We start from the raw sequence: 56,070 nt of genomic DNA, 5'->3' as shown, positions 1-56,070 counted from the left end.
GGGAGGTTGCTCTCAGGAGGTGGGACGGGCATCGGGCTCAGTGCTCTCCCGGGGCATTGGGCAGTTCGCTTTCGTGAAGGCAAGCTATGACAGAAGAGCGCCGAGACTGGACTCTGATCGTCGGATTTCTCAGTATTGCGGCTCAGCGCCATGCTTGATTAGCCGGACCCAGGTTGAACGGCTCCGAAATGCCTGTGTCGTCTTTCGCGGCCGGCTCAAACGAGAACTGCGGTTCTGGACGTCAATGTTACTCGGATTTTCGCCGCTCTGGATCGTTGGCGGGCTGCTGATTTTCTTTAGGTGGTAACTGTCCCGCGAGATGCAGCAAATTGCCTAGATCACGGATGCAAAAGAGAAAGCAGACATTGTCGACGCTGTTCGCGGTCAAGTTGAGCTTTTCGCATCATCTCGAACTGAGCTTGAGCCTTGATGGTGCTTTCGTTTGACCGCTTCAACTCGATCAGCAACGCCTCCTGCTCCGCGAGCCGTTTTTCTCCCTCCACAACATCACGTTCAATCTGCCGCAACTCGTCCATGATCGAGTCTTTGTACATCTTAGTCCATCGCACCTGTGCAGTTGCAGCCGTGTGAGCTTAATCATTTCCAAGAGCTAGCCGTTCCTTGAATTCGACCTTGCGCTGCAGGGTTTTTCGGCAGGCCATGGCGGGAATAAGTTGCAATAGGAACGGCAGGATGAAGCGGCGGTTTTACTCTGCCGGCGTCGAACGCTACCGTCGCCGGCGACGACCAAAGCGGAGACTTGGCTTCAGCGCCTTCGGCTGAAGCCATTTTTTTGGAATAGATGGCAATTCCCGAGACAGGGGGCTCGCGTAATTGTCGACAAGGGTGGCTCTGCGACAGGCCGGTTCCGTTGTTCGACAAGGCTCAGTTCGAATTTCGCTGATCCAAGGGCCGCGCTCGCTCTCGAGTATTGCCTGCGCTCGTTCAAAATGATCCCAGCGCGACGAAGCGGCGGCTCATCTGGCCGAGTGGCTGATGTCCCCACGCTCTGCGGGCGCCAATGTAAGCGTCGTTCTCAAGCCACGGCTTTGAGGGATTGCGCGCGATAGGCCCAAGGAAGCAGCTGATCGATATCGCTGTTTAGATGGCCGTTGACGATCCTTGTGAGGACGTCGGCCAGATATCCGGCTTGGCCTTGCACCGCATTCCTTTGCGCTCACGGCCAAGAGCGGGCGCCGGTACCACGGCGTCCACCACCGCCGGCACAAACTGTACTTCGTCCGCCTCGAAATGACCGCCTGCGGCTTCTCGCAACTGCCGCCGCCAGCCAAACAGCTGCTGCGGTGACAAGCCATGCCGTCGTGCCACGGAACACACCGAGTCGCCACTCGACACGATCTCCGCGACAATCCGCGCCTTGTCCTCGTTGCTCCACTTCCGCCGACGACCGGCTCCGGTGAAGACCTCAAGCCGCCGCACCGGCTCCGTGATAGCAGTATGCACTGTGTTCATTCTAAGCCTAACGGTCGAACCGAACCGCAGACTCGCAGATCACCCTGTCATCCGGTAGGTGGCCGCTGAACAGCGCTTACGCGCCAATATAGGCCGCCCATGATCAACCAGCCTCACTTCGACCCCTATTCGAAGGCAGCGCGCATCTTTCGACACACGCCCTCGTAGCCGAGCTTGCAGGCATCGGTGAACATCTTCGGGCCGTCGACCCCTTTGCGGAAAGACATTCCATGCAATCGGAATGAGCCGGGAAACCCCAGACTAGCCTTTGACCGCCGACCAGTCTGCAACTGGCCCAGGCCGTGTGAAAACTCCGCCTCTGCTATTAGTATTCTCCGATGAATCGGCGGGGACGAGCGATGGCGGGATTCGTGGAAGGGGTTGATCGCGCACAGAGCACGTTGTTCCCTGCACTGCTCGACGACTACGTGTCCGAGGACAATCCGGTGCGTGCGGTTGATGTGTTCGTCGACGGGCTCGATCTGGATAAGCTCGGCTTCGTTGGCGTCCAGTCACTCGACACGGGGCGACCCGGCTACCATCCCGGCATGATGCTCAAGCTCTACATCTACGGCTACCTCAATCGCGTGCCGTCGAGCCGACGCCTGGAGCGAGAATGCCAGCGCAATATCGAGATGATCTGGCTGACCGGGCAGTTGGCGCCGGACTTCAAGACCATCGCGGATTTCCGCAAGGACAATGGCAAGGCCATTTGTGAGGTCTGCCGCGAGTTTGTCGCGCTGTGCCGCAAGCTTGATCTGCTTGTTGCAGCGAGCGTCGCCATCGATGGATCGAAGTTCAAGGCCGTCAATGCGCGGGACAAGAACTTCACTGAGGCGAAGATGAAGCGGCGCCTTGAGCGGATCGACGAGAGCATCGCCCGCTATCTCTCGCAGCTCGAGACCGCCGATCGGCACGGCGATGCGGTGCCAGAGGCGAAGGTTGAGCGGTTGAAAGGTAAAATCGAGAAGCTCAAAGAGGAGACCGTCCGGCTCAATGCGATCAATGCGGAGATGATGAAGAGCGAGGACAAGCAGATCTCGCTGACCGATCCTGACGCGCGCTCGATGGCGACAAGTGGCAAGGACACCGGGATCGTTGGCTACAACGTTCAGATTGCAGTTGATACGCAGCATCATCTCATCGTGGCTCACGAGGTGACCAACGTGGGCACCGACCGCCACCAACTCGCCAACATGGCCGGGCGGGCGCGCGACGAGATGGCTGTCGAGACGCTCGAAGCCGTGGCAGACCGCGGCTATTACGATGGAGAGGAGATCAAGGCCTGCGAGGAAGCCGACATCACGGTGACGTTGCCGAAGCCGATGACTTCGGGCGCCAAAGCTGCTGGCCGCTTCGGCAAACAGGACTTCGTCTATGTCGCTGCCGACGATGTCTATCGCTGTCCCGCCGGCGAGCGGCTAACTTATCACTATACGAACATAGAGGACGGAAAGACACTGCGCCGCTATTGGACAAGCGCCTGCAAAACCTGCGCGCTAAAAGCTCAGTGCACGACAGGCCCCGAGCGCCGCATCTCACGCTGGGAGCACGAAGCTGTTCTGGAGAGAGTTCAGAATCGGCTCGACCACAACCCCAATGCAATGGGTGTCCGCCGTCAGACAGCGGAGCATCCGTTCGGCACAATGAAGTGTTGGATGGGAGCAACACACTTTCTCACGAAAAATCTGCCAAAGGTGGCCACCGAGATGGCGCTCAACGTCCTCGCCTACAATATGAAGCGCGTGATGATGATCGTGGGCGTGGGCGGATTGCTGGAGGCGATGCGGGCGTGAGGCCGGCCCTCTGAGCGACCTAATCAGCGCCCCGAGTTGCGCGATTTTCACACGGCCTGGGCCCTTAGCGGACACTCACTTTAGCGTCGTTCGACGCCTGCTTTGGACCCCCGCGATCCCCGCACACGCGGGGAACGGATCTATGAGTACACGCCCTAGCTATCAGGCTGGCCACCACCAACAGATGCTTCGAAACCAGGCCCTCGAGGTCCACTAGCCCGCTTTGCGGCTCGGCTTGGCCGGCGCCTTTTTCGCCTTCGTCGTTTTCGCGGGCGCCGCCTTGCCGCCGCTCTGGATGCTCTGCTTCAAGGCGTCCATCAGATTGAACACATTGCTCGGCGCGGGCTTTCGTGTCGCTGCGATCGGTTCGCCTTTGCGCTTCTGGTCGAGCAGCTCCTGCAACGCCTGCTCATAGCGGTCTTCAAACTTATCGGGCTCGAAGTGGCTCGATTTCTGCTCGACGATATGCTTGGCTAGATCCAGCATATCCTTCGTGATCTTCACGTCCTGGATGTCCTCGAAGTATTCGGCTGAATCGCGCACCTCATAGGGATAGCGCAGCAGCATGCCCATCAGTCCGTTGTCGCGCGCCTCAAGCGAAATGACGTGCTCGCGGTTGGTCAGAACCACGCGGGCGAGGGCTACCTTGTCGAGCGATCTGATGGTTTCGCGGATGACGGCGTAGGCGTCATGGCCGACCTTGCCATCGGGGACGATGTAGTAGGGCCGCACGAGATACAGATCGTCGATCTCGCTCCTGGGCACGAACTCGTCGATCTCGATGGTGCGGGTCGATTCCAGCGCGATGTTCTCGAGCTCCTCCTTGGTGACCTCGAGGTATCGGTCGGTATCGACCTTGTAGCCCTTGATGATGTCGTCGGAGTCAACCTCTTCGCCGGTGTCGGCGTCGACCTTCAGATATTTGATCCGATGGCCGGTCTTCTTGTTGATCTGATTGAAGCTGATCTTGTCGGATTCAGAGGTCGCCGGGAACAGTGCGATGGGGCACGTCACCAGGGACAACCGCAGAAAGCCCTTCCAATTGGCGCGCGGGGCCATACTCAAACTCCACCTACACTGAATGGTATCAATATAGGACGACTGTCAGCGAAGTGGAGTGGCCAAGCGCGACATTAGGCGCCTCAGCCGATAGGAACCTCCTGTTGCATCGATCGCTTGCCGGGGAACCAACCCAAGGGAAGCGACCATGCTTGGCGAGACATCCTATCTAATGGTGTGGCTCTGGTTCATCGGCGCCTTTGTGCTCGGGGCGGTTTTGGTCTACGGCGTCATGAAAGCTGGCCGCCTTCGGCGAAGCGAGCGAGCGCGGTTGGATCAAGACACAGCGCGAAGACAACGCACGGAAGATCCGCACAAGCGCCCATTCTAAAGCCTAGAGCCTAGCAGTCCGGACAGCTATCTCCGATGCCGCGCAGGACTTCGTCGATTGCGGCCCGGCACTCTTCCGGCGTGGCGCCCGAAAAGGGCTGGCTCCATGCCGCCTCGCGAGCCCGGTTCCGCGCATCGGGATCGCTGCGATCGAGGGCATGACCGTGGTGCTCGCACTCCTTCACGGCGTGGTGCTCGATCAGCATGCCGAGCGCCCAGCCTTCGAGACTGCGATAAGCCGGACGGGAGGCCTGCAGCGGCAGGCGACGTTGCGCGTTGGTCTTCATGGTGGCCTCGAATCAATCGACACTGCCAATTATAGCATTTGCGTCAACGCCTCTTCGCCGGGCCGGCACTTATGCCCGCTATGCAGGCTAGGAACCGAAATGCGAGAGTGTCTAGCGTCCCGGCCCGGGAGATCAGCAGCTTTGAATGCTCGTTGTGCGGGCGACGCTCGAAATCTGGAACTCAGCTTGGGTGCCGACCTACAAATTTTTGGCCGGGCCCCTCCGACCTACCGAAACGTAATTGTGCCGTTGGCACAGATTGCACTTTTGCCCCCAGTTGCTGGAGTCGCTCATAGGAACAAGTGTTCACTTTGTAACTTAAGCTCCCACTGCAACGGGGCAGATGGGCAGGACTATGGAACGTAAACTTGACCAGCTAAAAGCTCATTCGCTTACGGCGGTAGCACTGAGCACCTGCATACTCGTCGCAAGCCTTGCCATGCTCATATTGAGATAAGGCCGCCTCAGTTGGACGGCCCTGTGCTGTTCGATCTTCATTCCCATCACAGATTTGAGAAACTTTCATCGCGAACGTCTTGAACCACCGCACGCGCTGTGCGGCCGGCCTGCGGTGTACGAACGCTGAGCGGTCGTCCTAAACGGTCCGGCCCTCGCGGCCGGGCCTTTCGTTTGAGCGGCCTATTTCGCATCTGCGAATGGCCAAGCTGGCCCGCAACGCAAAAGCCCGGCGCTGACGCGCCGGGCGAATGCCGATATATTTCAGGTGGGCAATGGAGAATGAAGCGCTCAAACGGGGCCGCAGTATATCGGTAGTGTTACGGCTCGTCTGACGGTCCCTTGCTGGGGCTCCTCTCCAGCTCGTCCCGCGTCCTTCTGGAGCCTTCCAGCACAGCCTCGCTTGCGGCCAGGACGCGGAAGCTCCGCTCCATCTGCTCCAGAAAGCGCCGCGTGAAATCGTCCTTGGTCGCCTCCTTGGCCCGCCTATAGTGCTCCGCCATCTCCGCATAATCGTCGGCACTCATACCGTTATATGCGGCTGAACATAGTAACGTTCCTAGGCTTCGGGGTCGGCGACGAAGAAGGTGTTGGGAACGACGCCTTCGAAGCGTCGTTAGCAACGTGCCGCTCCTCGGTAGAGCGGAAGTGGCAATGAAGGTGCTCCGGCTCTTGCCCCCGAAGACTCGGGGCACATGTCGAGCGGCGGCCCGGCTGGCACCTCGCCAGGGCCGCCGACGCGGCCCCAGCCAGTCCCCTCGCTGGGGCCGTTCTCTGCGTCGATTACGACACCACTTCTGACATGCCTAAGTAAATATGGAAATGAATATTCGGGCGCACACTGGCGCAGTGTTCAGGCTCAGTCACCACGACGGCGTCGAGCGCAGCTTCATGGCGTTGGCGGCGGTATCGTTCGTAGCGCTCATCGTAAGCGTCGGCCTCCGTCGATCTGGGCCTGTCATCTCATGATTGATCCAACCGCCTTGGCCTCAGCGAGAAACCCACTCGCTGGGGCCGTTTCTTTAGGGCGCCCTTAGTCCTTCGTATCGACGTTCTGAGGAGCGGGGCTGCTGTCGGACTTCACCATCTCCAGCTTGATCTGCCTCAGTTTACCACTCAACCGACGCAACCTGGCTCGCGCCCGCTTAGCTGGCGTATTGAGTTGGGTCCCACGGTCCGTTTCTTCGCCATACCTGTTTTGCTCTTGCGGAAAAGGCTCATGCGTCTTGCGGCCGATGAAGGTGTCGGGCGGCGTGTTCTCGGCCAGAATCTTGATAGAATGCCGAACTGTGCTGCGCGCCTCATCAGCGAGCTTTTGAAGCCACGCTTGGTATTCGGCAATGTCGCACTGATCGGCCATAGCCGCGCTCCCTCCTCAATGCAGGCGGGAGCACTCTTTGTCTCTCAGCCACCGGCGCCCACGGGCAAAGCCTTAGCCGGTGATGCTTCATAACGCATGGCGGGCGGGTTAGTTTACTTGTGAACATAGGCAGATGATAACTTGGGGTAGGTTTTTAATCCTGGGCCGGTTCGCTTTGAGCAGAGGGTAGAGCCGTGAGTTCCAAACCAGATACTCGCGTTGCCGAGCAGTACCTGACTTGGGCATTAGAGGAGCTTGCGAAACTCGGCTGCCATCCCCAAGCCTCTCTCCACGCTCGCATGGCTTTGAACTATCTGCTCGGCGGCAGCGAAAGTGTGCCCTGGCGCTTTAACGAGAGCGCAAAGCGGTTTCGCGACAAGGCCGATGAGGCCGAGCAGCTAGCGATGGTGGCACACACCGCAAGCCGCCGTGACACCCTGCTCAAGATCGCCGAAAGCTACCGTCTTACGGCCGAGCAGATGGAGCAATCGTCTGTAAACGTGACAAAGCGGGACAAAAATTCAAACTGAGACATTATCGAATTTAGACACGTGTCAAGTCGAGGTAATCCGGGAGAGCGGTCTAAATTGCTGAGGTTTCCCGATAGACTCGACGACGCTCCCAGCCAGTCGCGCGCTGAAGATGTGGTCCGTGGAGGATCGTATCCGGGAAGAAGCCCTGACGCCGCTAGCCCCCGTCGGGGCTTCTTGCTGCTTTACGCCGGCTCAGAATGTACGAACGCCGCCCGCTTAAAATGCATGCGGACGGCGCCGTCTAGCCCCAGGAGGATCTGCAAAATCCTGGCTAAGGTAAGTCTGCACAAAGACTTAGAAAGTTTAATACCTCTGAAGGGGTAGCGCTGGCCGTCGGAACGGCGCCGCGCCCACGCTTTTGCGCACCCGGCGTGGTCTCTGCCGATCGCGCTGTGTCAGGCGAACAGGTCTTTGCCCGGCTGCAGCATCCTCACGAACGTCCCGCTCTCGTGATACTCGAGCCAGCCCTGATCCTTGGCGTACTGCGAGCCGACCCAGTATTCGGCCGGCGTCGCCTTGTCCTGGTAGATCATCGGATAGTTGATCTTCTCAATGTAGATCCAGCCGTCCTGGATCGGTTCAAAGGCGCGGGCGTGCTCCATGATCCGGCGGGCAGCCTTTCTCCGGGTCCGCCCAGCGCCGGTCTTCCCTCATCTTCATCGTCGATTTGCGCACCATAGATGTGAGGGGTGTGAATCTGGCTTTCGGCCGGACGGTGGCTATCAAACGTCGCGCCGCAGGGACAGCGCATCAGCGACGACGACTGTTGAGAAGGGAGCTTTTCGCCGCGGTCCCACATGCCTGCTTGCGCGCGATCCAGTCGCGATGATCGCGCCTGGAAGTCCGCCTCGGCCAAGGTCGGCAGCAACTCGCCCCATGCTGCTTCGAACCCCGCGCGCACGTCGTCGAACGTCGAGGCTGGGGCCGCCGGTCGACCGATCGCAGCCTTGATAGAAGCCGCATTTCCATTCCCATTGGTCAGCGTGGTTCGGCACGCCGGTGCGCAGTCCGATCGCCCCGACGCGGACGTCGCCATGAAAGACGTCCCATTTCTCCCGGACGGCTTCCTTGTCGCGCCCGGCGCGTGAGCTCGGTCACGGCTCGTCTCCGATCGGGCAGCGCTGCCACAGCTGCAGCGGCTCCGCGGCCAGGCGCTTGCCAGCCGTGCTCACTTCACGCAGCGCAGGCGACCGGCGAGATGGTGCACCCTGGTGGTCGGAACGTGGCGCAGTGCGGCCAGGTCGACCGCGCGCGGTGTCTTGCATCGCAAGCATTTATCTCGAGCCAATAGCCGGCATTGATAGCCTGGTCAATCGAGGGCGACGGGTCGACCGGGCCACGCCACTGGTATGTCTGGCCACCTGATGGTCGGTCTGCCATTGCTTGCCTTCATACTCTATGCTGAAACGCGCTGGACGAAACTAGCCCAGCGCGGCATTCATGCTTCAATCAGCCGACGCGGTTTTGCTGCTCGTGAAGCCTAGCAGGCAATTGATGCTGGCGAGGTTCGATTTGACCAATCATTTTGACGAAATGGCTGCTGTGGTGGATTGGCTCGACTGCTGCCGGAGCCACGACCTCGAGGCGCTGCTCGACCTTTATGCCGATCAAGCTCGGCTCGAGTGTGCCTGCGAGGGCAGTCGGATCAGCGGCCGTTCCGCGCTGGCGGATTATTGGCGGCCGAAGCTGTCTACGGTGGCCGCGGACGCCTTCGGGCTCGAGGAGATCACGCCGCAGGACGACGGGGTGGTGCTGGATTATCTGAGCTATGAAGGCAAGCGGGTTCGGATCATGTTTGTATTCGATGCCCTTGGCAAGATTTCGCATATGCGGTGCGCCCCGTCTTCGCGGTGATGACGCGTCCTCATCGCGCGACATGGTTCTGGAGTGGAATCCGGCAACGCACGATGGTCTGGCCTTGCTCGCGGACCAGCTGCAGCGTTCCGTCGAGCGCGCGCACCCGTTCGTGCATGCCGATCAGGCCTCTCCCGAAGGTCAGGTCCGGCGGCAGGCCAGTGCCGTCGTCCGAAATCTCGAGCTGGATTTGATCGCCGTTGACGGTCGCCGCGACGCCCATCGTGGTCGCGTGAGCGTGCCGGAGCGCATTAGTCACTCCCTCCTGGATAACGCGGTACGCGGTTTGCGAGAGCAGGGCATCGAGCTCATCCAGCCGATCGTCGAGCCGGGATGTCACGCGGAGGCCGGGCGCTTGGGATCGGGCGTTTCGCAGCAACGTCTGTACGCTTGCGGCTAGTCCAAGATCCGCAACAGAAAGCGGGCTCAGTCCCTCCAGGACGCGCCTGTTAGCCTGTTGCAAGGCTTCGGCTGCGCTGAGGATGCCATGCGCCGGCGAACCCGGCTCGGGCGGGCCCTCCGCCTCGGGATCCGACAGCGCGGTAGCGTTGGCGCGGATCGCGAACAGAAGCGGGCCCATCTCGTCATGTAGCTCCCGGGCGAGCTCGCGGCGCTCCTCGTCCTGCACGGCGACGATCTTGCGCAGCAGGTTCCGATTGTCTTGGCTAAGCCGCCTCAGCGTTACTGCAAGCTGATTGGCTTCCGCACAGCTCTTGCGGATCTCCGGAGGGCCGGCCAGCGGAATGGCGGCATCGTAATCGCCGTTTCGCATCCGGGTCAGTCCGGCGCCGAGCTGAGCCAGCGGCCGAAGCGCCGCGCCGGTCGTGAAATAGGCGCTCAGCGCGGCGAGCAGCATCAGCGCCGAGCTCGACGAGACGATCGCAACGAAGCCCGCCCATTTCTCCTCGATGTCCGGCGACAGATCGGGACTAAAGACGATGTCCCCGACATGCGTCACCCCGATCCTGATCGGATGCGTGGAGCCGAGCTCGGGAACCTTGAGCAGGGCAGTGAACCACGCGGGAATGTTGCCGTGGTGGCGGTCCGCCGCGCTGCGCTGCGGCCGCGTTCCAGGCGGCACGAATGCGATGGTCTCGGACCTCCCGAGCTTGTCTGCGAATGCGTCGAGGGTTTGCGGCGGGTTGCCGGCAACTGCGAGCGCGGCATTCAGCGCATTGGCCACCCGCTCGGCGGAGCGCGCGGCCTGGGCGTTTTCATTCTCGAACTGCTCGGGGGAGACGATCTGCAGGGCGAGGCCGCCGAGCAGCAAGGCGCCGACCACCATCGCAGCCATCGGCAGCAACAGCCGGGCACGAAGTGAGAGGTGGTTCCAGAATCTGTTCCAGAGTCTTGCCACGTCGGGCTCCGTTCAGCGATTCTTCTCTTTCAATTTCCGCGCGAAGTTCTATCAAAGGCAGGGGAGAGAATGATGCACGATACGTCCAAATCGTCCATGAGAGTATTGATCGTCGACGATCACCCGGTGGTGGTGTCGGGCTGCCGGTCCCTGTTTGCTTCCGACAAGACGGTGAAGATCGAGGAGGCCGCCGATGCCAAGGCCGGCCTGCGCGCCTTTACCCAGAAGCGGCCGGACGTGACCGTGATCGACATCAAGCTTCCCGATGTCTCCGGTTTCGAGCTGCTGCGCAGGATCCGGAAAGACGACCCGGTCGCCCGGATTATCATGTTCAGCATGAACGACGATCCCGCTTTCGTGGTGCGAGCGGTGGAGATGGGGGCGCAAGGCTATCTCTCCAAGAGCGACGATCCGCGCCTGTTCGTCAAGGCGGTGCGCAAGGTCGCGGCAGGCGAGCGGTTCATTTCGCCGCATCTCGCGGAGGCGATCGCGTTCGCCGGCGCCGCGATCAAGGCCAGCCCCGCCTCGCAGATGTCGGCGCGGGAGCTGGAGATCTTGCGGTTGCTCGGCCGCGGCGACAAGATCGTCGAAGTCGCATCAGCGCTAGGCATCTCCTACAAGACTGTCGCCAATGCCACGTCGCTGCTCAAGCAGAAGCTCGGCGCGAAGAACCACTCAGACCTGGTACGGATCGCCGTCGAAATGGAACTTGGCTGATCCTTGCATAAATTGAACTGATCGCGTGCAGTGACGCGACAATTCTTCATTGCCGTACACCAGGCGGCATTCATCAGGCCAAACGAACCCACCGGTAGCGGCAATCTTCAAGCAAGAGCTTCACGGCTCACCAGTTCGGGAACGACCAGCCCTGCCATTCCGGCTCGCGATAGCTCGCGAAGCGCTGACCGCGCTGTGCAAGTTGCTGGCGTCTCTCGCGCTGCGCCTGCCGGGTGGGCTTTGCGTGTCGCGCGCTGCGCTCGGGGCGCGCCCGCGGAGCTGCCCGCGACGCATCAACCTGCGCAACCGTCGCGGGCGGCGCAGCGGGGAGCGGCGCGGCGACAGCCGCCGAAGCTGGGAGGGCAGGCGCGGCGGCAGGGAGCGGGGTGCTCGTGTCCATGCGTATCGCCTCCGGCCATTTGTGCTGCGAGCGAATGCGGATGATTGTGCGATCGATGTCGTTGCGAGCGACGGTGACTGGCGCCGGGGCTGAAAAATACCAGTCGGTGAGAAACAGCAGACCGAGCAGCGTCGCGCCTGTAAACAGAAAATACCGGACCAGAGGCATCAACAACCTTCACCGCAATCCCGGACCGCATATCGGCACCGGCGCCGATCAACGGGAGAAAATGGCAAACGTTCCTCGCCGATCGCATGCGCTGAAACATGAAGCCACCCGCGGGCGGCCTCATCATGTCGTCGGTACGCTCACCAGGTCACCCAGTTGCGGCCGCGCCAATAGTCGCGTCCTTCGTGCTCGCGAACCGCTCGCGCGACCCCAGCGCCAATTGCCGTGAACCACGACGCGGGATTCACGCGGATAGGCATAGGTCTCATGGGTGTGCCTGCACACCCGCCCAGCGCACGCGATCGCCGCCGATGCGCTGATCGCGGACGTGGCCAGGAAGCTGGCGCCAAGGATGGCGCTGCGGCCGTCTTGCCGAGCCGTCTCATCTCATATCTCCTCAGGTGGGAACCATTGCTGCTGCGCCAACATCCGGTTTGCCGCCGTCCTTTTTGTCGGGAAAATATGCAAATGGTTGGGAACGGTTTGCCTCGGCGGCAGTTGATGACCTGCTTAAACGAGCACAATCAACTTCCCCAAAGGCTCCGGCGCGGTTCCCCGGCTGCGCCGGAGCTAATTATTGTGCCGGGTGCGGCGAGCAGGAGAGCGCGTCGACCGCGCCTTTGACGTGGAAGGGATTTTGATCAAGCAATCAGCCGGATGCGCTGTCTCACACCGCACAATGGTTGCCGGGTCCGAGCGAGCTGAGGCGGGTTGCCAGCGCTAGAACGGAGCGCGCACCTGCTGCGCGGCAAGCATCGCCGGATACTTTGCCGCCCTCGATTGCACGAACAGGCTCGATGTCACGATCAGTGCAAGCGAGAACAATGCCACCACCGACATGCATGCGACCTGATCGCCAGCGCCCATCTCAGCCACTCCGTGTTTTGCCTCGGACCGTGAACGTGGCAGGAACCGGTTCGTTCCTGATGTCGGGAAAAACCGGCAACATGCGGCGGCTGCCGCCGGCGGGTCGCAGCCGGCTGATGCAACCAAGGCATGGCCGTATGCGGTAGCTTCGATTATACCATGATTGGACTGGCACAGATTGGCAAGATCGAGCGGGGGTCTTCGTGTGACGAGCAAGCGTGTCGAACGACAATTGGCTGCAGTGCTGGCGGCTGACGTCGCTGGCTATAACCGCCTCATGAGCGTTGACGAACTAGGGACCCTCGAAGGCCTCAAGACGGTTCGGGGCCAGGTTGTCGACCCAGCCATCGCACGCCATAACGGACGGACCGTCAAAACCACGGGCGACGGAATGCTCGTGGAGTTTGCGGTAGATGACATCACCTGCGCAATGGCCATTCAAGATGAGATGGAAGTGCGCAACAAGGGTAGCCATCGTGGAATTAGCTTCCGGATAGGCATCAATATCGGCGACGTCATCATCGATGGGGTGACATATTCAGCGATGGCGTCAACATCGCATCGTCACCTGCACTAGCGATTGCGAAACCCTCAACCGAAACGTATCGCTACCGCTTCCTGACAAACCGTCGATCGCAATACTTTCGTTCCAGAACATGAGCAGCGATCCCGAACAGGAATACTTTGCAGATAGGATGGTCGTGCGAAATCAGCTCTTCCAAATTTTTTCAAATCGGTGAATGTTCTTGTGCAGCGCCTGCAACTACCATTGCCGGATCTTCTCAGTCAGCACGGGCGATCCGACGACAGTGTCACGTGTGATCCTCCAGGCGCACAGAGCGTGGCGACCTACAAGGAGCCCACCGGCCCGGCCGTGCCTGCGTTCGCTGGCAATTGAATGACGCGCAGGTGGCGGCCGTCGCGACCCTATATGCGCAACCACTGCGGCAAGACGACGCCGGTCGGTGAGGCCGAAGCGAGGAATGAACGCACGGCGCTCGACGCTAGGACGAACTAAGTCTCACGTCGGCGTCAAGAATTCCCCCTAGCCTTAGTAGGATTCCTTGCCGGAACAGTCCGGCGCCGGCGAAGACGAGCGTGAGACCGATGCGATGGCGCAACTTCATGAAGATGGCCGCGAGAAGGCTTGCCTTGAACGTGCCGATCGTCAAGGTAACGAACCATTGCCGATTCCGCGCGCCAGAAGACAAGGCCGATGCAGGCCGCGCCTACGAGCAGCCATGTGACGATCCTTGGTATCGGGCGAGAAAAATCTCGACCGCTCACGCGACCCGCGCCCGATTGGAAGGTCTGAATGGCAAAGAAGCGAAGAAGCAGATCGCGCGCGGTCGCAGGACGGCGCACACGTCGCCGGCGGGCAGGATTGTTACGAGGCGAAGAAAACCCTGAAGTCGGCTGCGTCGGTGAAGGGGGCCGTCAACAAGATCGGCATCAGCCGCAACCGAATTGAGCGTCGGCTCGGATCGGCGATGAAGAAGTCGTTAGGAACGGTACCTTCGAAGCGTCGTTAGTAATACGTCGCTCGCGGCAGAGCGGTTGGCGAATGAACGTGCCCGGCTCTAGCCCCCGGCGAACCCGGGGCATATTCGATCAGTTAACAGGCGAGTATTAAGTGGGCTGGAATGCTCTATCGATCGATTGAACGAAAATGGTTGAAGGGCTCAGACTTTATGTAGCTTTCGCAGTCGATGCCGCGGGCGTTTCTCGGGCCACCTATGAGTTCACTAGCCATGGTGATGACGAGGCGACAGAGCGGGCTAAGGGATATCTGAATGCCCACGAGTTCATCGAGCTTTGGACCGACCATCGGTTCGTCACTCGTCTGAAACGCGGGTCCGAGTGAGCTAGTCAGCCGCGGGGCCACAGTCGGGCTGTCCCTTCGTCATTGGCCGCCTGTCGTTCAAAATCAGCCTAGAGCCTGGAATCACTTTTGTGCGCAGCCACCGCTCGAACTGGCGCGCGCGCTCCGCGTGTCTGCTTGTGGAAGGGCAGCCGAACGCGCGCCAGGGCAATCAGATCGGGACGCCGTAGTAGTCGTTCACCGACCGGCCGGCCGCCGGATCATTCCAATTCCAGCTGGCCTCATCGCGATACTTTGGCGCGCCCTGCAATCGGCTTTCGGTTATGCCGGTGACGTAGCCGCCGAGATTGGTGTCGTACTTCAGCGACTGCCACGGGAGGGGATAGTGATCGTCCCCGATGCCGAGGAAACCGCCGAAGCTGAGAACGGCATACGACACCTTGCCGCTTGTTTTATCGATCATGAGACGTTCGATGGTGCCGACCTTGTTGCCGTCGGCTCCATAAACTGCCGTGCCTTCAACCTTGTCGCTTCCAATCAGAGCGTCGGATTCATTGTCGTCTAAAGCCATGGTCGTCCTCCAATACAAATAGCTTTGGCTGCAAATCATCAAGTTCGTTGAACGTTCCTATCGTTGCCTTCTTGCCGGGAGAAGTAGTTCGAAGCGGCATTGCGACGCCGGGCGTCGTCACCAACTGTTCGACTTCAATCGTTCGCTCCGCGGCGCTCGCTCTCCAGCCGCCACGAGCCAGCCCGTCGCGTCGGCGCGTACGTCATGCGATCAGGGAGAAGGTCATTGCCGCAGCCGGGTGTCGGCAGGTATCAACCTGGCGTTTTGGCTGGCCGGGAAGATCGAAGGTCGCCAGCGAAAGCCTCCCGGCGATCAGAGCAGGCTCGTCCCGAAAATGGCATCGAGACGCTTCATCGACCTGGCGGGAAGGGCAATGTTTTATGGAATTCTATCGGCTGAAAGACGGCTTTGGTTCGGTTGGCCGTGGCCGCCAGGCCCGACTTGGGGGAAGTTTTCCTGGCCCGTTGGCGTAGCTCCTGGGCTTCTCTGTTAAGGCGTTCTTCAAGAGGGAAAATCTGTCTAACCCGGCGTCGTCGCTTCATGGCTCCTCTCTCCAAAGTTGACGGTCCAGCTAAAAACAGCAGAATTCTCGGAAGATGGAAAAGTTCCGGTGACCTTGGACGACTAGTGCCGCCTTGAAGGCCCTTGCCAGAGCCGTTGCTGCAACGCACCGGATCCGCGCCCGCCACCGGCATCAGCACCAGCTGGAATAAGACTAGGCGCTCGCTGTCCGGTCGGTCACGAAGCCTCAGCTGGCGGTTTCCCGCGCAATAGGAGCCAAGGTCGATGGCCCGACGTTGAAGGTTCATGGAGACCATGAATGCCTATCTGCGTCGAAAGCATGAGGAGCTTCAGTTGCTGGACGCTTGTCTTGACGAGTCCTTTGCGCCGGCAACTCCGAAATCGATCAATGAAGCGATCGCACTCAAGTTCAAGCTGACGGCGGCCATCAGAGCTCAGCACGATCTAAAAGATTGGACCACGACCGAAACCGCTTGGTCGCATCGCAAGAAATCTTCTGATAGCCCGTTCGACTTCCGGTACGACTATCAGCGCGCCGATCTCGACGTGGCTGGCCCGTCGTTTTATGATCTCGGCGATGACATCAAGTGCGAGACCGTCTACACGTCTTCTGGCATGGCCTCCATATCTGCCCTGCTTTTGGCGTCGTCGCACTTGTTCGATCGCGCGGATATCGTCTCGCTGCCAGGGACGTACGGAGAGACCCTGGAGTTCATCGAAGCGTACGCTAGGCACCTGAAGAGCATCACGGCCGTAGAAGTCCTGGGCGCCCCCACTTCAGGCGCGTCGCACCGCATCCTTCTTCTGGATTCCTGCGCATCGGCAAAGGATTTCGAAGCCTGTCTGCGGTCACCCTGGGCGCAATTCGACCTCTGCATCTTTGATAGCAGTTGCCTCGCCGGTGGCTCCGGCAAGATCGCGCGGACGTTACGGAAGGGCCGCAGATCCGGAGTGCCCGTGGCTATGATACGAAGCCATACAAAGTTGGATTCGCTGGGCGTCGAGTATGGACGATTGGGCTCTACGACCTTCGTCCGCTCCGCTGAGGCCGATCTCTGGGGTCGGTCGCCTCTGCGAAACCTGCCCGATGGGATGCGAAATGCAGTCAGACTGCTCGGCGGCGCAGCGCTACCGGCCCACTTCCCACCTTATGTCGGCAGCCCCGAATATCGGTCGCTGACCACAAGGAGAGTGGCTGCGATCATCCGCAACAGCCGCCGCACTGCTCACTTCTTCCGCCAGGCGCTTGGCGATCTGGTGAGGCAGACGAATTTCGCGCATGGCCTTTACGTGTTGCTCAAATGCAGGAGTCCCTTGGACGAAGAAGAGGCTAGGCAAGCGGCGTCGGAGATGGGCAGGGATCTTGGCCTGGCCGGCTTTCCGATCCGTCATGCCGGAAGCTTCGGGTTCGACTTCGCTGCCACGGAATGGTTTCACGACACGACGACCGGGGCCTTCAACGTCCGCATAGCCGTCCCGGACCTTCCCACCAAAGTATGGGACGAACAAACCCGCGCGATAGCTCGGTGGTGGAACGAACACAACAGCCGAGCATGAAGCATGCGGGGACCCTTGCTAGCGGCCCCGGCTCAAGTCTCGACCACGACTCGCTCGTATTTCCGCCGATGAAGAAGGCCGCGCGAGATTTTCGCGAATTCGATGTCTGTCCCGTCGTCTGCGGACCGGTGGTCGCACTGGTGGCACCGCGCGGCAATGCATTTGTTTCAGAGGAGTGGCGGTGCCTGGTTTTTACGTTCTCAGCCAGCCCGGGTTAGGAACCGGTTTGTGGAAGTTGCATTGTCGCTCAATATTGCACTGACGGTCGGCGCGCGATGTCTGCCGCAACCGTTGCACCTGCGGAGGCGCGATGGCGGTTGGCGTCGGATGGGGCCCGGGTATCGGTCTCAGACTTGCGGCGGGTGCACTGGCCTTTGGAACCGCTGCAGCTTCGTCCACTCGTGTAAGGGCTCGGGTTTGACGACCAGGGCGCTATCTTGGCTTGGGGACCCCGCAGCGCGGCGGCGAAGGTTAGACCGAGAAAGCTGACTTTGAGCCGTACCGCGGCTTCGCGGCGGTTGATTTCACAGCACGGTCAACAGTGAGGCCTTCCGCGATGATTGTTTGCAGAGCGGCCGTCCACAGCGCGATCTCGTGGTCGATTCTTTGGCATTGCGATGCAAATCAATCCGTGACGCCAGCTCGTACTGGCGAGCCTTTTCTAGCAGCGCGTCTCTGATTGGACCGGGCGGAAGTAGAGTAGCCTGTCTTCGTGCTTCCCGCGCGCACTCAGCGCTGACTTCCTGTTCTCTCGTCATGGTTCGCGTCCGGCTCCTTGCGAACGGCTGCGGCCGAATTCCCGGCTTTTTCGATGACCTTACGAAGCTCCTCCTGCGAGACACCGAGCGCGTGAGCCCAGCATTTCATTTGGTCACGCGCATGGATGTTGATCTTCGAACGCTCGAACTGATCTTTCTTAGTAAGGTTGTCCATACCTGAAACAACTCGGGCTTAACCACAACCAGTGTTTTCCGGTGATGGATGCAGCTGCTTGTTCGAGCAGTCCAACCCGAGCCCGCCTGTTGTCCGGACGTAGCGAGAGCCTTGGTGGCTCTCGCCCGCAGTCTGGTCTAGTCGGCCGATAGAGGAGCGCCGGTCAAGGACCAGCTTTCTCCATCAAATGTCGCAATCCGCAGAGCTCTGAAGGGTGTGTAGTCTCCGGGCCGGGTGCTGATCGCGACGCCTGGGAGCATCATCGGTAATCGTTCGCCATTAAGCGAGGTAGCCTGCTTCATGAGGTTCTCGCGGGTCAGGTCGTCGCCGCATTTGCGCAACGCCAACTCCACGGCGTGCACGTTCATATAGGCAACGAGCACAGAATAGTCGTCCGGGTTGGCTGAAGGTGCGTACGCCTTCAGGAACTCCTTGTAGGCCTTGACCTCCTCATCATTGGCCCAGGCTGGGTCGCCCGGTTGCTTGAGGAATTGCGTTGTGACCAGTCCCTTCGATGCTTCGAGGCCCGCGGGCTTCAGGATAGTTTCGACCGATGCGGTCGAGCCGCCGATCACGTGCAGCGGCTTCCAGCCGAGCTCGTAAACCTTGCGGATCGATTGCGCGGCGGCCTTCGACGACGACTGCTCGATCAGGGTGTCGACACCGGCGGCCTTCAGCTGGACGATCTGCGAGTCGATCGTCGGATCGGCGAGCTCGTAGGAGGCCTGGGCGACGATCAGCTCGGCCTTCGGACCGAGGCCGGCGCGGAGGCCCTTCAGGTAGTCCTTGCCATAGTCGTCATTCTGATAGAGGACGCCGATCCTGGCGTCCGGCTTTGCCGTCAGGATGTATTTGGCGACGACGCGGCCTTCGGTTTCGAAGTCGGGATAGAGCGGGATAGTCCAGGGAAATGCCTTGGGATCGTTGAAGCGGCGTCCGCCGGCCGTGATGAACAGCTGCGGCACCTGCTTGGCGTTCAGGTACTTCTGGATCGCGACGTTGGGAGCGGTGCCGATCGTGCCGACCTCGGCCAATATGCCGACGTCCTCGATCAGCTTGCGCGATTGTTCGACCGCTTTCGGCGCGCTGTAGGCATTGTCGAGCTGCGTGAAGTTGATCTTGCGGCCGTTGATGCCGCCTTTGGCGTTCAGCATCTCGAAGTAGCCGACCACCGCCCGCCCGGCGCCCGCGCCGAACGCGGATGCGGGGCCACTCAGCGGCGTCGATTGGCCGAGCTTGATCTCGGTATCGCTGGCACCGGGACCGTAGGCTTTCTGAGCATAGGCAGGTACCGCCAGAAGTGCTGACACCGCGCCGGCTATCAGCGCCCGGTTGATGATGTGGTTCAAGTTCGTTCCTCCCTGCAATTGCTTCTTCTTGAAATCGATCTGCACTAGCGCAGCAGCTCGCGGGCGATCACCACGCGCTGGATCTGGTTGGTGCCTTCAAAAATCTGGGTCAGCTTGGCATCGCGCATCATGCGTTCGACCGGATAGTCCATCGTGTAACCGTAGCCGCCGAAGATCTGGACCGCGTCGGTCGTCACCTTCATCGCCATGTCGCTGCCGACGCATTTGGCCATGCTGGCAAGCACGTTGAGCCGCTTCCAGTCGCCGGCATCGCCGGCGCGGGCACATTCGTAGACCAGCGCGCGGGCCGCCTCGATCTGCATGGCCATGTCGGCGAGCATGAACTGCACGCCCTGGAACTCGCCGATCGGTTTCTTGAATTGCTTACGCTCCTTGGCGTAGGCGACGCAGGCATCCAGTGCGCCTTGTGCGAGGCCGACGGATTGCGCGCCGATGGTCGGCCGGTTGAGGTCGAGCGCGCGCATCGACGCGCGAAAGCCCTTGCCTTCCTCACCGACGAGGTTTTCCGCGGGAACGCGGACATTGTCGAAGAAGATCGGCGTGTTGGGCGCGCCGCGAAAGCCCATCTTGCGCTCGTGGCGGCCGAACGTGATGCCCGGCATTCTCTTCGGCTCGACGATGAAGGCGCTGATGCCGTCCGCACCGGCGCCGTCACTGGTTCGCGCCATGACCACGATGTAGTCGGCGGCGACACCATAGCTGCACCACTGCTTGCGGCCGTTCAGGACATAACTATCGCCGTCCTTGCGGGCGCGGGTGTTAAGCGCGGCGACGTCGGAGCCGGCCTGCGGCTCCGAGATCGCGATTGCCGTGACGACGCCGCCCTCGGCGATGATCGGCAGATACTTCTTGCGCTGCTCCTCAGAGCCGAAATGCAGCAGCGGCATGATGAACATGGTGTTGAGCGCGGCGATCGACGCACAGGCAGGGGAGACCTTCGAGATCTCCTCGCGCGCGATGCAGGCCATGGTCAGGTTGCCATTCGGGCCGCCATACCGCTCCGGCACCCAGAGCTGCATCAGTCCCATCTCGCCGAACAGCTTGACCAGTTCGAGCGGGAAGCGGTCGGTTTCGTCGATCTCGGCGGCGATCGGCGCCACGTGCTTGGCGACCATTCTGCGCACGTTGTCGCGGAACGCGACCTGCTCCTCGGAAAAACTCATGCGAACTCCCGTTTCGTTTTCTTTGCCGGAAGCTAAAAAAGGGCTTCCATTGAATGGGTGATCCATTTAATAATTCACCGCATGAGCACCAAGTCAAGCCCTCGCGCGCCGCAGCGCTCCCGTGCCGCCTCGTCGAGCCGCCGGGAGCGGGCCACCGATCATCGTGCGGCCGGCTCCCCGGCCGCGCCGACATTCAAGCCAATTCACACCAGGCGGACGTTCGAGGAGATCTGCGAGCGCATTCGCGAGCAACTCGCGCTCGGCGTGCTGAAGCCCGGCGACAAGCTGCCGGCCGAGCGCGAACTGGCTCAGCAGCTCGGCGTCAGCCGGAATGTGCTGCGGGAAGCATTGCGCAGCCTCGAAATGGCCGGCGTGCTCCGGCTGCAGAAGGGCGTCAAGGGCGGCGCCTTCATCCAGCAGGGCGACACCCGCCGCATGAACGAGGTCATGCGCGACATGCTGAGCCTCGGCACGATTTCGGTGCGGGAATTGTCGGAGGCGCGGGTCCACGTCCTCGACCTCGTGGTGCAGTTGGCTTGTGCCAATGCCCGCCGGGCCGATCTCGATGCACTGGAAGCCAATATCGAGCGGACGGAGCTTGCGACGAAGGAGGGGCGGCTGCTCGACCGGGTCGAATGTTCGCGCGAGTTCTACAAGCTGCTGGCGGCCTCGACCGGCAACAAGGTGATTGCGATGATCGTGGACTCGGTCACCGAGATCCACATGCGCTTCGTCTACGCCAAGGTCGCTTCCAGCGGGGTCGCGATGGCACGGCTGGCCGAGAAGCGGCGGCAATTCCTGGCAGCCCTCAGCGAACGGAACGTCGATCTGGCAAGCCGATTGCTGCGATCGCATCTGGAATCCGTGCAGCGCATGCTCGAGCAGGATCCGGGCGCCATGTCGCTTCACGTCGCATTGGCGGATGTGCAGCCCGGGATGCGCCGCTAGCGCGCGCCTGCGTTGCCAATAATCAACAACTCAAACAGCGAAACAATGGAGGCAAACGTGTCCAATTACGCCAAATATGAATGCCTGACGGTCGAGGTCGCGGACAAGGTCGCGACCGTGACCTTGAACCGCCCGCAGGCGCGCAATGCCATCAATCAGAAGCTGATCCGCGAGTTGCGCACGATCTGGGACGACCTCGCCGACGATCACGCCGTTAATGCCGTGGTGCTGACCGGGGCGGGCGACTTCTTCAGCGTCGGTGGCGACGTCAAGGCGATGTCCGAGCGGCCCGGCGGCGACGTGCTCGAAGAGGGCGAGGTACACGATCCCATGATCAGCCGCCGCGGGGTCACCCGCCAGCTCGAGCTCGACAAGCCCATCATCGCGGCGATCAATGGTGATGCCATCGGCCTTGCAGCGACTCATGCGCTGCTTTGCGACATCACGGTGATGGCGGAAGACGCGCGGATCGGCGACACCCACGTCTCGCGTGTTGGCCTCGTCGCCGGCGACGGCGGCACAGTGATCTGGCCGCTGCTGGTTGGCATCAACAAGGCCAAGGAATTCCTGATCCGCGGCACGCTCCTGAAGGGAAATGAGGCGGAGCGGATCGGGCTGGTCAATCATGTCGCGCCGCGCGCGGAGGTGTTGGCCAAGGCCCGCGCAATCGCGGTCGAGCTCGCGAACGGTCCGACCTGGGCCATTCGCTGGACCAAGCTGTCGATCAACCAGATCGTCAAGGAGCGCGTCAACATGCTGCTGGAGGCGTCGATGGCGCTGGAGCAGGTGACGTTCGAGACTGCCGACCACAAGGAAGCGACTATGTCGTTCAAGGAGAAGCGGAAGCCCAGATTCGGCCAGGCATAACGCGGGCCTCACCATGGCGGCGATCGAAGCGTCGAATGACGATGTCGCAGGACTGCTGCGCGATTCCTTGCGCGGTTTGCTGGACGAGCATTGGCGTCCACTCGGTTTAACCGCATCGTCCTCGCCGGACGAGGTGTCGGCGATCTGGCGCAAGCTCGTTGGGCAGGGCGTCGCCGCGCTCGGTGCTGAGAGCGACGAAGGCGGGCTCGCCGAAATCCTCGTTGTCATGGCGGAACTCGGCCGGGCCGGCTGCACGGCGCCGATGTGGTCTGCGGCGCTCGCCAATCTTGCGATCTCCGGATCGCAGGTCGACGTCGCGGTGGATCTGCTGGAGCGGCTGCAGTCCGGGGAGGCGACCGTTGCCTTCTCATTCGGTGCGCTGGATCCGGACGCCGGCACGGGAGCGGTTGAGGTCACGGACCTCAAGGCAAAGGGCGTGCTTCGTTTTGTCGAGGCTGCCGGAGGCGCGACGCATCTTCTGGTCGTTCTAGACCAGGCCCAGCTTGGGCTGATCAATCTTGACGGTCCCGGTGTCGAGTGCGTCGCAACCCGCGCGATGGGAGCGTGGGGGCTCTATGAGGTCCGGCTGAACAAAGCGCCGCTCACGCGCATTCCGATAGATGCAGTCGATGTCGACCATCTCCGCATCAAGGGCAGAGCGATGTTGACCGCGCGTGCCTATGGCGCGGCGCGGCGTGCGTTTGAGCTCGTCGTGGACTACGCAAGGGAACGACACCAGTTCGGGCATCCGATCGGCAGGTTCCAGGCGATCCAGCACAAGCTTGCAAACTGCCTGATCGCGCTCGAGGGCGTCAGGCTGGTCCTGCAGCATGTCGCCAGGCTGCATGATGGCGGCGACGACGATTGGCGCTATTTCGCCGATTGCGCAGCGGTGTACTCGGGCGATGCACTGCGCCGGGTTTCGCTGGAGACCCAGCACACATTCGGCGCGATTGGCTATGCCGAGGAGCACGAGGCGCCAATCCATTTCAAGCGCGTGCACCTCGATACGATCGCGCTCGGCGGTGCTTCGGATGCCAAGCGCAGACTGGCCGCACGTTTGCTGGATGCGGGCGGTGCCGGGCTGCCGCAATATGACCTCGGGGCCGCCGGAAATGCGCTTCGCGAGCAGGTTCGGCTCTGGCTCGCGCAAAACTGGAGCGGAGGCACGAAGGCGGCGTTCGACCAGAGGCCGTTCGCCAAGCGCGAATTCGATGCGCCCTTCGCCCGCGATATCGGCGGGACCGGCTGGATCGGCCTCGGATGGCCTGAGCAGTTCGGCGGCCAGGCGCGCTCGCCGCTGGAGCAGATCGCCTTCATGGAGACGATGGAGCGGGGCGAGGCGCCGCGGATCGGTGCGGCGATCCAGGCCAATGCGCTGATGATGTTCGGCACGGCAGCGCAGCAGCAGAAATACCTTCCGGAAATCCTGCGTGGCGAAGCGATGCACGGCATGGGCTACAGCGAGCCGCAGGCAGGGTCGGACCTTGCGGCGCTGCGCACCAGTGCGGCCAGGGACGGCGATCACTGGGTGATCAACGGCCAGAAGATCTGGACCACCACCTGGTGGGGGAAATACATGTTCCTCGCCGCGCGGACCGACAAGGACGCCAAGCCGCCGCATGCGGGCATCAGCATGTTCATCGTGCCGATGGATGCGCCGGGCATCACCATCCGTCCGTCTGCGACCATGTATGATGGCACGTTTGCCAACATCTTCTATGACAACGTCCGCATCCCCTCCGAGAACCTGGTTGGCGAGGTCAATGACGGTTGGAAAGTGTTGACCGGCGCGCTGGCCTTCGAGCGCGGGCTGGTTGGTGGCGGGATCGTCCTGAAGGTGGCGCATGCCTTCGAGCAGCTGCGTTCGCATGTGAAGGCGAAGCAAGGTAATCGGTCTCTCGCTGATGATCCAATCATCCGCGACAGGATGGCGACCTTGGCGTCAGAGATCGAGATCGGCCGTCTCTTGATGATGCATTGCGCCGAACTTGCCGCCGACGGCGTGACGCCGCCGGAATATGGCGCGATCAGCAAGGTTTTCTCCGGTGAGCTGATGGAGCGATTCGGCGAGGCTGCGCTCGACATCCTTGGTATGCGTGCCGCGCTGTCCGAGCAGATGCCGGGCGCGATCGACAACGGTCGCTTCGAGCAAAACCTGCGGCATTCGCTGATGTGGGTCATCAGCATCGGGACCAACGAGATTCAGCGCAGTCTGATCGCGCAACGCGCGCTCGGGCTGCCGAGATAGGAGAGATCGGATGCAGAAGGATGGCGACAGGGCGCCGCTCGCCGGCGTGCGCGTGCTCGATTTCTCGATCATGGTGGCGGGGCCGTATTGCGCGCGGCTGCTCGCCGACGTCGGCGCCGAGGTCATCAAGATCGAGCCTCCGGAAGGCGATGACATGCGGTTGCGAACGCCGCTGCGCGAAGGCCACAGCACCTACTTCGGCCAGCTCAATGCCGGCAAGCGTAGCCTGGCGCTGGACCTGAAGAATGCCGACGCCATCAGGCTCGTACATCGAATGGTCGCGGAGGCGGACATTCTCGTCGAGAATTTCCGCCCTGGCGTGATGGACCGCCTTGGTCTTGGCTACGAGACGCTCTGCGAGATCAACCCGCGCCTCATCTATTGCTCGATCTCGGGTTATGGCCAGTCAGGCCCAGCAGCCGAGCGCGCGGCTTATGCGATGATCGTCCATGCCGAGAGCGGATTCGATCACTCCCTGATGCGTTATGCCGGTGACCGGGAGCGTCCCGCGCCGGGCGCGATTTTTGTCGCCGATATCCTCGGCGGCATCTTCGGCTATTCCGCGATCCAGACCGCGATGGTCCAGCGTACGCGCACCGGAAAGGGACAGCGCGTCGATGTAGCCTTGATGGACTGCATGCTGAATCTGCTGGTCTATGAGCTTCAGGAGGCGCAATTCCCGATTCGTTCGCCGCGCCCGACGTATGGGCCAGTCCGCGCGCGCGATGGCGATATCCTGATCGCCCCGGTCACGCCGCGTAATTTCGCGGCGCTGTGCGAGGTGACCGGGCAGGAAGAGCTGGTTAACGATCCGCGCTTTTCGACCATTCCAGCGCGCGGCGCCAATTGGACCGCCATGATGCAGGTGATCGAGAAATGGACCGAACGCCACACCGTTGCTGAATGCATCGCGGCGCTGGATCGCGCCGGTGTTCCCTGCGCCGAGTACCGGACGCCGGGCGCGGCGCTGACCGATGCCCATTTGCGCCAACGTGGGGTGTTTGGGACCGTCTCGGACGGGGCAGGTGACTTCATCGGCGTCAATGCGCCATGGCAAATGTCCGGGGCCGATACGCCGATGGGACGTCAAGTTCCCGGGATCGGCGCGCAGCGGGACGACGTGCTGTCGCGGATCCTGGGCCTGTCGCCGGACGCAATCGCGACGCTCGCCGCTACGGGCACGTTCGGGAAGGTGCAGGCGTAGGGCCGCTGGACCCCGGCGATTTCACGTATCGGCCGGACTGTCCGGCGGCGGAGCCTTCGCGATCGCCAGCAGGCATTTCAGGAAATGCGCGCGGTCCTCCTTGCGAAGGGGGGCCAGCATGATGTTTTGCAGCTCGGCGGCGGCCGGAATGACGGCGAGAAGCGCTTCCTCGCCTTTAGCCGTGATCTGCACCTGGAGCGAGCGGCGGTCGTGCGGATTGTCTTTCTTCGAGACCAGTCTGCGCGCGACCATGCGCTTCAGCATTTCGCTGAGCGTGTTGCGGTCGCAGCTGATCCGTTCGGCCAACACGGAGGGGGTTAGAGGACCTAACTGATACAGCGCCATCAGCACACCGAACTGCCGCGGCGTGATATCGCTCTGGCGCGTCATGCTTTGATAGAGCCCATCGTAGCGGGCCTCCAGCAGACGCAACAGGAATCCGACACCACCCTCGAGCTGCCAGTCGCGTGCAACGTCTGCCGCCGAGGTTGTCTGCTTGCCTTTATCGGCTGCCATGCCGTTGTCTGGATCCCAGCTGCGTTCTGCGAATTGCGTCCTAGCCGTTAGCAGCTTGGCTGATCGTCCTCAACCCTGTGGCGAACCACGTCACCAGCCTCTTCTGAGGGAGACAGGGTCGCCCTCGGCTCTTGTCAGCCTTCCGATAATGTAGTACGTATACGTATCAAATGCGATGCGAAGACGTCGTTCAGGGAGGTTGAAACTTGGACCTGCGTGAGCTGCTGTCGATTCCCTATTTGCTTGAGGCGGAGGCGGTCGAAACCGAGCCGGGGCAATGGCGGGTTCGTCTTGCCTATCCGGAGCTGCCGGGGTGCACGGCGGAAGCCGCCGTCGTCGAGGAGGCTCTGCGCGAGCTCGAGCGGCGGCGCATCGAATTGATCGTCGGCCTGGTGGAGGAGGGCAAGCAGCCTCCGATCCCACGCAAGCCGCTCACCGCATCCGATCCGCTTTGGACCGCTCACGATCTCGGACTGTCTGACCGTGTCGCCACGCTTCTCGGCGGCGCGGCGGGCCCGATCACACGCAATTGAAGGAGGCAAACCCATGCTCTCGCGCGAAGACAATGAACGCCTGGTGAGGGTCGGCAAGGGCACGCCGCTCGGCGAGCTATTTCGCCTGTACTGGATTCCCTTCCTGCCGTCGGCGGATCTTCCCAAGGACGGACAGCCGAAGCGTATCCGGCTGCTGGGCGAGGACCTGGTCGCTTTCCGCGACACCGAGGGGCGCGTCGGGTTGGTCGACCAGGCCTGCCCGCATCGCGGAGCGCCGCTGATTTTTGCGCGAAATGAGGATTGCGGGCTGCGCTGCGTCTATCACGGCTGGAAATTCGACGTCACCGGCGCCGTGACTGACATGCCGGCAGAGCCAGTGCGCAGCCGCCTCAAGGAGCGGGTGCGGATCAAGGCCTATCCCTGCAAGGAGCGCAACGGGATGATCTGGACCTATATGGGCCCCGACCAGGCTGAGCTTCCGCCGCTGCCGAACCTCGAATGGAATCTGGTGCCGGCCGAGCAGGTGCACATCTCGGTTCGCGTCCAGGAGTGCAATTGGCTGCAGGCGGTCGAGGGTGAAATCGATTCGGCGCACGCGCCGCTGCTTCATGGACGGCTGGATGCGCAGGGCACGACGAGCGCCTGGATCCAGAAGCGCGACCTGCGCCCGACCTTCGAATGCATCAAGCAGGATTTCGGCATGAGCATCGCCGCGCGGCGCAATTACGATGCCAACACGCTGTACTGGCGGGTCAACCAGTTCCTGCTGCCGTTCTATACGCTGGTGCCTCCGCTGTCGCCGTTCCCGGATTTGAGCGGGCACGCCTGGGTGCCGATCGATGACGAGAACACGCTCTGCATCATGTTCTCGTATCATCCCTCGGAGCCGCTGCTGGAGAAAACCCGGCAGGTCTTCGCCGAAGGACACAAGGGCCGCGAGAGTGGTCATGCCAGCCGCCACGCGCTCGTCCAGCACCCGGTGACGGTCCCGTACGCAGGCTACTGGACGAAATATAATCCGAACAACGGCTTTCAGTTCGACTATGAGATGCAGCGGACCACCTGGTTCTCGGGCCTGCCGGGGCTCTGGGTGCAGGACGGCGCCTGCCAAAGTGGCGTCTCTCCGATCTTTGATCGCACCAAGGAGACGCTCTGCTCAAGTGATACCGGCATCGCGATGACGCGACGTTTCATTCTTGAAGCGCTTGGCGCCTATCGTGATCACGCGATCAAACCCAAAGGAGTCTTGGACCCGGACGTGTTCATGGTGCGAGCGGTCTCGCTGCGGTTGCCGCCGGAGGATTCCTGGGTTGACGTCGGCGCGCCGTTCATGCGTGCGAAGCTTGGCGCCGATTTCGGGTACGAGCTGTGAGCGCATTCAAACATACGGCTGGTACGCTGGAGGTCCTGGTCAAGCGTATCGGATATGAGGCTGAGCGGATCAATTCGTATGAGCTGATTGCCACGGCGGGCGGCGAACTGACGCCGTTCACGGCCGGGAGCCACATCGACCTGCATCTGCCGAACGACATGATCCGCAGCTATTCGCTGGTAAACGACCAATGCGAGCGGCACCGGTATGTCATCGCGGTGAACAGGGATGGCGAGAGCCGGGGTGGGTCCAGCTTCGTCCACGACACCGTCAGGGTCGGGAACATCATAAGGATCTCCGCCCCGCGGAATAACTTCGCGCTCCGTGAGGAAGCCGACCATTCTGTCCTGATCGCCGGGGGCATCGGCATCACGCCGCTGCTATCGATGATCCGACGGCTTGAGGCGCTTGGACGTCACTGGGAGCTGTTCTATGCCGCGAGGACGCGCGCCGCTGCCGCATTCCTCGACGAACTCGGCACGTATCGATCGAGGGTACATCTCGATTTCGACGACGAGCGATCGGGACGGGTGTTCGATCTCCCGGCGCTCGTCAGGAACGCACCGCCTCGCGCGCATCTCTACTGTTGCGGTCCGGTGCCCATGCTCGAGGCGCTCGAGGCGGCGACGGCCGGTCGCCCGGCCGATCACGTACATGTCGAATATTTCAAGGCCCGGGAAGCTCCAGCCGCCGAAGGTGGCTTCGACGTCAAGCTGGCGCGAAGCAACCGCACGATTGCAGTCGAGCCCGGCAAGACCATCCTCGATGCGCTGCTGGAGGCCGGGATAGCCGCGAACTATGCCTGCACCGAAGGTGTCTGCGGCACCTGCGAGACGCGCGTGCTCGAGGGCATACCCGATCATCGCGACCAGTTTCTGAGCAACGAAGAGCAGGCGGCGAACAAGAGCGTCATGATCTGCTGCTCGGGCGCCAAGTCCCGGACGCTTGTGCTCGATCTCTAAGACAACAACATACGATGGGTGGAAACAATGAAGTATCTTTCGCAAATAGCCGGAATAGCTCTCCTGGCCTTTTGTGCCGGTTCGCCGGCGTCGGCGGTCGCCGCGCGGTCCCTGAAAATCGGCGTACTCAACGACGCGTCCGGCCCTTACTCGGACAATGCCGGCGAAGGTTCGGTGACAGCGGCCAAAATGGCGGCCGAGGACTTCATGCGGCTTCATCCGGATTTCAAGGTCGAGATCGTCTCGGCGGACCACCAGAACAAGGCTGATGTCGGCGCCGCCATCGCGCGCCGCTGGATCGATCAGGAGAAGGTCGATGCGGTCGCCGACGTGCCGAACTCGGCCGTTGGGCTGGCGGTCAACGAGGTCGTGCGCGGCACCAAAGCGGCGCTGATCGCATCGAGTGCGGCGTCGTCCGACCTGACCGGGAGATACTGCTCGCCCAATACGATTCAGTGGACCTTCGATACCTGGGCGGCCTCGCACACCATCGGCGCCTATCTCGTGCATCACGGCGGCAAGAAATGGTACTTCATCGCCACCGACAATGCGCTCGGCAAATCGATGGTGCGCGACGGGACGGCGGTGATCGGTGCCGGTGGCGGGACCGTGCTCGGATCGGTCAATGTGCCGATCAACAATGCAGACTATGCCTCGTTCATCCTGCAGGCCGAAGGCTCGGGCGCGGATGTGATCGCGTTCGCGACCGCCGGTGGCGACACCGTCAGCCTGATCAAGCAATCCGCCGAGTTCGGGCTGAAGCAGAGCGGACGCACCTTCGCCGCGCTATTGACCACCACCAACGATGTCGAGTCGAGCGGGCTTGCGGTCGGGGAGGGGCTGATCATCACGCAGCCGTTCTACTGGGACCTCGACGATGCCAGCCGCGCCTGGTCGGCCAAATTCAGCGAGCGGCAGCATGGGCAGTCGCCGACCGCCTTCCACGCCGGCGTCTATTCCTCAGTGCTTGCTTATCTGAACGCCGCGCTGGAGGCGGGAACCAATGACGCGCCGGCGGTCGTTCAGAAGCTGAAGGAGAAACCGATCGACGACGCCTTGTTCGGGCCGGTCGTGGTTCGCGCGGACGGCCGCGCCATCCACAACATGTACATCTTCAAGGTGAAGAGCTCGAGTGCCTCGAAGAGCAAGTGGGACCTGCTGGAGCAGGTCGGAGTGCTGTCCGGCCCCGAGGCCTTCCGGCCGCTCGACCAGGGCGGCTGCTCGGTCGTCGAGCCGAAGAGCAATTGACGACGACGGCCGCGATCCTTGGATCAACACTTCTCAAATTTGACGGATATCCCGATGCTGGATCAGCTTGAAGCCGACTTCCCCGAGCACACGCCTCGTCCCGCTGGAGCGCCAGCGGCGCTCGAGGGGATCCGGGTGATCGATTTCTCGCATTTCATCGCGGGGCCGTTTGCCACCATGATCCTCGCCGACATGGGGGCCGAGGTGATCAAGATCGAAGCACCTAGCCGCGGCGACGATCTGCGCCGTTATCCCCCGGTGCATCCCGATCTCAGGCACGGCGCGCCGTTCCTGTGGACCAACCGCAACAAGCGCAGCATTACCCTCGATCTCAAATCGGCCGAGGGTCTGAAGGTCGCGCGCGAGCTGATCGCGACGGCGGACGTCGTTGTCGAGAATTTTTCTGCGAGCGTGATGGCACGGTTGGGGCTCGACTACGAGAGCTGCCGCAAGATCAAACCCGAAATCATCTACTGCTCGGTGTCGGCCTATGGCCGCGACGGGGCATTTTCGGACCGGCTTGGCTTTGATCCGATCGCGCAGGTCGAGAGCGGCTTCGTGTCGATGAACGGCTATGCCGATCGCGAGGGAGTGCGCGCATTGTCGCCGGTGATGGATATCAGCACTGCAATGATGGCAAGCAATGCGATCCTTGGCGCCTTGTTCGCGCGCGAGCGTAGCGGGCACGGCCAGGCCATCGAGGTGTCGTTGTTCGAGAACGCCGTCCTGATGACCGGCTACGCGACCACGCAGTCGCTCTTTAGCGGTGCCGATCCGAAGCGAAGCGGCAACACCAGCCCGGACACGTGTCCGTCGGGTGTGTTCCGGGCCAGCGATTGCTCCTTCTATATCAACTGCGGCAATGACAAGATCTTCCAGCGCCTGATGGCGCAGGTTCTCGAGCGCGAGGATCTCGCGGGGGCCGAAATCTATGCAACCGGCCCCGATCGAATCCGCCGGCGCGAGGAGTTGTTCGCGATCCTCGGCGATGCCTTTGCCCGGCAGCCCTGGTCGCACTGGCAGTCGCGGATGCGGGCGGCCGGCGTGCCCTGCGGCCAGCTGCGCACCGTCGGCGAGGCGATCCGTTCGCCCGAGGCGAGGGAGCGCGGGATCGTCACCCGGATCCCGCATGAGACGGTGGGGTGGGTGCCGAACGTGAACCTGCCGATCCGGTATTCGCGGACACCGATCGTGGATCCCGTTGCGGCACCGGCAGTTGGGCAGCACACCGAGAACGTGCTGCTTGAGTTGCTCGGCTACGACAAGACGGAGATCGCGCGCCTTGCCGGAGGCGGCGCCTTCGGCAGCGAGGCTTTGCGACAGGATGCCAAACCGTGACCGGGCGCGCGCGAGACGAGCGGACGCTGCGGGGCCGTGTGGCCGTGATCGGGATCGGTGAAACCGAATATTATCGTCATGGCGCTTCTCCCGATCCGGAATTCAAGCTCGCGTTGAAGGCGATCCTGGCGGCTTGCGAGGATGCCGGGCTCGATCCCCGCGAGATCGATGGCTTCTCGTCCTACAGCGACGATCGCAGCGAGGCGTCACGGCTGGCTGCGGCGCTGGGTACGCATCGACTACGCTCCGCGACCATGCAATGGGGCGGGGGCGGCGGCGGTTGCAGCGCGGCGGTTGCCAATGCGGCCGCCTCGATCGTCGCGGGCCTTGCCGATTGTGTCGTGGTGTTCCGCTCATTGGCGCAGGGCCAATATGGCCGTTTCGGCCAGGCGGCCGGGATTCACACCGTTTCGGGCGAACGGTCCTATCTGATGCCCTATGGGGTGCTGGCGCCCCCGCAGCGCTTTGCCATGCGGGTGCAGCGCTACATGCACGAGCATGGCGTGCGACAGGAGGCTTTGCGTGCGATTGCGCTCGCCTCCTATCATCATGCCCAGGCCAACCCGCGCGCGGTGATGCGAGGCAAGCCGCTGGATGTCGAGAGATACGATGCCTCGCGCTGGATCGTGGAGCCCTTCCATCTTTACGATTGCTGCATGGAAAATGACGGCGCAGCGGCATTGGTGCTGGTATCGGCAGAGCGCGCCAGCGACTTCCGGCACAAGCCGGCCTATCTGCTCGGTGCGGCCTTCGGATCCGGACATCGTGCGGCGGCAACGGCGCACAATGCACCACTCTACGCCACCGCGAACTTCGGCACCGTTGCATCCGATCTGTACCGCATGGCCGGGGTAGGGCCGTCGGATGTCGGTGTGGTCCAGGCGTACGAGAACTTCACCGGCGGTGTCGTGATGGCGCTGGCGGAGCACGGCTTCTTCAGGCCCGAGAAGGCCAACGACTTCCTGACTTTCGACAATTTGATCGCTCCATCCGGGAGGCTCCCGCTCAACACCAGTGGCGGCAACCTTGCCGAATGCTACATGCACGGCTTTGAGCTGGTGCTTGAAGCGGTTCGTCAGGTGCGTGGCGCGTCGGCGAGCCAGGCTCGACGAAATGATGTGGCGCTGGTGATCGGCGGCCCGATGGTGACGCCGGCCAGCAACCTCATTCTGGGTTCAGAGGCGACGCTATGAGTGGGTCTTCACGTGCGCACTATCTTCCTGCCGGGTTGCCCATTCCGGTCAGTGACCCAGATGGGCTTTCGGCACCGTATTGGATGGGCCTGCGGGAAAACCGCCTGCTGGTGCAACGCTGCGCCGGCTGCCGTTCCTGGCAATTCGGCCCCGAATGGATTTGCCACAATTGTCATTCCTTTGACCTTACGTGGACTGACGTCGAGCCGACCGGCCGCATCTACAGTTGGGAGCGCGTGTGGCATCCATCCCACCCGGCGCTAAAGCAGCACGGCCCATATCTCGCGTTGCTCGTCGAGCTACCACACGCCGGTGGCGTGCGCATGGTGGGTAATCTGCAGGGCGACCCGCGCCAGACCGTGATCATCGGAACTGAGGTTGGAGGGGTCTTCGAACATCACCCGGAGTCCGATCCATCCTTTTCGTTGCTGCAATGGCGGCTGAAGCAAGGCGCTGACCGGGTGGACGGTCACTCGACCGGCTAACAAGTTTTGTGGATTTGGCAAGAATAATCCAGACGCAGACGAGCCGGACCCGGTGTGTCGACGTTGTTTCTCTTGGCTTAAGCTGACTCAAACAAGCGCAGGATGGATGGCGCGAAAGTTCAAGTATTGCCGTGACTTGGAAGATCGCTCGAGCAGCGAGAGATCAAGATAATTCCATCGCCGGATAGACGACGTTGGATGCAAGACCGAAAGCGGGCAATCAATAGCGGCCACCGTCGCGCTTTTGCTGCGCGATCCACTCCGACAACGTCTTTTTCGGCGTCGGTGCTGAGGCCCGGCTTGGCGATGTTCTCGGGTTCTCGCCGGCGCCCCTTGCCGGGCGGGCTCGCTCCTTATCCGTCCTGTTCAAGGCAGCAATCGAACTTTCTGCAGCTTCCTTCTCGAGACGCAGCTTTTTCAATCGCGCCATCTTGTCGCGTTCCGCATCTGCTTCGGGTCCCTCGGACAAGAGCGTCCTTTGCTGAGCATCCTCCGCCGAGACCACGATGCCCACAACCGTCGTCTCTCCAAGCGCCTTGCAAGCTTCGAGCCGCTGTAGTCCCTCGACCAGAACGAAGCGGTCTTCGTCGGGCCTGACGAGAATGGGGGTTTGTTGTCCGATTTCCAGAATGCTTCCAGCGATCTCCTCGACGACTTGAGGCTTGATTGCCTTCCGTCTTTTCACGGGAACGTAGATCTTCTCGATTGGGAAGCTTTCCGGCTTGGGCATAACGTCTACTCCGCTCTACAGGCCCGTCCGAAACGCATGCCGGGGAGGCAGGATTTTAAGAATGAACCGCTCGCCTGCAATGGCAATCTTAGCGCGCCGAGGCTTGATCGGTGTGGGACCCGGGCGCATTCTGAGCGGCGCAACGCCAACGCGTGATTGTCCGGCGAGCGGTTGCGGTGAGGGTAGGCTATGCCCCTTGTTTCCATCCAGGATCGCGACGCGGTCCGTGTCATCACCTATGCTAACGTCCCATTCGGCACCATGACGGCCGCCGGGGCGGCTGAGATGTTCGATGCGGTCGCCGCTGCAAGAATGGCCCCATCGGTCCGGGTCATTGTCATTACAGGGGGCCTACCCGGCATTTTCATCCGTCACTACGACGTTGCGGAACTCTCCGAGGCCGCAGATGCCATTGAGCGCGGAGCGTCTCGCGCCCCGTCGTCGCCTGGTCCTCGGCCACCTGGTTTCCACGCGCTGACGGATGCGATTGCAGCCGTCGACAAGCCGGTCATTGCGGCAATCAATGGCCTGTGCATGGGAGGTGGCTTCGAGCTTTCGCTGGCATGCGACCTGCGCATCGCCGGGAGCAGTGTTACGGCGATCGGACTTCCGGAAACGCGCATCGGCATCTTTCCGGGTGGTGGCGGTACACAGCGTTTGCCCAGGATTGTTGGAGAGGCCAGGGCACTCGAGATGATCCTTCGTGGCCTGACAGTGACCGGACAGCGCGCCCACGAAATCGGAATTGTGCATGAGGTCGTCGCCGATCCCCTCGCGCGCTCCCTTGAGATCGGCGCTGAGCTGTTGGGCCGAAGTGCCGAAGGCCTGGCCTTTGCCAAGCGCCTTACCCGGTCAGCTCTCGACCGTCCGTTGGCCGAAGGTCTGGCTGACGAGCGCAAGAGCTTTTCCACCGTGATGAGGACAGCTTCGGCTCGGGAAGGCTTGCGGGCCGGCCGGCCACCAGCCGAAATCCAGAAGCTCTAATGTCACGCGGCTCCCCTTGAGATAGCCGGACGCTCGCACTCGAGGGCTTCCCGGTGAGCTTGAAACGTGGCTCATGAGGGCTGAAAGGTTCTAATCGCCCAGCGAGAGCACCTTGACGCTATGCTTGAGCGGAGATAGCGCCATGGGCGTAAGGGTACACGACCATGCTTATGATGAGGTCAGTCCTCAGGTTCATGACGCGGCGTTATCTTCAGCGCAAGAGCTTCAAATTGCCCGTCAGCGACCGAACCCATTTCTCAGGCCCGTAGAAGCCCAAGCCGTCGATCGTCTCGTTCGAGAGCGCGCGCAGCGGAAATTCGGCGAGATAGTCCTCAAAGCGGTGGAGCCCCCTGGCGAATTGCGGGAAAGGTACCAAAACGGCGCCGCTCGCCAATGGCTGCGCGCGCGTCAGCAGTACGGACAGCGCTTCGGGCGTGGCTTGCAGAATTGGTACCGGACGGTTTGCGCTGGTCCGGACAGTGAGCCCGTTGCCGTCGGTCAAGAAGTTTCCTCCAAGGTCCGGCTCCGCGGCGCCGATACCGATGCTCAAGGCCGCAACTGTGTTCGCAATCAACCCGAGCGGCAAGGCTGGATTCACAATAATGGCGACGCGCGCGCTGACGATGTTCATTCGGAAGCCATTCCTGCAGCCGGGTAAGTCCCAGTACCTCGATGCTTCCCTGCCGGGAAGCGTTCCCTGATCGTTGCTGCAGTCATTCGATCAAGATGTCTGGCGCAAGCTGGCTGGCAGGATCTATTGCATAGACCGACAAGTCGTCGACACCCTGCAAACGCAAAACCTCCTCGTCGATCAAGGTTCTGCCCGAGAATTCGCGGCTGCCTTGCGTAACGATGAAGTGTGCCGCATCGGCCATGATTGAAGGCGAGCGGCTGCGGCGATAATCCGACTGGTAATGCACGCGCACGGCGTCGGTCGCAATCATGGTCTTTGGCCAAAGGGCATTGGCGGCAATTCCGAACGATCGAAATTCCTCGGCGAGCGCCAGCGTGTACATCGTCATGCTGTACTTCGAGGTGGCGTATGCGGGATACTTGCCGAGCCAGATTGCCGACTTTGGCAGTGGCGGCGACAAGGTGAGAACGTGGGGATTTGACGACCGCTTCAGGTGCGGTACAGCATGATAGGCACAGATGTAGGTCGCCCTGCCGTTCACCGCACTCAGCAAATCGAACTTCCTGGCCGGCGTATCGAGCAGTCCGGTCGGACTGATGGCGCTGGCATTGTTCACCAGGATGTCCAACCCGCCGAATTCCTGAACCGTCCTTTCGATGGCGTTTGCGAGCGCATCGGCGTCGCGTACATCGACACGGAGGGGAAGGGCGGCGGTACCGAGCTTACGAATGTCTTCGGCCACTGTATGGATAGTTCCGGGAAGAGTTGGATGGGGCTCGCTCGATTTGGCCGCGAGTGCAACTCGCGCTCCTTCCGATGCGAATTTAAGCGCGATCTCCCGGCCTATGCCGCGGCTCGCGCCTGTAATGAAAACGACCTTACCGTCCAGGGATCCCATTTTCTCACTCTCCTGCGAATATTGGCGGCCGCCTCTCGTTGAACGCCTTCATGCCCTCGCGAAAGTCCGCCGAGGAGGCGCAGTCGACGAATGAAGCTAGCTCGGCCGACAGTTGTTCGTCGAGCGTTGTGGTATCGGCGCTCCAGACCAGGGCTTTCACCGCACGGCTTGCGGCGGGTGAGTTATCGGCTAGCGCCCGCGCCATTCGGGTCAGCTCGGCCTCGAGCTCCTGCTCTGCACATACTCTCGTGATCAATCCGCGCGACAGTGCCTCGCTTGCGCTTGTGCGGTCAGAGAGGAGCATCAACTCCAGCGCTCGTCTTGGCCCCGCCAGGCGCGTCAGCGAGTAACTCATGCCGCCATCGGCGGAAACGCCCAGCCGCCGGTACGCCACTGAAAAATGAGCCGTGTCGGCGGCTAGAACGAAATCGCAGGCCAACGCCAGGGACATTGCTCCGCCGGCGCAAGCCCCGTGCACCGCGGCGATAGCCGGCTTTCCTGAGCGTCTCAGTGAAGCGAGTGCGTCGTGGAAGGCAGTGATGATGTCCATTGCAAGCCGCGGGAAGGTGGCGCCGGCAGCGGAGAAAGCTCGAAGATCTCCGCCGACCGAGAAATTTGCTCCGCGGCCTCGGATGACGACGACCTTGACGCTGGCGTCACGTTCGAGGTCGAAGGCAGCTGCCCTGAGCGCAGTCGCCAGCCCGAGCTCGATCCCATTGCCTCGCTCCGGCCGGTTCAGCCAAATCGTCCCGATCCTGTCGGCAACGACGAGTTCGATTGGAGATGATGCTGTGGTCACGAACTGATCGTCCTTCCGATGTTCGGCAATGAATTGCCTTACTTGTTTCCCAAAATCCGCCCGGCCAAGCAGTGGCCTTCGCTCGCTCTCTGCGCCGATCAGGTCGTTTCACTTCTTGAGAAGCGCGCACTTCGATTCGCTGACAGGCCGATATGCGTCCTCACCCCGGATTGTCTTGACGATCTCGAGATAGTCCCACGGCTCCTTCGAATCTGATGGCTTCTTCACGCGCGCCAGGTACATGTCACGGATCACCCGCCCGTCCTCGCGCAGCCTGGCGCCATGTACGAATGTGTTCTCGACCGGAAGTTCGCGCATCTTGGCCATGACCGCGGCGGGATCATCTGTGCCGGCGGTTTTGATCGCCTTGAGATAGTGCAGCACAGAGCCGTAGACGCCGGTGTGAATCATGGTCGGCATGACGTTGGTCCGGGTGAAGAACCTCTTTGACCAGGCGCGGGTCTTGTCATCCATGTTCCAGTAGGAGGCCGTCGTCATGTAAGTGCCTTGTGCGGCCTGCAGGCCGACAGCGTGCACGTCGGTATCGAACATCAGCAGGCCGACAAGCTTCTGGCCGGCCTGAACCAGGCCGAATTCACCGGATTGCTTGATGGCATTGTCGGTGTCCTGGCCAGCATTGGCAAAGGCCACAACATCCGCCTTGGAGTTTTGCGCCTGCAGTACAAATGACGAGAAGTCGGCTGTGTTGGTCGGATGCCGCACGTTGCCGAGTACCTTGCCGTCCAGCTCCTTGATGAAGCGCGTCGCGTCTTTCTCAAGTTGCTGGCCGAACGCGTAGTCGGCGGTGACAAAAAACCAGGACTTGCCACCCTCCTTGATGACAGCCGACGCCGTCACTTTGGATAGCGCGTAGGTATCGTAAGAAAAATGTACGGTGTTGGGGCTGCACAATTCGTCGGTCAGGGAGCTCGCGCCCGGGCCGGACAGCAGCGCGATCTTGTTGCGCTCCCGCACCATATTGTGAACGGCGATCGCAATTCCCGAGTTCGGAATGTCCGCTACCGCGTCGACCTTGCCGTTGTCGAACCAGTCGCGAACGATCTGCAGGCCGACGTCGGTCTTCATCTGGTGGTCGGCGCTGACGATCTCGATTGGCTTTCCGAGCACTGTCGGGCCAAACTCCTCAACGGCCATTTTCGCCGCCTCGACCGAGCCGGGACCGCTGTTGTCGCGTCCCCAGCTTGACAGGTCGGTCAGGACGCCAATCCGGACCACGTCATTCGAGATTTGGGCGGAGGCGGTCGACGCTGTCGCAACCAGGATGGCCAGGGCCAGGAAATTCCTCTTCACGTGTTCTCCCTCATTTTGTTCTATCGGACAGTAGGGTGGTTGGTCGTCGGGACAGGATGTCTGCGCGACGATGTGGTCGGGCCGAACGCAGCCGTTACAGCTACGTCTTATCGAATCGCGGCTCGCGCTTTTCCCGGAATGCATTGATGCCTTCGCGTGCATCGGCGTGCATCAGCAGGAACGGAAACCCATCGATCGCATGGCGCATCTCGTTGCCGCCAAGACCGCGATTGTAGAAGGACTTGGCCATCTGCACGGCAAGGCGAGGCTGTGAGGCGATGCGTTGCGCGAACGCGATTGCGTCGACGAGAAGACGTTCGTCGGGAACGACGCGCGATACGAGTCCAAGACGACTTGCTTCCGCGGCGTCGACAGGGTCGCCGAGGATGCTCATTTCCTTGGCTTTTGCGCGCCCGACGATGTCCTGAAGCCGAACGATAGCGAAGCCGGGCAGCAGCCCGAGCTTGATCTCGGGTACGCCAAAGCGAGCGCTCTCGGCCGCCAGGATGAAGTCGGATGCAATGGCGAGCTCAAATCCACCACCATAGGCTATTCCGTTGACCGCGGCGATCACCGGCTTGAGGGCCCGTTCGGGAGCGCTCAGGACCTCCATGGCGTCGATGAAGAACGCGCGCGCTTTCTCCGGATCGAAATCGAAGGTGCCGATATCGGCGCCAGCGCAGAATGCCTTGCCACCGGCGCCGGTGATGATGCTGACACGTACCGCATCGTCCTGGTCGGCCCGCTGTAGTCCTTCGCGGATGCCCATGCGAATGCCGCTGGTCAGTGCGTTCAGCTTGTTGGGCTCGTCGAGCGTCAGGATCGCGATGTTGTCCTGAACATCATAATTTACACTTCCCAATCGTAACATGTGCTTTCCTGAAGGGTTCGTGAGGAGGTGGCTATTGCGGGGCAGGCTCGACGACGGCGACGACGGCGTTTCGCTCGACGGTGTCGCCGGGTTTGAAGTGGACGGCGGTCACGATGCCGTTCACCTCGCTGGCAATGCGCAGTTCCATCTTCATGGATTCCATGACAACGGTCGGATCGCCTGCCTTCACGCGGCTACCGACCGTGACATTGATCTTCAACACCAGGCCGGTCATCGGGGCGCGCAGTTCGCCGCTGATCTCGGCGTCGGTGCTGATGTATCTGAGGTAGGGGATCGCGGTCATGCTATGGGCGCGGCGTGGATCGTGCACGAAGATCGCCTGGTCTTTCTGTACGATCCGCACGGTCTCGCAGCGCGCGTTGACTGTGGCTGCGAACGTGTCATCGGCAAGCGGCGAAAGCTGCACCCGAATCCTGTCATCGTCGACACCGATCAGCATCGAGCCATCTGGCTGCAAGGGCGCAAAGCGGATCTCCGCGCTGTCGCCTGCGGCTTCGAGGTGGAGAATGGGGATCGGTGACAAGCCGTCATCGGCTGCCGCCATCTGCCAGCCGGTCAGACTGTTGGACTGCCAGGGGTTGCCGGAAGCGGCAGCGCGCTGGCGCATCATCCAGAAAAACGCACCAACCGCCAGCGCTTCCGGGTCAATGTCGCCAGCGGTGGCCGCGAGCGCATCGATCTGTTCGTCGATCAGACGGGTATGAAAAGTCGCGGCGCGGGTCGCGGGCAAGGCGATCAATCGACGGAGAAAATCCCGGTTGGTGATGACACCGAAGATCGAGGTTTCACCGAGCGCACGATCGAGTTGGTCGAGCGTCTGATCGCGGGAGGCGGCATGAGCAATCAGCTTGGCGAGCATCGAGTCGTAATAGGGCGTGACGATTGACCCACTTTCGACGCCGGTCTCGACGCGAATGCCGCTGGACGGGAACCTGACATGGGCGAGCTCTCCAGTGGATGGCATGAAGCTGTCATTCGGATCTTCGGCGCAGATCCGCGCCTCGATCGCGTGGCCCTGGCACAACACTTCGCCCTGCTTCACCGGCAGGCCTTCGCCAGCGGCAATGCGGAGCATAGCCTCGACGATGTCGATGTCGGTAACCATCTCGGTTACGGGATGCTCGACCTGGAGCCGGGGATTGACCTCCAGGAAATAATGGTCGGTGCCGGTGACGATGAATTCGACCGTGCCGACGCCACGATATCTGAGCCTGCGTCCGAGCCGGACAGCGTCGTCGAGGATACGCTGGCGTAAGGCGGGAGCCAGGTTGGCAGCTGGCGCTTCCTCGATGAGCTTCTGGTGGCGACGCTGCAGCGTGCATTCACGTTCGAACAGGTGGATCACGTTGCCGTCGCCGTCACCCGCGATTTGCACCTCGATGTGCCTGCCTTGCAGGATCAGTTTCTCTACGATCAGCCTTGCGTCGCCGAAAGCATTCCTTGCCTCACGCATCGCGGACTCGATTTCGTCGGCAAGTCCGTCATAGGTCGAGATCGCCCGCATTCCCTTGCCACCGCCGCCGGCCGCGGCCTTGAGCATGACCGGCAGTGCGAGCCGGCGGACGCTGCGTTCGACTTCGATGCGATCCTCGCTCGGAGCTTCGCTTCCGGGTACCGTGGGGACACCGGCGGCGACGGCTTCCCGCTTCGCGGATGCCTTGTCGCCCAGCCGCTCGATGGTATCCGGCGTCGGTCCGATGAATACCAGTCCGGCTGCTTCGACCGCGCGGGCAAAGTCGGTGTTTTCGGCCAGGAAGCCGAAACCAGGATGGATCGCCTCCGCGCCGGTCGTTTTCGCGGCGGCGATGATGGCATCGATCCGCAGATAGCTTTCCGATGCCGGCGCGCCGCCGATCCCGATGGATTCACCGATAACCCTGACGTGCAAGGCGTCGGCATCTGCGGTGGAGTGCACGGTGGAAACCGCAACGCCGAGCCGTTGGCAGGTGCGGGCGATGCGGCAGGCGATTTCGCCTCGATTGGCAATCAGAATTTTCCTGAACATGGCGGCCCCCTTCGTCTACATCCGGAACACGCCGAAATCGGTGTGCTGACGCGGGACGCGCCCGGCGAGGTCAAGCAACAGCGCCATCACGCTGCGGGTTTCGAGCGGATCGATCACCATGTCGCACCAGGTGTTGCGGGCGAAATTGTAGGCATTGGCGAAATCCTCGAACGTTCGCCGGGTCGGCGCCATGTAGGCCTCGCGCTCGGCGTCCGTCCAACTCGTGCCCTCGCGTTTGTGCACCTCGTCGCGAACCATCGCGAGCGTGGTCGCGGCCTGGTCGGGACCCATGATGGCGGAACGGGCATTTGGCCACATCATCATGGCATTTGGCCGGAACGCCCGGCCGCACATCGCGAGGTATCCCGCGCCGTAGGCATTACCCATGATGAGCGTGTATTTCGGGACATTGGCGCTTGCCATTGCCGTGATCATTTTTGCGCCGTTCTTGGTGATGCCGCCTTCCTCGGCTTCACGGCCAACCATGAAGCCCGTTACATCCGCCATGAACAGCAGCGGGATGTCACGCTTGCAGCACAGCTCGATAAAGTGCGTCGCTTTCAGCGCGCTTTCGGAGAACAGCACGCCGTTGTTGCAGAGAATGCCGATCTCAAATCCCATGATTCGCGCAAAGCCGGTCACCAGCGTATCGCCATAGAGCGGCTTGAACTCATGGAATTCACTGCCGTCGACGAGACGCGCAAGGACATCGCGATTATTGGTGGGAATGCGCGGATCCGAACTGATCAGGCCGTAGATTTCGTTGGGGTCGAAGTGTGGCTCGCGCGCCGGGGCGACGGTCCGGGTTTGCCGGGGGATCTCGCCGAGACTGGCGACGATCTCGCGGGTGATGGCAATTGCATGGGCGTCGTTCTCGGCGAGATGGTCAGTGACACCGCTCACTCGGCTATGCATCTCGCCGCCGCCGAGTGCCTCGATGCCGACCTCTTCGCGGGTCGCCGCATAGACCAGCTGCGGCCCGCCTAGGAACATGGCGCCCTGGTTTCTGATGATGACGGTCTCATCGCTCAACGCGGGAATGTAGGCGCCGCCTGCGGTAGAGGGACCGTGCACCACCGCAATTTGCGGGATGCCTTCAGCCGACATCCTGACCTGGTTGTAGAAGATCGAGCCAAACTGGCCATCGTCAGGGAAGATATTGGGCTGGTCGGGCAGGTTGGCGCCGCCGGATTGGACCAGGGTCACGCAGGGCAGGCGGTGCTGCCAGGCGAAGCGCTGCGCACGAACATGCTTCTTGCAGGTGATACCGTAATAGGTGCCGCCCTTTACGGTGGGCTCGTTGGCGATGATCATGCAGGGACGATCGGAGATCATTCCAACGCCGGTAATGATGCTGCCGCCGGGCGGTACGCCTTCGTACAGGCCGTCGCCGGCCAGCTGACAGAATTCGAGGAACGGTGATCCGGGATCGATCAGCGCCGCGATCCGCTCGCGCGGCAGCAGCTGATCGCGTTCCTTGTGAAGCTTGCGTGCCCGTTCCGGACCGCCCAGTGCTGCCATGGCCCGGCGCCGCCTGAGATCCGCAACGCGCTCAGTGTAGGCGCTGCGGTTGCGGGCGTAGTCCTCGGTCGAGGTGACGACATCCGATTTCATGATTGCCATTGCGGGTGGTCCTGGCGGCTGCGCGGCAAGCCGATGGGTGGCTTGCCGCTGGTGTAATCGACCGGTGGGTTGGCGATGTGAGCGCTACAAAATCGAGGCATTGCGAAATTCTAACGATTGTTAGAATCGATCGCGCGCAGATGCAAGCAGAACTCATGCGGGTCCTTCAGGCTTTCCGGAAGCGCGGCAGAGTTATGTCGTCAGAGACCTGGTCGAATGCGAGCTCGACCTCCATGTCGAAGGTGACATCCGCCGGATCGCTCCCCGTCAGGGCGCTGATCATGCGCGGCCCTTCGTCGAGTTCGACGAGCAGCACGGCATAGGGGACATCCGCCTTGAATGCGGGGCCGGGAGCGCGATAGACCACGCTGAAGGAGTGCACCTTGCCGCGGCCGGTCGCGGGCCTGTGCACGAGCTCATCGCCGCCGCATTCGCGGCATGTGGTTTGCTGGTAGTACTGCACGTTGCGGCATCGGCGGCAGTGCTGCAGCAGGAGCTTGCCTTGTCGCAAGCCAAGCCAGAATGCGCTCGTATCGGAATCCGGCGCGGGCAGGGGCTTTCGAGTGGAATCCTCGGATGCCATCACAGCGTTTCCTCCGTGCCCAGAATGGCCGTGGCATTGGTGGCGAATCCCGCACCGAGGCTGTGCACCAGCCCGAGCGCGGCGCGGTCGACCTGCCGCTCGCCGCATTGCCCACGCAGCTGCGCGATCACCTCATGGAAGTGGAACAGGGCGCCAGGCATTCCGGAATGCGCGAATGACAGCAGGCCGCCATGGGTGTTGGAGGGTATTTGGCCGCCGTAGCTCATTTGTCCGTCGGCGACGAACGGGCCGCCTTCACCCTTGCGGCAGAAGCCGAGGTCCTCAAGCATCATCACCACGGTGCCTGTGAAGCAATCATAGATGCCGGCGACATCCATATCGCGCGGCTGGTAGCCGGCCATTGCATAGGCCCGCCGGCTGGATTCGACGGCACCGGTCGTGGTCAGGGACGGCATCAGGAAGATATGCTCGTGGGTGTAGCATTCTCCGCAACCGAGGATGTAGATCGACCTGCCGATCCCAAGTGCCTTCGCATGCTCGGCCGACGTGAGGACAAATGCCGCGCCGCCGTCCGAGATCAGCGAACAGTCGAGCTTGTGATAGGGCGTGGTGACCATGGGCGAACTGAGCACGTCCGCTGCGGTGATCGGTGTCGTCTGCTGCGCGCCGGGGGTCCGCGCCGCGTGACGCCTGTGCACGACGGCGACCTCCGCCAACTGCTCGGGCGTGGTGCCGAACTCCCTCATATGCCGGTGCGCGGTCATTGCGAAGGTGTTGGCAACCGGAATGCCGAACGGCATCTCGTATTGCTGATCCCGGCTTTCGGTGAGCGAACGCAGCGCCAGATCCGGCGTCAGCCCCGTCATCAGGCTGTCGGCCGCGACTAGCAGCACCACCTTGGCGAGGCCGCCGTGAATGGCGGCCGCACCAATGCTGAACATCGTCGCCGCCGTGGCGCCGGACACCTGCAACGTGTTCGAGAAGGTCGGACGGATTCCAAAATACTCGCTGAAGGCAACGCTGAAGCGATGGAACGGGGAGGCGAAGGCATGGCTCGACAGCACGCCGTCCACCTGGCTCTTGGCGAGGCCGGCGTCGGCGAGTGCGTTCGCTGCGGCCTCTGCCGCAAGCGAGAGCGGACTGCGGCCTGGCACCTTGCCGACCGCCGACAATCCGATGCCGATGACGGCAACCTTTCCTCTCAGGCTGGTGTCGCTCATGTGGAAACTTTCAACAGGCGCTCGAGTTCGTGGCGCTGGACCTTGCCACTTGTCGAGCGAGGGAATTCACCGAAGGTAATGAAACGGAATTCGCGCGGCCGCTTGTAGCTCGCCAGCTCGCGTCGGCACAGTTCGGTGAGCTCGGCTACCGTCATTGCAGCCCCTTCGCGGCACGCGACAAAGGCGACGGGGGCCTCTCCCCACCTTGGGTCGGCAGCGCGGACGACTGCGACTTCCGCGATCCGATCGTCGCCTAGCAGGACGCGTTCGATTTCGGCGGGATAGATATTCTCGCCGCCCGACTTGATCAGGTATTTGGCGCGGTCGACGAAATCGAGCGATCCGTCGGCGTTGCGCCTGAACACGTCGCCCATGTGAAACCAGCCGCCGCGGAAGTCGCGCGCGTTGGTCTCGTCCGCGCGCCAATAGCCGGAGAATAGTGTCGGGCTGCGGATGGCCAACTCGCCGGGCTCACCGGGCGCGACCTCGTTGTCGGAGGTGTCCACCAGCTTGATCTGGCAGAACGCATTTTGCCGCTTGGACAGGCTGGCCGGCACATCGCCTGGCGCAATCAGCGCCCGCGTCGCCGGCGGCAGGCCGGTCTCGGTCGAGCCGAAGCTGTTGAGATAGGGGGCGCCGAGCATTTCGGTGACCTCGGCAATGGCGTGCGGGGCGACCAGATCCGCCATGGCTCCGCACACCCGCACTCCCTTCACCTTGGTGCGTTGCGCTTTCAGACCATCGATAAGCGCCTCCACCATGCCGGGAATGAGGACCAGCCAGCCGATGTCGTGTTGGGAAACGGCCGTCAGCAGCGGTTCCAGCTGGAAGCCGTCGATCACAACGACAGTTCCGCCGCGCAGCAGGGTGGCGAGAGCATGATCGGTCGAGGCCATGTGGAACAGGGGGGCCCATGCGACGAATGTGTCGTGCGGAGCGATACCGAGTTCGGAGGAGAACACCAACGCCCGCATGACCATCGCGCGGTGCGAAATCACGGCGCCTTTCGGCAGGCCGGTCGTTCCGCTGGTGTAGAGAATGACGAGCCCATCTTCCGGTTCGGCGACAGACGGGGATGCCCGCCCGTCTGCTCGCGTAAGCTCGCTTTCGTATTGAGATCCGATCTCCAGGATTGGATTCGCCTTTGCGGCCGGCGGGAGGCTTGCTGCGAGGTCGGCCTCGACCAGCAGCAGCTTGGGCGACACCAGTTCGATGCAATAGGAGAGTTCGCGCTCCGACAACCGCCAGTTAAGGCAAGCCGTGATGATCCCGAGATTGGCGGCCGCCAACTCGATCTCGAGATATTCGGGACGGTTGCGCGACAGCAGGCCAAGCCGGTCGCCACGTTGCAGGCCCCGCGCGGCAAGCAGGACGGTCAACCGACGGACCCGGTCGCGCAACTCCCCATAAGTCACGCGCCGGCCGCGGTATTCGATCGCAGGCCTGTTGGCATGAAGCTCTGCACAGGCCTCGAACAACGCACCGACGGTTCCGATGCCGGATCCGCCCCCTGTCTGGATACTGAGCCCGGTTTCCATCAACGTTTCCTCGAGCGCTGTCTTTCGACATTCTTGTTTCGAGCCAGTGCTTGCGCCGGCCGACTACAAATTCTAACATCTGTTAGAAATAATTGGTAGCGCTTCTTAAGCGCCAAAAGCGGGAAGATCAATATGTCCAATCGGTACGCGGCCTACACGAGGTTGAAGCTCGACTATCCGGCTGAACGGATCCTTCGGATCACCTTCGACCGACCGGAGACCTATAACTCCGTCGACGCCGAGACCCATACACAGCTCACTCACATCTGGAGAGACATCGACAGCGATCCCGACATCAGCGCCGTGATTGTCACGGGAGCGGGCAAGGCATTCTCGGCCGGCGGCGATTTCGAGCTGATCAAGTCGCTGCTCGACAATCCGGCCGCGCGGATGGCGACCTGGAAAGAGGCCAAGGATCTCGTCTACAACGTCATCAACTGCAACAAGCCAATCATCTCGGCGATCAACGGCGTCGCCGTGGGCGCCGGCCTCGTCGTCGGGATCCTTGCCGACGTGTCGATCTGTGGCAAATCGGCGCGGATCGTGGACGGCCACACCCGGCTCGGTGTCGCCGCTGGCGACGTCGCCTGTATCATCTGGCCGCTGCTCTGCGGACTGGCGAAGGCAAAGTACTATCTGCTCACGTGCAAGCCGCTGTCGGGTGAGGAAGCCGAGCGGATCGGCCTGGTTTCGCTGTGCGTCGAAGATGCGGAGCTGCAAAGCATCGCATTGGAAACGGCGCAGGATCTCGCCACCGGCGCACAGAGTGCGATCCGTTGGACCAAATATGCGTTGAACAACTGGCTTCGCGTCAACGGGCCGCTGTTCGACACGTCAACCGCCCTCGAAATCCTCGGCTTTGCCGGCAATGAAGCCCGCGAAGGCCTGGCCTCGCACCTTGAGAAGCGCAAGCCAGCTTTCCCCAAGGATTGCCCGATCTAGGATCGTCTGATCCCCGTCAAGGCAACCGACCTGAGTGGTTGCCTTGATGTCTGGCTTCACGCCATGCGACGTCGCCTGGTCCGGGCCAATCCGGGCCGACAGCTATCCCTTGAGCTTCTGACGGATATGGTCGATCGCCTCGGGGTTGGCGAGCGCCGACAGATCGCCGGGGTCCTTGTCTTCGAAGACTGCGCGAAGCACGCGGCGCATGATCTTCATGTTGCGCGTCTTCGGCAGGTCATCGACCAGCAATACCCTTTCCGGGCGGTACGAGGTGCCCATTCCCTGCACCAGGGCCTGGGCAAGCTCTTCCGACAGCGCGCGGGGGTCTTTCGCACCGGGGCTCGGCACGCAAGCACACACGATAGCGGAGCCTTTGACCGGATGCGGGACGCTGAAGACGGCAGCTTCCGCGACCTTGCCGGTTGCGGTCAGCACGCCCTCGAGCTCTGCCGGACCGACGCGCTTGCCCGAAATCTTGAGGGTGTCGTCCGAGCGGCCAAGAATGTAATAGAGACCGTCCTTGCCGCGCATGGCAAAGTCGCCATGCACCCAGATTCCCGGAATCGTATTCCAGTAGCTCTCGAGATAGCGCTGGTCGCCCTTCCACAGGCTCTTGGTGAGCCCGATCGATGCATGACGCAGCACCAGCTCGCCGACCTCGCCGTCGGGGACAGGGTTACCCGCCATGTCGACGATATCCGCGCCGACTCCGAGGGCCGGCCGGGAGAACGAACATGGGTTCATTGGATGGTTGGGGGTCCCGGTGAAGATGCAGCCGCCGACTTCCGTTCCGCCAGAAATATTGATGATTGGGATCTTTGATTTGCAGACGTGTTCGAAGAACCATCGCCACGGTGTCTCGGTCCAGGCCTCGCCGCCCGAAGCAGTCATTCGCAGGCTCGAGAGGTCGTATCGCTCGACCTCATCGCCATGGCGCATCATGCCGCGCACGATGGTCGGTGAAACACCGAGATAGGTGACCTTGTGATCGGCGATCAGGCGCCAGAAGCGTCCCGTATCGGGATAATCGGGCGTCCCCTCGGCCACGAGGAGTCTGCCGCCAGCAAAGCTTGGAATGCAGGCGCACATCGCGCCCACCATCCATCCCATGTCGCTGAAGAAGAAAAACAGGTCCGTTGGCTTGAAGTCGCCGCAGATGATCATATCCCGCGTCACCATTGAGCCAATGAAGCTGATATGCGTCCACACGCAGCCCTTTGGTTCGCCGGTCGTACCCGACGTGTAGAGAAGGATGGCGGGATCTTCCGCGTCCATCTCGACGGTCGGAAGGTTTGCCTCCTCCTTGGCGATCTCATCCCACCAGTGGTCGCGTCCCGCCTGGATGGGGGTGTCGATGCCGAGCCCGCCGCGGTTTGCCACGATAACGTGCTGGACGGTTGGTGCGGTCTCCAGGGCCTCGTCGAGAACCGATTTCAGCGGAGCCGGCGCGCCTCGACGCCAGGTACCGTTCGCGGTGATGACGGCCTTCGCTTCACCATGGTTGAGCCGCGCCCTGATCGGGTCGGGACCGAAGCCGGAGAACAGGGGCATCACGATCGCCCCGATCTTCAGGATTGCAAAGAAAGCTATAAAGGTTTCGGGCAGGTTGGGCATGTAGATCGCGACGACGTCGCCCTTGCCGATGCCGAGCTTGCGCAGGCCCGATGCTAGCCGTTCGACAGCGAATGCGAACTCGGCGTAGCTCAGTCGCCGCTGCTCGCGCCTGTCTTCGCCTTCCCAGAGCAGGAATGTCTTGTCCCAGACTTCAGTTCCGCGGTGCTTGTCGATGCAATTGAGGACGATGTTCGTGGTCCCGCCAACGCACCAGCGCGCCCACGGTTCGCCCCGTGCTAGATCAAGGATCTTCTCGGGCTTGCGATAGAAGCGAACGTCACAGAACCCAAACACTTCCTGCGCGAGCCAGGCTGGATCGATGTCGGCCTTGGCCGCCAGCGTGTCGTAGTCCGGCTGCCCCGTGGCGCGAAGAAACGCGCTCAGGTTGCTTTTCTCCACCAGTTCCGCGGGGGGCGTCCAGAGATACGCCATCTTGCTTCCTCCTGCCTCAAGAGCTGCGCCATGTTCTTGCATCTGGCGTGCGGCGATGTATTCTAACAAATGTTAGAATTCAAGGAAGAAGATATCGTGGCTGAAAAAGAGCAAGTCCGCTATTCCGTCGAAGACGGCGTCGCGACGGTGACCATCGACCGTCCCGAACGCAAGAACGCGCTCTCGGTCGAGGCGATGAACGGCCTGACCGACGCCTGGGACAGGGTCGAAACCGACGCCTCGGTCCGCGCGATCATCCTGACCTCAGCGGATTGCGGGGTATTTTGCGCAGGGCTGGATCTGAAGCAGGCCGCGGAAATCCGGGCGAGGGACGGGGTGGATATCCTGACGCTGATGCGCGATCCCATGCAGCACGCGATGCGGAAGGTCTCCAAGCCCATCGTTGCTGCCATGACGGGATCTTTGATGGCCGGCGGGATGATGCTTGCGCTGAGGTGCGACTTGAGGATCGGGCTGCGCGGCACCCGTGCGGGAATAAGCGAGGTCAAGATGGGGCGCGGGTCCCCGTGGGCGGTGCCGATGCTTTGGATGGTGCCGCAACCCCTACTGATGGAGATGGTTCTGACGGGCGAGACGATCGCGATCGAACGGCTCGCGGAGCATGGTTTCGTGAACTCGCTTGAGGATACACCAAAGGCCGTGCGCGAACGCGCTCTTGAGCTGGCGCGGAAAATCGTCGAGGGCGCGCCATTGTCGGTCAAGGCGGCCAAAGCGAGTGTGCTAGCCGCGATGGACCTGGGGCTTGCGCAGGGCCTCGTCGCGGCCGAGCGCCTGCATGAGGAGACCTATGCCAGTCTCGATGCGATCGAAGGGCCGAAAGCGTTCGCAGAGAAGCGCAAGCCAGTCTGGCAGGGCAGATAGATTGGGATCAGGGCTTATTGACGCCTTCGAAGATCAGCGTCTCTGTGCGACGGGCCAATTCGAGCACGGCATCCCTGTTTTCCAGCCTGAACCATTCGATTGTCCAGTTGAGAGCCCCGATCACGAACATACGCAATGGCACCACCTCCATATCGGCGCGGATCTCGCCAGCGCGCCGGGCATCGATGAAGAGCTGGTCCCAATATTCTGCGTATGCGCGCCGCAGCGGCCGGTGCGGCTTCTTCAGTTGCTCCGGCAATTGTCCGTAGATTCGAATGTTGGCTGAAGTGAAGTCGCTCGTCTCGAGGAGCGCGACGAGATGGGCCTCGATCGCAAGACCAATCTTGCGCCGGTGCGATACTTTTCCTGCTCGCTCGACCGAGTTCTTCACCGTCTCGAACACGTGGCGGAGGCCGCGGTCCAGCACCTCGTCGAGAATCTGCTCCTTGGAGTCGAAATGGTAGTAGATGCTACCGGCCTTGATCTTGGCCCTTGCTGCGATCTGGCGCAGGGTCGTGGCCGAAAATCCCTGGCGGCGGAACAGCTGGGCCGCGGAATGCAGGATGAGGTCTCGCGACCGCTCGGACTTGGGAGTTGCGGCCGCAGGGCCTTTGTCGGGCTCGGTCTTGCGCCCGCGGCTTGGGGGGAGGGCTTTCGGCCGACGTCCCGCCGGCCTCGGGCCAGACCGGTCACCGGAACGCAAGGATGACCGCACCGTTCTCATACCTCCCGCAAGCTCCGTGTCGACATACCAGGCTGCCGGCTCGTGCAACCAATGATCGTTGTCGAAGCAGATTCCGCGGAGCATGGCAATATCCGGCAGGTAACAGCCCGATGGTACCTGACGGCATCAAAACACAGGGCCCGCAAGCCGCGCGGCTGTGGCGGCTCGCCTGGCAGGCGGCAGGCGACATTCGGCACAACCTCCGATGCCGCGGGAGTTGAGAAGTCATTCCTGGCTAAGCGGTGTTTCTGTCGCCGCCTCTTTCGCGTTCAGCTAAGTTCAACGTTGTCACTCACTTAAGATCGGCTTTTCACCATCCCGCGGTGGTGACCAGTTCCTGATGACAGCGCATGGAGTGGCCGGCTCGGGGGCGGCTATCGCTTTCATGCATCTTTGGGCGTGCCGGCGTCACGCTTCGGCGAGGCCCCCGATCGGTACGGGAAATAGAACCGATATGGCAAGAAGATCCGCGCCTGCCGGCAAACTGATCGGGTGTGTGATTGGATCGATGATTTGCCCGACGGCAAAGAGAATATTTTCAAAGTTGGTTTTGGGGCATGGCAAAGATGGAGTAAGCTGGCCCCGTCGGAGTGCCCATGGCAAATGCACTTACGATAAGGAAGGATCACCTTCCAAAAGGTGACATGGAACGGCGAGCGGCGCAGTACGTTCGCATGTCTACCGAAAAGCAAATCTACTCAATTGCAAACCAGATGGCAGTGATTGCGGCTTACGCCAGCGCGCACCGTCTGGCGATCGTCAAGACCTATGCGGACGAAGGCAAGAGCGGCCTTCAGATCAAGAACCGAGCAGGCCTTCGACGGTTGATAAGCGATGTCACAACAGGCGCAGCCGATTATGGTCAGCTTCTCGTATACGACGTGAGCCGGTGGGGGCGGTTTCAAGATCTAGACGAAGGTGCTCACTACGAGTTTCTCTGCCGGCAAGCCGGGGTCGAGGTCGAATATTGCGCCGAGGGATTCAACAATGACTTCAGTTTGGCCTCCACCTTGGGAAAGTATCTCAAGCGAACGCAGGCCGCCGACTTCAGTCGCGATCTATCGGCCAGAGTGCATGCCTCCCACTCGCGGGTTATCCGGCAAGGGTTCTCGGTAGGCGCTCCGAAGACTTACGGTCTCAGACGCGAGCTGGTTGACCAGAAGCAGCGGCCGAAGATGTTTCTGGAGAAGGGCGAGGCCAAATTTTTGCAATCCGACCGCGTGAAGATCCGGCCGGGGCCTCCGGATCAGGTCGCCATCGTCAAATGGATTTTCGCGCAATGTCTCAAGGGAAAATGCGATGCATGGATCGCGAGAGAGCTGAACCGCCGCAATGTGGAGACATCCACGGGGCACCCTTGGAATCCTGCGCTCATCTATCGCATTCTCAAAAACGAAGCCTTTATCGGAAACCTTCTTTACAATCGAGTCTCGCAAGTCGCCGCATACCCTGTCGATGGGGATAAATCGAAAGCTTTCGCTTGGACGAACGGGAACTCGTAAGGTCAAATAGCTGGCGCCGCTTCCGGAGCGCTTGCCAACAGCAAGGCTCATGACGTAGCCGGGTTCTCGCTCCGTCCCTTGGTTCACAGTCGCAAAGCTTTTCGTCCCGCAAAGGTCGTTACAGCACTCCCTCCGGAGCACACCGTAGCTATTGAACGGCACTAGGGAGCGGTTCTCCGGCTTAAGTTAGCCCGCAGCACATCGCTCAAGCATGAGGCTTTCCGCCTTTGTCGTCGAGGGCCTTGTCGGCTACGCGACTTTCGGCCATTGCCTCGAAGCCTCGACAACGTTTCGCCGTGCGGCTCGATCCTTAATCGCGCGGAATGCCCGTAGCAGTCGGAAGATGTCTGCCGCGTCTCGAGCGAGTTGCTCCTTCAAAGGTGAATCCCCGCAATGACCGCTGAAACGGACCGTGGAATCGAAAAGGACCGTCCAAGGGGCGGTCCTTTCCGGCCGGCTGCAATGGGCCTGTAAAAACTCGAAAGGTGAAAAATGCTCTGCAAGTTACGACAACATCGGCAGGGATTGTATTACGGCCGTCCTGCCTCTGCCGAAATCCGGATCAATACGGTGTTCTGGCCGTCGAACGAGACGTGGCTGGGACAAGTGCAGTATGCGGCGATCCGACAGCTGCAGCCGCCGCGGCAGAAGCCTAACAGGCGCTTGGCGGGACCCTCACTGGAGGACCTTCGGTAGCACGACAACGACATCGATTTCCCGGCCGACGATCTGCGACGCAACGATTGCGATGGGCAGGGCGAAATTGTCCTCGATTTCGGCTGCGCTCGATTCGTCTCTTGCGTAGACATACAGAAGATACCCGTCGATCTCCGCAAAGCGGATGCCGGCGAACACGCGGTCAAACGTTCCCGCGCCAACGATGAACGCCATTCTCGCCTGTATCGCGTAGTTCTGGATTTCGGTCAGGTCCATCTTGTTACCGTTAGGGATATTGCGTTGCTCGACATGTTAGATGTTTACGCCTCCTGCTGGTGGCAAGGGCGTTTTTTCAGAATCGAGCCGAAGGGCGAGCTCTGGACTGGGTGAAGGCGGTCCGCTTTGAGTTACCAACGGAAGGGCTCCTGGCCTATATGAGGATGAGGTCACCGGTGAAGCCCGGTTACCTTGACCGTCTCATGGTTCAGCAAGGCGCGCAGAGTGAACAACCCGGAAGCCGTCGCCGCAACCGTGTCGGCCCTCCGGGAGGCTCACGGGGACAACGTTGCTCGCGCCTTCCTTGCTGATGGGGTAACCCTTGCGGCGCTTGTCGACGCAGTTTTCTCCGTCCCGATAAAGAATAGTGTGGCAGTCAGAACGATCGCCCGCGCGCTCGAATCCGGAGATTTTGTTATCTCGCCCGACGTCGGGCCGCTTTGGCACGTCAGATATGTGTACAGCCACCCGGGCTCGATGACCGTCGTAGACATAGTGGTGCTGACACCCGAGAGGACGTTCACGAGCACCGAGATCTCGTTGCAGCTGCGCGGGTGATCCCCATTGCGGTTCGGGCCTCAAGGACTCTATTGCAATTCCTGGATATGGCCGGTGCTGTCGACGAGAATGGACCGTTCCTCCTTGATATTTTCCAAGGCGAGGGCAGATGCTGCCGCTGGGGCGTTGAAAACCGTCAGCAGACAAAGAGCACGACAAGGATTTTGCATGTTCATAGCCAACAGGGGTGCGAGCGATTGTCTCCTTGCGTCCGGTAATGTTGGCCTAATCGTTCATGAATGATTAGCGGCAAGATCGAGGCCAGCGGGCAATTCCGAAGGTGGCCGGCAGAAGCATTCGTCGGCCGCACATTGGAATCCAGTGAAAGCTACAGTTGGTTCTTAAACCCTTGTGGAAAATCGGTCGAACGCTGTGAGTGTCTGGATCCGGATCTCGACGTCTCTTTGGTAGACCGTTTCCTGCAGATACTCGATTTCGGCAGCCTGATTGCCATCATCGACGTCGATGTACCAGGACCGCGGCCGGCCATCGGCGCCATCGCTCCAGCGGTATCCGCGTCGCTTGAGCTCGTCCTTGAGCTCGAAGGGCGACTGCTCGGCCCAGATCCTGATCGTCTTGCGGCGGGCGCGCTCGAGCAGCACCGAGAGCACGGTGCGATTGAGCTCGGGCAGGGCCATCGCCAGGATCTCGAGCAGTGCCTGGCAATCGTCGACCGCCCGGTGCGCCTCATGAAACAGCCCGGCTTTCATCAAAAGATAGGACAGGCGCGATCCCTCAAAGCCGTGGCTGCGCCATTCGATCTCGCTGACCGAGCAGGCCCAGGCCTTGTGCACGAACAAATACGCGTAACGTTCCATGAACCTGCGATCGAAACCGGCGTTGTGCGCGATGACGACGACCGCCTCGGAAGCGAACGCGTTGATGCGGTCCTCATCGAGACTGTGACCAGCAACCATCTCATCGGTGATGCCGGTCAGCGCGGTGATCTCGGCGGGAATTGCGATCGACGGCTGGTTGAAGCTGCTGAAGGTGTCGATGACCCGGCCGATCCTGCCGTCGGCAAGATAGCTGAACTTGACCATCCCGAGCTCGATGATCTCATCCATGGCGGTATCGAGGCCGGTGGTTTCGACGTCGAGCAGGATCGCGATCTTCTCTGGCTGTTCGTGTGGCGTGAATTCGGCGCGGGGAACCAGCCGTCGCAGTACCCGGTAGTCGGGCGACTGTTCCAGCATGGCGGCGATCTCAGGGAGGGTCGGTTGAACGGTCATTATCGAGCGTGATCGGGGTGGGGCCTTGTGGCGGCGGGCAAGCTTACCCGATCAAGCCGGAACCGGCATCGTTGCGCCTGTGGATAGGTCCTGGCTCACTGCCGGCACCCGACAAAGAGAAGGCCTTGCGTGAAATTGGCCTGGTGATGGAGCAGTTTTGAGCGCCGGCGGATGCGGGCGGGCTCTCGTGACCGTGCCGCTTCGCGTCACGGCCTCGCTGCCTCGATCCCTCGCGCAGCAACCGGGCGCGCCTCGATCACAAAATTCGGAAAAGACGAAATATGACTCGACGAAATACCCAATTCACTTTTATGATGGTGTCTTCGGACGGTTAGGTGGTCGTGATGGCAGATCCGCAAGTCAGGTCTTCGGACCTCGTTGAAATCGCTCGCAGAAGCGGTGAGTTTCGCAAGCACTATGGTGTGGTGCTCGGAGCATTGCTGTACCTCAGTTCGATCAGCGCGGCGCGGCCGCGCTCGATCTGGTGGAGCGGGGTGTCGACGGCTCTGATTGGCGCAGCGGCCATATGGCTCAAGAGCCGGGCGAGCGGCGGCTAGCAAGAGATATCGGGGAGTTTCCTTCGGAACCAGGCAGTCG

General features: G+C 61.6%; 54 protein-coding genes and 2 pseudogenes. 24 read left to right on the top strand and 32 right to left on the bottom strand.

Translation table 11 applies throughout. The features are described from left to right. Nucleotides 1–338 precede the first annotated feature (338 nt). The 3 genes and pseudogenes from JEY66_RS27985 to tnpA form a co-directional block, all read right to left on the bottom strand. Nucleotides 339–554, bottom strand: coding sequence for a hypothetical protein (locus JEY66_RS27985; RefSeq protein WP_018271007.1), 216 nt, complete (start codon nt 552–554; stop codon nt 339–341). Nucleotides 555–1,036: 482 nt separating this feature from the next. Continuing rightward, nucleotides 1,037–1,144: pseudogene (locus JEY66_RS27980) on the bottom strand (transposase domain-containing protein); the annotation flags it as partial. Continuing rightward, nucleotides 1,102–1,473, bottom strand: a complete 372-nt coding sequence (gene tnpA, locus JEY66_RS27975; protein ID WP_018271008.1) for an IS66-like element accessory protein TnpA — start codon at nt 1,471–1,473, stop codon at nt 1,102–1,104. The gene tnpA and the pseudogene JEY66_RS27980, both read right to left, overlap by 43 nt. A 359-nt stretch (nt 1,474–1,832) precedes the next feature. Between tnpA and JEY66_RS27970 the strand changes: the two genes are divergently transcribed. Next, on the top strand, nt 1,833–3,269 hold the full coding sequence (locus JEY66_RS27970) for an IS1182 family transposase (protein ID WP_018271438.1): 1,437 nt from the start codon (nt 1,833–1,835) through the stop codon (nt 3,267–3,269). Nucleotides 3,270–3,482: 213 nt separating this feature from the next. Here the strand turns inward: JEY66_RS27970 and ku are convergent, their stop codons facing one another. From ku to JEY66_RS27950, 4 genes are all read right to left on the bottom strand, one after another. After that, on the bottom strand, nt 3,483–4,328 hold the full coding sequence (gene ku, locus JEY66_RS27965; protein ID WP_018271011.1) for a non-homologous end joining protein Ku: 846 nt from the start codon (nt 4,326–4,328) through the stop codon (nt 3,483–3,485). A 341-nt stretch (nt 4,329–4,669) separates the two neighbouring features. Next, nucleotides 4,670–4,945, bottom strand: a complete 276-nt coding sequence (locus tag JEY66_RS27960) for a hypothetical protein (protein ID WP_018271013.1) — start codon at nt 4,943–4,945, stop codon at nt 4,670–4,672. Nucleotides 4,946–5,721: 776 nt separating this feature from the next. After that, the gene (locus JEY66_RS27955; RefSeq protein WP_018271015.1) at nt 5,722–5,928 is read right to left on the bottom strand and encodes a hypothetical protein; all 207 of its coding nucleotides are present in this window, start codon (nt 5,926–5,928) and stop codon (nt 5,722–5,724) included. 506 nt (nt 5,929–6,434) lie between these two features. Further along, on the bottom strand, nt 6,435–6,761 hold the full coding sequence (locus JEY66_RS27950) for a hypothetical protein (protein ID WP_018271017.1): 327 nt from the start codon (nt 6,759–6,761) through the stop codon (nt 6,435–6,437). A 194-nt stretch (nt 6,762–6,955) separates the two neighbouring features. On the opposite strand from JEY66_RS27950, the gene JEY66_RS27945 reads away from it, so the two are divergent. Next, the gene (locus JEY66_RS27945) at nt 6,956–7,291 is read left to right on the top strand and encodes a hypothetical protein (RefSeq protein ID WP_125459372.1); all 336 of its coding nucleotides are present in this window, start codon (nt 6,956–6,958) and stop codon (nt 7,289–7,291) included. Nucleotides 7,292–7,689: 398 nt separating this feature from the next. Here the strand turns inward: JEY66_RS27945 and JEY66_RS27940 are convergent, their stop codons facing one another. Next, a complete protein-coding gene (locus tag JEY66_RS27940; protein ID WP_018271019.1) occupies nt 7,690–7,896 on the bottom strand; it encodes a hypothetical protein in 207 nt (68 codons plus the stop codon). A 492-nt stretch (nt 7,897–8,388) separates the two neighbouring features. Continuing rightward, a pseudogene (locus tag JEY66_RS45490) lies at nt 8,389–8,629 on the bottom strand (hypothetical protein); the annotation flags it as partial. A 159-nt stretch (nt 8,630–8,788) separates the two neighbouring features. On the opposite strand from JEY66_RS45490, the gene JEY66_RS27935 reads away from it, so the two are divergent. After that, complete coding sequence (locus JEY66_RS27935; RefSeq protein ID WP_016843833.1) at nt 8,789–9,148, top strand: nuclear transport factor 2 family protein; 360 nt, start codon at nt 8,789–8,791, stop codon at nt 9,146–9,148. A gap of 10 nt (nt 9,149–9,158) precedes the next feature. On the opposite strand, the gene JEY66_RS27930 is transcribed toward JEY66_RS27935, so the two are convergent. Continuing rightward, nucleotides 9,159–10,505 carry an ATP-binding protein gene (locus JEY66_RS27930; protein WP_244620788.1) on the bottom strand — a complete coding sequence of 449 codons (1,347 nt, stop codon included), beginning with the start codon at nt 10,503–10,505 and terminating at the stop codon, nt 9,159–9,161. A gap of 72 nt (nt 10,506–10,577) precedes the next feature. Here JEY66_RS27930 and JEY66_RS27925 point away from each other — a divergent pair, with 72 nt between their 5' ends. Next, nucleotides 10,578–11,222 (top strand): response regulator transcription factor, encoded by a 645-nt coding sequence (locus JEY66_RS27925; protein ID WP_026192607.1) that lies wholly within the window; start codon nt 10,578–10,580, stop codon nt 11,220–11,222. Nucleotides 11,223–11,349: 127 nt separating this feature from the next. On the opposite strand, the gene JEY66_RS27920 is transcribed toward JEY66_RS27925, so the two are convergent. Beyond that, nucleotides 11,350–11,793: a hypothetical protein gene (locus JEY66_RS27920; protein ID WP_129964975.1), complete on the bottom strand. Its 444-nt coding sequence runs from the start codon at nt 11,791–11,793 to the stop codon at nt 11,350–11,352. Nucleotides 11,794–12,510: 717 nt separating this feature from the next. Further along, nucleotides 12,511–12,657, bottom strand: a complete 147-nt coding sequence (locus tag JEY66_RS27915; RefSeq protein WP_016843837.1) for a hypothetical protein — start codon at nt 12,655–12,657, stop codon at nt 12,511–12,513. A gap of 205 nt (nt 12,658–12,862) precedes the next feature. Here JEY66_RS27915 and JEY66_RS27910 point away from each other — a divergent pair, with 205 nt between their 5' ends. Both JEY66_RS27910 and JEY66_RS27905 read left to right on the top strand, forming a co-directional pair. Next, nucleotides 12,863–13,234 carry a nucleotidyl cyclase domain-containing protein gene (locus tag JEY66_RS27910; RefSeq protein WP_026192608.1) on the top strand — a complete coding sequence of 124 codons (372 nt, stop codon included), beginning with the start codon at nt 12,863–12,865 and terminating at the stop codon, nt 13,232–13,234. 548 nt (nt 13,235–13,782) lie between these two features. Then, nucleotides 13,783–14,067, top strand: a complete 285-nt coding sequence (locus JEY66_RS27905) for a hypothetical protein (protein ID WP_157183448.1) — start codon at nt 13,783–13,785, stop codon at nt 14,065–14,067. Nucleotides 14,068–14,690: 623 nt separating this feature from the next. On the opposite strand, the gene JEY66_RS27895 is transcribed toward JEY66_RS27905, so the two are convergent. Beyond that, entirely contained in the window at nt 14,691–15,050 is a 360-nt protein-coding gene (locus JEY66_RS27895) for a PRC-barrel domain-containing protein (RefSeq protein WP_016843840.1), read from the bottom strand. Nucleotides 15,051–15,857: 807 nt separating this feature from the next. On the opposite strand from JEY66_RS27895, the gene JEY66_RS27890 reads away from it, so the two are divergent. Further along, nucleotides 15,858–17,129 carry a hypothetical protein gene (locus tag JEY66_RS27890; RefSeq protein WP_018271023.1) on the top strand — a complete coding sequence of 424 codons (1,272 nt, stop codon included), beginning with the start codon at nt 15,858–15,860 and terminating at the stop codon, nt 17,127–17,129. 729 nt (nt 17,130–17,858) lie between these two features. Here the strand turns inward: JEY66_RS27890 and JEY66_RS27885 are convergent. The 3 genes from JEY66_RS27885 to JEY66_RS27875 all read right to left on the bottom strand — a co-directional run bounded on the left by JEY66_RS27885 (nt 17,859) and on the right by JEY66_RS27875 (nt 20,595). Continuing rightward, a complete protein-coding gene (locus JEY66_RS27885) occupies nt 17,859–18,062 on the bottom strand; it encodes a DUF3606 domain-containing protein (RefSeq protein ID WP_016843841.1) in 204 nt (67 codons plus the stop codon). Between the two features lie 137 nt (nt 18,063–18,199). After that, on the bottom strand, nt 18,200–19,402 hold the full coding sequence (locus tag JEY66_RS27880) for an ABC transporter substrate-binding protein (RefSeq protein ID WP_085964933.1): 1,203 nt from the start codon (nt 19,400–19,402) through the stop codon (nt 18,200–18,202). A gap of 53 nt (nt 19,403–19,455) precedes the next feature. Next, a complete protein-coding gene (locus tag JEY66_RS27875) occupies nt 19,456–20,595 on the bottom strand; it encodes an acyl-CoA dehydrogenase family protein (RefSeq protein WP_018271024.1) in 1,140 nt (379 codons plus the stop codon). 81 nt (nt 20,596–20,676) lie between these two features. Between JEY66_RS27875 and JEY66_RS27870 the strand changes: the two genes are divergently transcribed. From JEY66_RS27870 to JEY66_RS27855, 4 genes are read left to right on the top strand one after another with little or no spacing between them, the layout of a single operon-like run. Next, nucleotides 20,677–21,543 carry a FadR/GntR family transcriptional regulator gene (locus tag JEY66_RS27870; RefSeq protein ID WP_018271025.1) on the top strand — a complete coding sequence of 289 codons (867 nt, stop codon included), beginning with the start codon at nt 20,677–20,679 and terminating at the stop codon, nt 21,541–21,543. A gap of 57 nt (nt 21,544–21,600) precedes the next feature. Continuing rightward, entirely contained in the window at nt 21,601–22,410 is an 810-nt protein-coding gene (locus tag JEY66_RS27865) for an enoyl-CoA hydratase/isomerase family protein (RefSeq protein ID WP_225648237.1), read from the top strand. A gap of 13 nt (nt 22,411–22,423) precedes the next feature. After that, the gene (locus JEY66_RS27860) at nt 22,424–24,661 is read left to right on the top strand and encodes an acyl-CoA dehydrogenase family protein (protein WP_018271026.1); all 2,238 of its coding nucleotides are present in this window, start codon (nt 22,424–22,426) and stop codon (nt 24,659–24,661) included. Between the two features lie 10 nt (nt 24,662–24,671). Further along, nucleotides 24,672–25,865, top strand: coding sequence for a CaiB/BaiF CoA transferase family protein (locus JEY66_RS27855; protein WP_016845416.1), 1,194 nt, complete (start codon nt 24,672–24,674; stop codon nt 25,863–25,865). 21 nt (nt 25,866–25,886) lie between these two features. Here JEY66_RS27855 and JEY66_RS27850 read toward each other — a convergent pair whose 3' ends face one another. Then, entirely contained in the window at nt 25,887–26,381 is a 495-nt protein-coding gene (locus JEY66_RS27850) for a MarR family winged helix-turn-helix transcriptional regulator (protein WP_016845415.1), read from the bottom strand. A gap of 206 nt (nt 26,382–26,587) precedes the next feature. Here JEY66_RS27850 and JEY66_RS27845 point away from each other — a divergent pair, with 206 nt between their 5' ends. From JEY66_RS27845 to JEY66_RS27815, 7 genes are all read left to right on the top strand, one after another. Further along, nucleotides 26,588–26,914 carry a type II toxin-antitoxin system HicB family antitoxin gene (locus JEY66_RS27845; RefSeq protein ID WP_018271027.1) on the top strand — a complete coding sequence of 109 codons (327 nt, stop codon included), beginning with the start codon at nt 26,588–26,590 and terminating at the stop codon, nt 26,912–26,914. Between the two features lie 13 nt (nt 26,915–26,927). Then, entirely contained in the window at nt 26,928–28,247 is a 1,320-nt protein-coding gene (locus JEY66_RS27840) for a Rieske 2Fe-2S domain-containing protein (RefSeq protein ID WP_018271028.1), read from the top strand. Further along, complete coding sequence (locus JEY66_RS27835; RefSeq protein ID WP_018271029.1) at nt 28,244–29,209, top strand: PDR/VanB family oxidoreductase; 966 nt, start codon at nt 28,244–28,246, stop codon at nt 29,207–29,209. Before JEY66_RS27840 ends, JEY66_RS27835 begins: the two co-directional genes overlap by 4 nt. Before the next feature lie 27 nt (nt 29,210–29,236). Next, nucleotides 29,237–30,457 (top strand): ABC transporter substrate-binding protein, encoded by a 1,221-nt coding sequence (locus tag JEY66_RS27830; protein WP_018271030.1) that lies wholly within the window; start codon nt 29,237–29,239, stop codon nt 30,455–30,457. A gap of 54 nt (nt 30,458–30,511) precedes the next feature. After that, entirely contained in the window at nt 30,512–31,795 is a 1,284-nt protein-coding gene (locus JEY66_RS27825) for a CaiB/BaiF CoA transferase family protein (RefSeq protein ID WP_018271031.1), read from the top strand. Beyond that, nucleotides 31,792–32,988 (top strand): thiolase C-terminal domain-containing protein, encoded by a 1,197-nt coding sequence (locus JEY66_RS27820; protein WP_016840671.1) that lies wholly within the window; start codon nt 31,792–31,794, stop codon nt 32,986–32,988. Before JEY66_RS27825 ends, JEY66_RS27820 begins: the two co-directional genes overlap by 4 nt. Nucleotides 32,989–33,071: 83 nt before the next feature. Then, the gene (locus JEY66_RS27815; RefSeq protein ID WP_016840670.1) at nt 33,072–33,473 is read left to right on the top strand and encodes a Zn-ribbon domain-containing OB-fold protein; all 402 of its coding nucleotides are present in this window, start codon (nt 33,072–33,074) and stop codon (nt 33,471–33,473) included. A 220-nt stretch (nt 33,474–33,693) separates the two neighbouring features. Here JEY66_RS27815 and JEY66_RS27810 read toward each other — a convergent pair whose 3' ends face one another. Continuing rightward, on the bottom strand, nt 33,694–34,203 hold the full coding sequence (locus tag JEY66_RS27810) for a ParB N-terminal domain-containing protein (protein ID WP_016840669.1): 510 nt from the start codon (nt 34,201–34,203) through the stop codon (nt 33,694–33,696). Nucleotides 34,204–34,392: 189 nt separating this feature from the next. Between JEY66_RS27810 and JEY66_RS27805 the strand changes: the two genes are divergently transcribed. Then, a complete protein-coding gene (locus JEY66_RS27805; protein WP_018271032.1) occupies nt 34,393–35,187 on the top strand; it encodes an enoyl-CoA hydratase/isomerase family protein in 795 nt (264 codons plus the stop codon). Nucleotides 35,188–35,398: 211 nt separating this feature from the next. Here the strand turns inward: JEY66_RS27805 and JEY66_RS27800 are convergent, their stop codons facing one another. The 10 genes from JEY66_RS27800 to JEY66_RS27755 all read right to left on the bottom strand — a co-directional run bounded on the left by JEY66_RS27800 (nt 35,399) and on the right by JEY66_RS27755 (nt 46,651). Further along, the gene (locus JEY66_RS27800) at nt 35,399–35,818 is read right to left on the bottom strand and encodes a DUF2000 domain-containing protein (RefSeq protein ID WP_016840667.1); all 420 of its coding nucleotides are present in this window, start codon (nt 35,816–35,818) and stop codon (nt 35,399–35,401) included. Nucleotides 35,819–35,900: 82 nt separating this feature from the next. Then, nucleotides 35,901–36,719 carry an SDR family oxidoreductase gene (locus tag JEY66_RS27795; protein ID WP_026192612.1) on the bottom strand — a complete coding sequence of 273 codons (819 nt, stop codon included), beginning with the start codon at nt 36,717–36,719 and terminating at the stop codon, nt 35,901–35,903. Between the two features lie 4 nt (nt 36,720–36,723). After that, a complete protein-coding gene (locus tag JEY66_RS27790; RefSeq protein ID WP_018271033.1) occupies nt 36,724–37,518 on the bottom strand; it encodes an enoyl-CoA hydratase/isomerase family protein in 795 nt (264 codons plus the stop codon). A 108-nt stretch (nt 37,519–37,626) separates the two neighbouring features. Beyond that, nucleotides 37,627–38,829, bottom strand: a complete 1,203-nt coding sequence (locus tag JEY66_RS27785; protein WP_016840663.1) for an ABC transporter substrate-binding protein — start codon at nt 38,827–38,829, stop codon at nt 37,627–37,629. Nucleotides 38,830–38,929: 100 nt separating this feature from the next. Continuing rightward, nucleotides 38,930–39,700: an enoyl-CoA hydratase/isomerase family protein gene (locus JEY66_RS27780; RefSeq protein ID WP_038373314.1), complete on the bottom strand. Its 771-nt coding sequence runs from the start codon at nt 39,698–39,700 to the stop codon at nt 38,930–38,932. Nucleotides 39,701–39,731: 31 nt separating this feature from the next. Continuing rightward, complete coding sequence (locus tag JEY66_RS27775; protein WP_018271034.1) at nt 39,732–41,726, bottom strand: ATP-binding protein; 1,995 nt, start codon at nt 41,724–41,726, stop codon at nt 39,732–39,734. Between the two features lie 15 nt (nt 41,727–41,741). Further along, on the bottom strand, nt 41,742–43,349 hold the full coding sequence (locus JEY66_RS27770) for a carboxyl transferase domain-containing protein (protein ID WP_016840659.1): 1,608 nt from the start codon (nt 43,347–43,349) through the stop codon (nt 41,742–41,744). 166 nt (nt 43,350–43,515) lie between these two features. After that, complete coding sequence (locus tag JEY66_RS27765; protein WP_016840658.1) at nt 43,516–43,932, bottom strand: Zn-ribbon domain-containing OB-fold protein; 417 nt, start codon at nt 43,930–43,932, stop codon at nt 43,516–43,518. Then, nucleotides 43,932–45,113: a thiolase C-terminal domain-containing protein gene (locus tag JEY66_RS27760; protein WP_018271035.1), complete on the bottom strand. Its 1,182-nt coding sequence runs from the start codon at nt 45,111–45,113 to the stop codon at nt 43,932–43,934. Before JEY66_RS27760 ends, JEY66_RS27765 begins: the two co-directional genes overlap by 1 nt. After that, entirely contained in the window at nt 45,110–46,651 is a 1,542-nt protein-coding gene (locus JEY66_RS27755) for a class I adenylate-forming enzyme family protein (protein ID WP_018271036.1), read from the bottom strand. The genes JEY66_RS27760 and JEY66_RS27755 overlap by 4 nt, the downstream gene beginning before the upstream one ends. 132 nt (nt 46,652–46,783) lie before the next feature. Between JEY66_RS27755 and JEY66_RS27750 the strand changes: the two genes are divergently transcribed. Continuing rightward, nucleotides 46,784–47,593 carry an enoyl-CoA hydratase/isomerase family protein gene (locus tag JEY66_RS27750; RefSeq protein WP_018271037.1) on the top strand — a complete coding sequence of 270 codons (810 nt, stop codon included), beginning with the start codon at nt 46,784–46,786 and terminating at the stop codon, nt 47,591–47,593. Between the two features lie 102 nt (nt 47,594–47,695). Here JEY66_RS27750 and JEY66_RS27745 read toward each other — a convergent pair whose 3' ends face one another. Beyond that, nucleotides 47,696–49,642 carry an AMP-binding protein gene (locus JEY66_RS27745; RefSeq protein ID WP_018271038.1) on the bottom strand — a complete coding sequence of 649 codons (1,947 nt, stop codon included), beginning with the start codon at nt 49,640–49,642 and terminating at the stop codon, nt 47,696–47,698. Nucleotides 49,643–49,711: 69 nt separating this feature from the next. Between JEY66_RS27745 and JEY66_RS27740 the strand changes: the two genes are divergently transcribed. After that, the gene (locus tag JEY66_RS27740; RefSeq protein ID WP_018271039.1) at nt 49,712–50,524 is read left to right on the top strand and encodes an enoyl-CoA hydratase/isomerase family protein; all 813 of its coding nucleotides are present in this window, start codon (nt 49,712–49,714) and stop codon (nt 50,522–50,524) included. A 7-nt stretch (nt 50,525–50,531) separates the two neighbouring features. Here JEY66_RS27740 and JEY66_RS27735 read toward each other — a convergent pair whose 3' ends face one another. Next, nucleotides 50,532–51,332, bottom strand: a complete 801-nt coding sequence (locus JEY66_RS27735; RefSeq protein WP_018271040.1) for a TetR/AcrR family transcriptional regulator — start codon at nt 51,330–51,332, stop codon at nt 50,532–50,534. Nucleotides 51,333–51,844: 512 nt separating this feature from the next. On the opposite strand from JEY66_RS27735, the gene JEY66_RS27730 reads away from it, so the two are divergent. Further along, a complete protein-coding gene (locus JEY66_RS27730) occupies nt 51,845–52,750 on the top strand; it encodes a recombinase family protein (RefSeq protein WP_080650354.1) in 906 nt (301 codons plus the stop codon). Between the two features lie 675 nt (nt 52,751–53,425). Here JEY66_RS27730 and JEY66_RS27725 read toward each other — a convergent pair. Beyond that, on the bottom strand, nt 53,426–53,683 hold the full coding sequence (locus tag JEY66_RS27725; protein WP_016840649.1) for a hypothetical protein: 258 nt from the start codon (nt 53,681–53,683) through the stop codon (nt 53,426–53,428). 225 nt (nt 53,684–53,908) lie between these two features. Here JEY66_RS27725 and JEY66_RS27720 point away from each other — a divergent pair, with 225 nt between their 5' ends. Continuing rightward, nucleotides 53,909–54,241 (top strand): hypothetical protein, encoded by a 333-nt coding sequence (locus tag JEY66_RS27720; RefSeq protein ID WP_016840648.1) that lies wholly within the window; start codon nt 53,909–53,911, stop codon nt 54,239–54,241. A 341-nt stretch (nt 54,242–54,582) separates the two neighbouring features. Here JEY66_RS27720 and JEY66_RS27715 read toward each other — a convergent pair whose 3' ends face one another. Continuing rightward, on the bottom strand, nt 54,583–55,473 hold the full coding sequence (locus tag JEY66_RS27715; RefSeq protein ID WP_018271043.1) for a 3'-5' exonuclease: 891 nt from the start codon (nt 55,471–55,473) through the stop codon (nt 54,583–54,585). A 344-nt stretch (nt 55,474–55,817) separates the two neighbouring features. Here JEY66_RS27715 and JEY66_RS27710 point away from each other — a divergent pair, with 344 nt between their 5' ends. After that, entirely contained in the window at nt 55,818–56,030 is a 213-nt protein-coding gene (locus JEY66_RS27710; RefSeq protein ID WP_018271044.1) for a hypothetical protein, read from the top strand. The last annotated feature ends 40 nt before the right edge of the window (nt 56,031–56,070 follow it).

This window comes from Bradyrhizobium elkanii USDA 76, from assembly GCF_023278185.1.
Lineage (GTDB): Bacteria > Pseudomonadota > Alphaproteobacteria > Rhizobiales > Xanthobacteraceae > Bradyrhizobium > Bradyrhizobium elkanii.
This window is presented reverse-complemented; position numbering and strand designations above follow the sequence as displayed.

Excerpts from the sequence above, each read along its gene's own strand:
- JEY66_RS27985 (WP_018271007.1), bottom strand. The coding sequence starts at position 554 with ATGTACAAAGACTCGATCATGGACGAGTTGCGGCAGATTGAACGTGAT.
- tnpA (WP_018271008.1), bottom strand. The coding sequence starts at position 1,473 with ATGAACACAGTGCATACTGCTATCACGGAGCCGGTGCGGCGGCTTGAG.
- JEY66_RS27970 (WP_018271438.1), top strand. The coding sequence starts at position 1,833 with ATGGCGGGATTCGTGGAAGGGGTTGATCGCGCACAGAGCACGTTGTTC.
- ku (WP_018271011.1), bottom strand. The coding sequence starts at position 4,328 with ATGGCCCCGCGCGCCAATTGGAAGGGCTTTCTGCGGTTGTCCCTGGTG.
- JEY66_RS27960 (WP_018271013.1), bottom strand. The coding sequence starts at position 4,945 with ATGAAGACCAACGCGCAACGTCGCCTGCCGCTGCAGGCCTCCCGTCCG.
- JEY66_RS27955 (WP_018271015.1), bottom strand. The coding sequence starts at position 5,928 with ATGAGTGCCGACGATTATGCGGAGATGGCGGAGCACTATAGGCGGGCC.
- JEY66_RS27950 (WP_018271017.1), bottom strand. The coding sequence starts at position 6,761 with ATGGCCGATCAGTGCGACATTGCCGAATACCAAGCGTGGCTTCAAAAG.
- JEY66_RS27940 (WP_018271019.1), bottom strand. The coding sequence starts at position 7,896 with ATGGAGCACGCCCGCGCCTTTGAACCGATCCAGGACGGCTGGATCTAC.
- JEY66_RS27935 (WP_016843833.1), top strand. The coding sequence starts at position 8,789 with ATGCTGGCGAGGTTCGATTTGACCAATCATTTTGACGAAATGGCTGCT.
- JEY66_RS27925 (WP_026192607.1), top strand. The coding sequence starts at position 10,578 with ATGCACGATACGTCCAAATCGTCCATGAGAGTATTGATCGTCGACGAT.
- JEY66_RS27915 (WP_016843837.1), bottom strand. The coding sequence starts at position 12,657 with ATGGGCGCTGGCGATCAGGTCGCATGCATGTCGGTGGTGGCATTGTTC.
- JEY66_RS27905 (WP_157183448.1), top strand. The coding sequence starts at position 13,783 with ATGAAGATGGCCGCGAGAAGGCTTGCCTTGAACGTGCCGATCGTCAAG.
- JEY66_RS27895 (WP_016843840.1), bottom strand. The coding sequence starts at position 15,050 with ATGGCTTTAGACGACAATGAATCCGACGCTCTGATTGGAAGCGACAAG.
- JEY66_RS27890 (WP_018271023.1), top strand. The coding sequence starts at position 15,858 with ATGGAGACCATGAATGCCTATCTGCGTCGAAAGCATGAGGAGCTTCAG.
- JEY66_RS27885 (WP_016843841.1), bottom strand. The coding sequence starts at position 18,062 with ATGGACAACCTTACTAAGAAAGATCAGTTCGAGCGTTCGAAGATCAAC.
- JEY66_RS27875 (WP_018271024.1), bottom strand. The coding sequence starts at position 20,595 with ATGAGTTTTTCCGAGGAGCAGGTCGCGTTCCGCGACAACGTGCGCAGA.
- JEY66_RS27870 (WP_018271025.1), top strand. The coding sequence starts at position 20,677 with ATGAGCACCAAGTCAAGCCCTCGCGCGCCGCAGCGCTCCCGTGCCGCC.
- JEY66_RS27860 (WP_018271026.1), top strand. The coding sequence starts at position 22,424 with ATGGCGGCGATCGAAGCGTCGAATGACGATGTCGCAGGACTGCTGCGC.
- JEY66_RS27855 (WP_016845416.1), top strand. The coding sequence starts at position 24,672 with ATGCAGAAGGATGGCGACAGGGCGCCGCTCGCCGGCGTGCGCGTGCTC.
- JEY66_RS27850 (WP_016845415.1), bottom strand. The coding sequence starts at position 26,381 with ATGGCAGCCGATAAAGGCAAGCAGACAACCTCGGCGGCAGACGTTGCA.
- JEY66_RS27840 (WP_018271028.1), top strand. The coding sequence starts at position 26,928 with ATGCTCTCGCGCGAAGACAATGAACGCCTGGTGAGGGTCGGCAAGGGC.
- JEY66_RS27830 (WP_018271030.1), top strand. The coding sequence starts at position 29,237 with ATGAAGTATCTTTCGCAAATAGCCGGAATAGCTCTCCTGGCCTTTTGT.
- JEY66_RS27825 (WP_018271031.1), top strand. The coding sequence starts at position 30,512 with ATGCTGGATCAGCTTGAAGCCGACTTCCCCGAGCACACGCCTCGTCCC.
- JEY66_RS27815 (WP_016840670.1), top strand. The coding sequence starts at position 33,072 with ATGGGCCTGCGGGAAAACCGCCTGCTGGTGCAACGCTGCGCCGGCTGC.
- JEY66_RS27810 (WP_016840669.1), bottom strand. The coding sequence starts at position 34,203 with ATGCCCAAGCCGGAAAGCTTCCCAATCGAGAAGATCTACGTTCCCGTG.
- JEY66_RS27805 (WP_018271032.1), top strand. The coding sequence starts at position 34,393 with ATGCCCCTTGTTTCCATCCAGGATCGCGACGCGGTCCGTGTCATCACC.
- JEY66_RS27800 (WP_016840667.1), bottom strand. The coding sequence starts at position 35,818 with ATGAACATCGTCAGCGCGCGCGTCGCCATTATTGTGAATCCAGCCTTG.
- JEY66_RS27795 (WP_026192612.1), bottom strand. The coding sequence starts at position 36,719 with ATGGGATCCCTGGACGGTAAGGTCGTTTTCATTACAGGCGCGAGCCGC.
- JEY66_RS27780 (WP_038373314.1), bottom strand. The coding sequence starts at position 39,700 with ATGTTACGATTGGGAAGTGTAAATTATGATGTTCAGGACAACATCGCG.
- JEY66_RS27775 (WP_018271034.1), bottom strand. The coding sequence starts at position 41,726 with ATGTTCAGGAAAATTCTGATTGCCAATCGAGGCGAAATCGCCTGCCGC.
- JEY66_RS27770 (WP_016840659.1), bottom strand. The coding sequence starts at position 43,349 with ATGGCAATCATGAAATCGGATGTCGTCACCTCGACCGAGGACTACGCC.
- JEY66_RS27765 (WP_016840658.1), bottom strand. The coding sequence starts at position 43,932 with ATGGCATCCGAGGATTCCACTCGAAAGCCCCTGCCCGCGCCGGATTCC.
- JEY66_RS27760 (WP_018271035.1), bottom strand. The coding sequence starts at position 45,113 with ATGAGCGACACCAGCCTGAGAGGAAAGGTTGCCGTCATCGGCATCGGA.
- JEY66_RS27755 (WP_018271036.1), bottom strand. The coding sequence starts at position 46,651 with ATGGAAACCGGGCTCAGTATCCAGACAGGGGGCGGATCCGGCATCGGA.
- JEY66_RS27750 (WP_018271037.1), top strand. The coding sequence starts at position 46,784 with ATGTCCAATCGGTACGCGGCCTACACGAGGTTGAAGCTCGACTATCCG.
- JEY66_RS27745 (WP_018271038.1), bottom strand. The coding sequence starts at position 49,642 with ATGGCGTATCTCTGGACGCCCCCCGCGGAACTGGTGGAGAAAAGCAAC.
- JEY66_RS27740 (WP_018271039.1), top strand. The coding sequence starts at position 49,712 with ATGTTAGAATTCAAGGAAGAAGATATCGTGGCTGAAAAAGAGCAAGTC.
- JEY66_RS27735 (WP_018271040.1), bottom strand. The coding sequence starts at position 51,332 with ATGCTCCGCGGAATCTGCTTCGACAACGATCATTGGTTGCACGAGCCG.
- JEY66_RS27730 (WP_080650354.1), top strand. The coding sequence starts at position 51,845 with ATGGCAAATGCACTTACGATAAGGAAGGATCACCTTCCAAAAGGTGAC.
- JEY66_RS27725 (WP_016840649.1), bottom strand. The coding sequence starts at position 53,683 with ATGGACCTGACCGAAATCCAGAACTACGCGATACAGGCGAGAATGGCG.
- JEY66_RS27715 (WP_018271043.1), bottom strand. The coding sequence starts at position 55,473 with ATGACCGTTCAACCGACCCTCCCTGAGATCGCCGCCATGCTGGAACAG.
- JEY66_RS27710 (WP_018271044.1), top strand. The coding sequence starts at position 55,818 with ATGGCAGATCCGCAAGTCAGGTCTTCGGACCTCGTTGAAATCGCTCGC.